The 56,014-nt window shown below is 63.9% G+C and carries 59 protein-coding genes and 2 pseudogenes (2 of these 61 cut by a window edge); 39 read left to right on the top strand and 22 right to left on the bottom strand.

The window, feature by feature from the left end:
* The 3 genes in view from B4393_RS01310 to B4393_RS01320 are tightly spaced (at most 7 nt apart) and all read left to right on the top strand, a layout consistent with a single transcriptional unit that may run on beyond the window.
* Positions 1 to 750: the 3' portion of a PLP-dependent cysteine synthase family protein gene (locus B4393_RS01310; protein WP_078332609.1), read on the top strand. 276 nt of this gene lie to the left of the window's left edge; 750 of the gene's 1,026 nt are visible here — the last part of the coding sequence; its start codon lies off the left edge, out of view; it ends in the stop codon at positions 748 to 750.
* Positions 702 to 2,021, top strand: a complete 1,320-nt coding sequence (locus B4393_RS01315; RefSeq protein WP_078332610.1) for an MFS transporter — start codon at positions 702 to 704, stop codon at positions 2,019 to 2,021. The genes B4393_RS01310 and B4393_RS01315 overlap by 49 nt, the downstream gene beginning before the upstream one ends.
* Positions 2,022 to 2,028: 7 nt before the next feature.
* A complete protein-coding gene (locus B4393_RS01320) occupies positions 2,029 to 3,810 on the top strand; it encodes an ABC-F family ATP-binding cassette domain-containing protein (protein WP_078332611.1) in 1,782 nt (593 codons plus the stop codon).
* Between the two features lie 157 nt (positions 3,811 to 3,967).
* Here B4393_RS01320 and B4393_RS28270 read toward each other — a convergent pair whose 3' ends face one another.
* Positions 3,968 to 4,093 carry a hypothetical protein gene (locus tag B4393_RS28270; RefSeq protein ID WP_005059458.1) on the bottom strand — a complete coding sequence of 42 codons (126 nt, stop codon included), beginning with the start codon at positions 4,091 to 4,093 and terminating at the stop codon, positions 3,968 to 3,970.
* A 118-nt stretch (positions 4,094 to 4,211) separates the two neighbouring features.
* Complete coding sequence (locus tag B4393_RS01325; RefSeq protein WP_078332612.1) at positions 4,212 to 4,730, bottom strand: DoxX family protein; 519 nt, start codon at positions 4,728 to 4,730, stop codon at positions 4,212 to 4,214.
* A gap of 39 nt (positions 4,731 to 4,769) precedes the next feature.
* Here B4393_RS01325 and B4393_RS01330 point away from each other — a divergent pair, with 39 nt between their 5' ends.
* The 4 genes from B4393_RS01330 to B4393_RS01345 all read left to right on the top strand — a co-directional run bounded on the left by B4393_RS01330 (position 4,770) and on the right by B4393_RS01345 (position 8,705).
* A complete protein-coding gene (locus tag B4393_RS01330) occupies positions 4,770 to 6,314 on the top strand; it encodes an ArnT family glycosyltransferase (RefSeq protein ID WP_078332613.1) in 1,545 nt (514 codons plus the stop codon).
* Positions 6,315 to 6,369: 55 nt separating this feature from the next.
* Positions 6,370 to 7,689, top strand: a complete 1,320-nt coding sequence (locus tag B4393_RS01335; protein ID WP_109558348.1) for a WS/DGAT domain-containing protein — start codon at positions 6,370 to 6,372, stop codon at positions 7,687 to 7,689.
* 30 nt (positions 7,690 to 7,719) lie between these two features.
* Positions 7,720 to 8,208, top strand: a complete 489-nt coding sequence (locus B4393_RS01340; RefSeq protein ID WP_078332614.1) for a VOC family protein — start codon at positions 7,720 to 7,722, stop codon at positions 8,206 to 8,208.
* 149 nt (positions 8,209 to 8,357) lie between these two features.
* The gene (locus B4393_RS01345; protein WP_070936081.1) at positions 8,358 to 8,705 is read left to right on the top strand and encodes a hypothetical protein; all 348 of its coding nucleotides are present in this window, start codon (positions 8,358 to 8,360) and stop codon (positions 8,703 to 8,705) included.
* Here the strand turns inward: B4393_RS01345 and B4393_RS01350 are convergent.
* From B4393_RS01350 to B4393_RS01360, 3 genes are read right to left on the bottom strand one after another with little or no spacing between them, the layout of a single operon-like run.
* Positions 8,702 to 9,994 (bottom strand): hypothetical protein, encoded by a 1,293-nt coding sequence (locus tag B4393_RS01350; RefSeq protein ID WP_078332615.1) that lies wholly within the window; start codon positions 9,992 to 9,994, stop codon positions 8,702 to 8,704. The two genes, B4393_RS01345 and B4393_RS01350, sit on opposite strands and share 4 nt — an antisense overlap.
* Before the next feature lie 27 nt (positions 9,995 to 10,021).
* Positions 10,022 to 10,594 (bottom strand): DUF3558 family protein, encoded by a 573-nt coding sequence (locus B4393_RS01355; RefSeq protein ID WP_078332616.1) that lies wholly within the window; start codon positions 10,592 to 10,594, stop codon positions 10,022 to 10,024.
* Positions 10,595 to 10,616: 22 nt separating this feature from the next.
* Complete coding sequence (locus tag B4393_RS01360; RefSeq protein WP_078332617.1) at positions 10,617 to 11,012, bottom strand: hypothetical protein; 396 nt, start codon at positions 11,010 to 11,012, stop codon at positions 10,617 to 10,619.
* Between the two features lie 343 nt (positions 11,013 to 11,355).
* On the opposite strand from B4393_RS01360, the gene B4393_RS27415 reads away from it, so the two are divergent.
* The 5 genes from B4393_RS27415 to B4393_RS01380 all read left to right on the top strand — a co-directional run bounded on the left by B4393_RS27415 (position 11,356) and on the right by B4393_RS01380 (position 16,666).
* On the top strand, positions 11,356 to 11,889 hold the full coding sequence (locus B4393_RS27415; protein ID WP_133052540.1) for a hypothetical protein: 534 nt from the start codon (positions 11,356 to 11,358) through the stop codon (positions 11,887 to 11,889).
* A 3-nt stretch (positions 11,890 to 11,892) separates the two neighbouring features.
* Entirely contained in the window at positions 11,893 to 12,204 is a 312-nt protein-coding gene (locus tag B4393_RS01365) for a type VII secretion target (protein ID WP_078332618.1), read from the top strand.
* A gap of 9 nt (positions 12,205 to 12,213) precedes the next feature.
* A complete protein-coding gene (locus tag B4393_RS01370) occupies positions 12,214 to 13,026 on the top strand; it encodes a hypothetical protein (protein ID WP_078332619.1) in 813 nt (270 codons plus the stop codon).
* A gap of 801 nt (positions 13,027 to 13,827) precedes the next feature.
* A complete protein-coding gene (locus tag B4393_RS01375) occupies positions 13,828 to 16,038 on the top strand; it encodes an MMPL family transporter (RefSeq protein WP_078332978.1) in 2,211 nt (736 codons plus the stop codon).
* Positions 16,031 to 16,666: a TetR/AcrR family transcriptional regulator gene (locus tag B4393_RS01380; protein WP_005088531.1), complete on the top strand. Its 636-nt coding sequence runs from the start codon at positions 16,031 to 16,033 to the stop codon at positions 16,664 to 16,666. The genes B4393_RS01375 and B4393_RS01380 overlap by 8 nt, the downstream gene beginning before the upstream one ends.
* Here B4393_RS01380 and B4393_RS01385 read toward each other — a convergent pair.
* Together B4393_RS01385 and tpx are read right to left on the bottom strand one after the other, a co-directional pair.
* Entirely contained in the window at positions 16,657 to 17,469 is an 813-nt protein-coding gene (locus B4393_RS01385; protein WP_005059492.1) for a nuclear transport factor 2 family protein, read from the bottom strand. The two genes, B4393_RS01380 and B4393_RS01385, sit on opposite strands and share 10 nt — an antisense overlap.
* Positions 17,470 to 17,486: 17 nt before the next feature.
* Positions 17,487 to 17,981: a thiol peroxidase gene (gene tpx, locus B4393_RS01390; RefSeq protein ID WP_005059496.1), complete on the bottom strand. Its 495-nt coding sequence runs from the start codon at positions 17,979 to 17,981 to the stop codon at positions 17,487 to 17,489.
* Positions 17,982 to 18,038: 57 nt separating this feature from the next.
* Between tpx and B4393_RS01395 the strand changes: the two genes are divergently transcribed.
* Positions 18,039 to 18,683, top strand: a complete 645-nt coding sequence (locus B4393_RS01395; protein WP_078332620.1) for a class I SAM-dependent methyltransferase — start codon at positions 18,039 to 18,041, stop codon at positions 18,681 to 18,683.
* Positions 18,684 to 18,709: 26 nt separating this feature from the next.
* Here the strand turns inward: B4393_RS01395 and B4393_RS01400 are convergent, their stop codons facing one another.
* The 4 genes from B4393_RS01400 to B4393_RS01415 are packed head-to-tail and all read right to left on the bottom strand — an operon-like array spanning position 18,710 to position 21,492.
* A complete protein-coding gene (locus B4393_RS01400; RefSeq protein ID WP_078332621.1) occupies positions 18,710 to 19,519 on the bottom strand; it encodes a class I SAM-dependent methyltransferase in 810 nt (269 codons plus the stop codon).
* Positions 19,520 to 19,532: 13 nt separating this feature from the next.
* Positions 19,533 to 20,054 carry a DUF1697 domain-containing protein gene (locus B4393_RS01405; protein WP_078332622.1) on the bottom strand — a complete coding sequence of 174 codons (522 nt, stop codon included), beginning with the start codon at positions 20,052 to 20,054 and terminating at the stop codon, positions 19,533 to 19,535.
* Positions 20,051 to 20,641, bottom strand: a complete 591-nt coding sequence (locus B4393_RS01410; RefSeq protein WP_078332623.1) for a class I SAM-dependent methyltransferase — start codon at positions 20,639 to 20,641, stop codon at positions 20,051 to 20,053. Before B4393_RS01410 ends, B4393_RS01405 begins: the two co-directional genes overlap by 4 nt.
* Positions 20,642 to 20,643: 2 nt before the next feature.
* The gene (locus B4393_RS01415; RefSeq protein WP_078332624.1) at positions 20,644 to 21,492 is read right to left on the bottom strand and encodes a class I SAM-dependent methyltransferase; all 849 of its coding nucleotides are present in this window, start codon (positions 21,490 to 21,492) and stop codon (positions 20,644 to 20,646) included.
* A 60-nt stretch (positions 21,493 to 21,552) separates the two neighbouring features.
* On the opposite strand from B4393_RS01415, the gene B4393_RS01420 reads away from it, so the two are divergent.
* Positions 21,553 to 21,738, top strand: coding sequence for a DUF5302 domain-containing protein (locus B4393_RS01420; protein ID WP_070936055.1), 186 nt, complete (start codon positions 21,553 to 21,555; stop codon positions 21,736 to 21,738).
* Here B4393_RS01420 and B4393_RS01425 read toward each other — a convergent pair.
* The 5 genes from B4393_RS01425 to B4393_RS01445 form a co-directional block, all read right to left on the bottom strand.
* The gene (locus B4393_RS01425) at positions 21,735 to 23,054 is read right to left on the bottom strand and encodes an acyltransferase family protein (RefSeq protein ID WP_078332979.1); all 1,320 of its coding nucleotides are present in this window, start codon (positions 23,052 to 23,054) and stop codon (positions 21,735 to 21,737) included. The two genes, B4393_RS01420 and B4393_RS01425, sit on opposite strands and share 4 nt — an antisense overlap.
* Before the next feature lie 104 nt (positions 23,055 to 23,158).
* A complete protein-coding gene (locus B4393_RS01430; RefSeq protein ID WP_070936841.1) occupies positions 23,159 to 23,548 on the bottom strand; it encodes a hypothetical protein in 390 nt (129 codons plus the stop codon).
* A 237-nt stretch (positions 23,549 to 23,785) separates the two neighbouring features.
* Positions 23,786 to 25,036, bottom strand: a complete 1,251-nt coding sequence (locus B4393_RS01435) for an MFS transporter (RefSeq protein WP_236743091.1) — start codon at positions 25,034 to 25,036, stop codon at positions 23,786 to 23,788.
* 153 nt (positions 25,037 to 25,189) lie between these two features.
* Complete coding sequence (locus B4393_RS01440; protein ID WP_078332625.1) at positions 25,190 to 26,218, bottom strand: TPR repeat region-containing protein; 1,029 nt, start codon at positions 26,216 to 26,218, stop codon at positions 25,190 to 25,192.
* Positions 26,215 to 26,508 (bottom strand): hypothetical protein, encoded by a 294-nt coding sequence (locus B4393_RS01445; RefSeq protein WP_070936050.1) that lies wholly within the window; start codon positions 26,506 to 26,508, stop codon positions 26,215 to 26,217. Before B4393_RS01445 ends, B4393_RS01440 begins: the two co-directional genes overlap by 4 nt.
* Positions 26,509 to 27,019: 511 nt before the next feature.
* Here B4393_RS01445 and B4393_RS01450 point away from each other — a divergent pair.
* Positions 27,020 to 27,595, top strand: a complete 576-nt coding sequence (locus B4393_RS01450; protein ID WP_191987135.1) for an HhH-GPD-type base excision DNA repair protein — start codon at positions 27,020 to 27,022, stop codon at positions 27,593 to 27,595.
* Positions 27,596 to 27,627: 32 nt separating this feature from the next.
* On the opposite strand, the gene B4393_RS01455 is transcribed toward B4393_RS01450, so the two are convergent.
* Positions 27,628 to 28,326: a hypothetical protein gene (locus tag B4393_RS01455; RefSeq protein WP_078332627.1), complete on the bottom strand. Its 699-nt coding sequence runs from the start codon at positions 28,324 to 28,326 to the stop codon at positions 27,628 to 27,630.
* Between the two features lie 141 nt (positions 28,327 to 28,467).
* On the opposite strand from B4393_RS01455, the gene B4393_RS01460 reads away from it, so the two are divergent.
* Genes B4393_RS01460 through purU form a run of 3 tightly spaced genes read left to right on the top strand, consistent with a single transcriptional unit; the run spans position 28,468 to position 31,442 of the window.
* Positions 28,468 to 29,691, top strand: a complete 1,224-nt coding sequence (locus B4393_RS01460; protein WP_078332628.1) for a mannosyltransferase — start codon at positions 28,468 to 28,470, stop codon at positions 29,689 to 29,691.
* Between the two features lie 42 nt (positions 29,692 to 29,733).
* Positions 29,734 to 30,540 carry an SDR family oxidoreductase gene (locus tag B4393_RS01465; protein ID WP_078332629.1) on the top strand — a complete coding sequence of 269 codons (807 nt, stop codon included), beginning with the start codon at positions 29,734 to 29,736 and terminating at the stop codon, positions 30,538 to 30,540.
* A gap of 2 nt (positions 30,541 to 30,542) precedes the next feature.
* Entirely contained in the window at positions 30,543 to 31,442 is a 900-nt protein-coding gene (gene purU, locus B4393_RS01470) for a formyltetrahydrofolate deformylase (RefSeq protein WP_078332630.1), read from the top strand.
* 156 nt (positions 31,443 to 31,598) lie between these two features.
* Here purU and B4393_RS01475 read toward each other — a convergent pair whose 3' ends face one another.
* Positions 31,599 to 31,883 carry a 4a-hydroxytetrahydrobiopterin dehydratase gene (locus B4393_RS01475; RefSeq protein ID WP_078332631.1) on the bottom strand — a complete coding sequence of 95 codons (285 nt, stop codon included), beginning with the start codon at positions 31,881 to 31,883 and terminating at the stop codon, positions 31,599 to 31,601.
* A gap of 26 nt (positions 31,884 to 31,909) precedes the next feature.
* Here B4393_RS01475 and B4393_RS01480 point away from each other — a divergent pair, with 26 nt between their 5' ends.
* Positions 31,910 to 32,302 (top strand): (deoxy)nucleoside triphosphate pyrophosphohydrolase, encoded by a 393-nt coding sequence (locus B4393_RS01480; protein ID WP_078332632.1) that lies wholly within the window; start codon positions 31,910 to 31,912, stop codon positions 32,300 to 32,302.
* On the opposite strand, the gene B4393_RS27090 is transcribed toward B4393_RS01480, so the two are convergent.
* Positions 32,279 to 32,446: a hypothetical protein gene (locus B4393_RS27090; RefSeq protein WP_096499822.1), complete on the bottom strand. Its 168-nt coding sequence runs from the start codon at positions 32,444 to 32,446 to the stop codon at positions 32,279 to 32,281. The genes B4393_RS01480 and B4393_RS27090 overlap by 24 nt on opposite strands.
* Positions 32,447 to 32,564: 118 nt before the next feature.
* Between B4393_RS27090 and typA the strand changes: the two genes are divergently transcribed.
* The 9 genes and pseudogenes from typA to B4393_RS01525 all read left to right on the top strand — a co-directional run bounded on the left by typA (position 32,565) and on the right by B4393_RS01525 (position 42,222).
* Positions 32,565 to 34,469, top strand: coding sequence for a translational GTPase TypA (gene typA, locus B4393_RS01485; protein ID WP_078278859.1), 1,905 nt, complete (start codon positions 32,565 to 32,567; stop codon positions 34,467 to 34,469).
* A 10-nt stretch (positions 34,470 to 34,479) separates the two neighbouring features.
* Positions 34,480 to 34,599, top strand: a pseudogene (locus B4393_RS01490) (VOC family protein); the annotation flags it as partial.
* 47 nt (positions 34,600 to 34,646) lie between these two features.
* On the top strand, positions 34,647 to 35,036 hold the full coding sequence (locus B4393_RS01495) for a nitroreductase/quinone reductase family protein (RefSeq protein ID WP_070936031.1): 390 nt from the start codon (positions 34,647 to 34,649) through the stop codon (positions 35,034 to 35,036).
* Between the two features lie 93 nt (positions 35,037 to 35,129).
* On the top strand, positions 35,130 to 37,025 hold the full coding sequence (locus tag B4393_RS01500) for an alkyl/aryl-sulfatase (RefSeq protein ID WP_078332633.1): 1,896 nt from the start codon (positions 35,130 to 35,132) through the stop codon (positions 37,023 to 37,025).
* Positions 37,026 to 37,089: 64 nt separating this feature from the next.
* Entirely contained in the window at positions 37,090 to 37,869 is a 780-nt protein-coding gene (locus tag B4393_RS01505) for a helix-turn-helix transcriptional regulator (protein WP_078332634.1), read from the top strand.
* Positions 37,870 to 38,104: 235 nt separating this feature from the next.
* Entirely contained in the window at positions 38,105 to 39,067 is a 963-nt protein-coding gene (locus B4393_RS01510; RefSeq protein WP_078332981.1) for an alpha/beta hydrolase family protein, read from the top strand.
* A 53-nt stretch (positions 39,068 to 39,120) separates the two neighbouring features.
* Complete coding sequence (locus B4393_RS01515; RefSeq protein WP_078332635.1) at positions 39,121 to 40,914, top strand: ABC transporter family substrate-binding protein; 1,794 nt, start codon at positions 39,121 to 39,123, stop codon at positions 40,912 to 40,914.
* 11 nt (positions 40,915 to 40,925) lie between these two features.
* Positions 40,926 to 41,747: an N-acetyl-1-D-myo-inositol-2-amino-2-deoxy-alpha-D-glucopyranoside deacetylase gene (mshB, locus tag B4393_RS01520; RefSeq protein ID WP_078332636.1), complete on the top strand. Its 822-nt coding sequence runs from the start codon at positions 40,926 to 40,928 to the stop codon at positions 41,745 to 41,747.
* Between the two features lie 139 nt (positions 41,748 to 41,886).
* On the top strand, positions 41,887 to 42,222 hold the full coding sequence (locus B4393_RS01525; RefSeq protein ID WP_078332637.1) for a hypothetical protein: 336 nt from the start codon (positions 41,887 to 41,889) through the stop codon (positions 42,220 to 42,222).
* Between the two features lie 28 nt (positions 42,223 to 42,250).
* Here B4393_RS01525 and B4393_RS01530 read toward each other — a convergent pair whose 3' ends face one another.
* Entirely contained in the window at positions 42,251 to 43,012 is a 762-nt protein-coding gene (locus B4393_RS01530; protein WP_070936020.1) for an O-methyltransferase, read from the bottom strand.
* Positions 43,013 to 43,129: 117 nt separating this feature from the next.
* Between B4393_RS01530 and B4393_RS01535 the strand changes: the two genes are divergently transcribed.
* The 6 genes from B4393_RS01535 to B4393_RS01560 all read left to right on the top strand — a co-directional run bounded on the left by B4393_RS01535 (position 43,130) and on the right by B4393_RS01560 (position 48,041).
* Positions 43,130 to 45,703, top strand: a complete 2,574-nt coding sequence (locus tag B4393_RS01535; protein ID WP_191987048.1) for a bifunctional FO biosynthesis protein CofGH — start codon at positions 43,130 to 43,132, stop codon at positions 45,701 to 45,703.
* Positions 45,704 to 45,824: 121 nt separating this feature from the next.
* Positions 45,825 to 46,463 carry an MspA family porin gene (locus B4393_RS01540; RefSeq protein WP_078279439.1) on the top strand — a complete coding sequence of 213 codons (639 nt, stop codon included), beginning with the start codon at positions 45,825 to 45,827 and terminating at the stop codon, positions 46,461 to 46,463.
* Entirely contained in the window at positions 46,463 to 46,750 is a 288-nt protein-coding gene (locus B4393_RS01545; RefSeq protein ID WP_078332639.1) for a hypothetical protein, read from the top strand. The genes B4393_RS01540 and B4393_RS01545 overlap by 1 nt, the downstream gene beginning before the upstream one ends.
* The gene (locus tag B4393_RS01550) at positions 46,747 to 47,049 is read left to right on the top strand and encodes a hypothetical protein (protein ID WP_078332640.1); all 303 of its coding nucleotides are present in this window, start codon (positions 46,747 to 46,749) and stop codon (positions 47,047 to 47,049) included. Before B4393_RS01545 ends, B4393_RS01550 begins: the two co-directional genes overlap by 4 nt.
* A 137-nt stretch (positions 47,050 to 47,186) precedes the next feature.
* Entirely contained in the window at positions 47,187 to 47,639 is a 453-nt protein-coding gene (locus B4393_RS01555) for a hypothetical protein (protein ID WP_078332641.1), read from the top strand.
* 93 nt (positions 47,640 to 47,732) lie between these two features.
* Complete coding sequence (locus B4393_RS01560; RefSeq protein WP_078332642.1) at positions 47,733 to 48,041, top strand: antibiotic biosynthesis monooxygenase family protein; 309 nt, start codon at positions 47,733 to 47,735, stop codon at positions 48,039 to 48,041.
* A gap of 84 nt (positions 48,042 to 48,125) precedes the next feature.
* On the opposite strand, the gene B4393_RS01565 is transcribed toward B4393_RS01560, so the two are convergent.
* Positions 48,126 to 50,156, bottom strand: coding sequence for an NADPH-dependent 2,4-dienoyl-CoA reductase (locus B4393_RS01565; protein ID WP_078332643.1), 2,031 nt, complete (start codon positions 50,154 to 50,156; stop codon positions 48,126 to 48,128).
* Positions 50,149 to 50,715 carry a PadR family transcriptional regulator gene (locus B4393_RS01570; RefSeq protein WP_078278810.1) on the bottom strand — a complete coding sequence of 189 codons (567 nt, stop codon included), beginning with the start codon at positions 50,713 to 50,715 and terminating at the stop codon, positions 50,149 to 50,151. The genes B4393_RS01565 and B4393_RS01570 overlap by 8 nt, the downstream gene beginning before the upstream one ends.
* 143 nt (positions 50,716 to 50,858) lie before the next feature.
* Here B4393_RS01570 and fdxA (B4393_RS01575) point away from each other — a divergent pair.
* The 5 genes and pseudogenes from fdxA (B4393_RS01575) to pruA form a co-directional block, all read left to right on the top strand.
* Positions 50,859 to 51,213 (top strand): annotated as a pseudogene (gene fdxA, locus B4393_RS01575) (ferredoxin).
* A gap of 143 nt (positions 51,214 to 51,356) precedes the next feature.
* Positions 51,357 to 51,683, top strand: a complete 327-nt coding sequence (fdxA, locus tag B4393_RS01580) for a ferredoxin (RefSeq protein ID WP_070913320.1) — start codon at positions 51,357 to 51,359, stop codon at positions 51,681 to 51,683.
* Positions 51,680 to 52,795, top strand: coding sequence for a succinyldiaminopimelate transaminase (gene dapC / locus B4393_RS01585; RefSeq protein WP_078332644.1), 1,116 nt, complete (start codon positions 51,680 to 51,682; stop codon positions 52,793 to 52,795). Before fdxA (B4393_RS01580) ends, dapC begins: the two co-directional genes overlap by 4 nt.
* 30 nt (positions 52,796 to 52,825) lie before the next feature.
* A complete protein-coding gene (locus B4393_RS01590; RefSeq protein ID WP_078332645.1) occupies positions 52,826 to 54,793 on the top strand; it encodes an ArnT family glycosyltransferase in 1,968 nt (655 codons plus the stop codon).
* A 131-nt stretch (positions 54,794 to 54,924) separates the two neighbouring features.
* Positions 54,925 to 56,014: the 5' portion of an L-glutamate gamma-semialdehyde dehydrogenase gene (gene pruA / locus B4393_RS01595; RefSeq protein WP_078332646.1), read on the top strand. 578 nt of this gene lie beyond the right edge of the window; only the first 1,090 of its 1,668 coding nucleotides appear in the window; its start codon is at positions 54,925 to 54,927; its stop codon lies beyond the right edge, outside the window.

Raw genomic sequence — 56,014 nt, forward strand, 5'->3', positions numbered from 1 at the left:
AGCAGCATGTTGACTGCTTACGGTGCGCGCGTAGACACCGTCACCGAACCGCACCCGATCGGCGGCTGGCAGCAGGCCCGCAAGGATCGCGTCGCGGAAATACTTGCCGCCGAGTCAGATTCGTGGTGCCCCGACCAATACCAGAACCCCGACAATGTCGACGCCTACCGCGGGCTCGCCGAGGAGCTGATCGACCAGCTGGGCACCGTGGACACGCTGGTTTGCTCGGTAGGGACCGGCGGACACTCGTCGGGCGTGGGACGTGTTCTGCGGGAACATAATCCGAACCTGCATCTGGTGGGGGTCGACACCATCGGCTCGACAATTTTCGGCCAGCCCGCCGGCTCGCGGCTGATGCGAGGGCTCGGGTCGAGCATCTATCCGGGCAATGTCGACTATGCAGCGTTCGACGAAGCCCATTGGGTCGCACCGAATGAGGCGGTCTGGGCGGCACGGACCCTGGCCGCTACTTACCACGCCAGCGGCGGATGGAGCGTCGGCGCGGTGGCGCTGGTCGCGGGCTGGGTGGCGCGAACCTCAGCTCCCGGCGCGCGTGTCGCCGCGATATTCCCCGACGGTCCGATGCGCTATCACGGCACAATTTACGATGACGACTACTGCCGCAGCCACGATCTGCTGGACCGTCCGCCCGCGCAGGATCCCGACGTGATTGATGATCCATCGGACCGCGTGGTAGATCGATGGACCAGACTGACCCGTGTGATCGACCCGATAGGACGGAAGGCGTGATCCAGACATTCCGCCAGTTCCGGTCTTTCGATCGGCCCAGCCAGATCTTGATGGTGAACCAGTTCGCCATCAACATCGGCTTCTACATGCTGATGCCCTATCTCGCCGGATACCTGGCCGGTCCATTGGGTTTGGCCGCGTGGATGGTGGGCCTGGTGATGGGAGTCCGAAACTTCTCACAGCAGGGCATGTTTCTGGTTGGCGGCACGCTGGCCGACAGGTTCGGATACAAGCCGCTGATCGTCGCAGGATGTTTGTTGCGCACCGCCGGATTCCTCATGTTGGCGTTTGTCGGCACCTTGCCGGCCATACTGATCGCCTCAGCCGCAACAGGTTTCGCGGGTGCCCTGTTCAACCCCGCGGTGCGCGCCTACCTGGCGGCGGATTCGGGGGAGCGCAGGGTCGAGGCCTTCGCGGTCTTCAACGTCTTCTATCAGGCGGGAATCCTGTTCGGGCCGATCGTTGGTTTGGCCTTGACCGCCTGGGACTTCCGGATCACCTGCGCCGTGGCTGCAGCGGTTTTCGCGTTCCTGACGGTCATCCAGTTGACGGCACTGCCGCCCAACCGCGCCGAGCCGGACGCGACTGCAGATCATGCTCCGGTGCTTGCCAGCTGGCGTTCGGTGGTGTCCAACAGGGCTTTCCTGTTGTTCTCCGGGGCCATGATCGGCTCCTATGTGCTGACATTTCAGATGTACCTGGCGTTGCCGTTCCAGGCGGCGCTGCTCACCGACGACAAGAAATCCGAAACAGTTTTGGTGACAAGCATCTTTGTGGTGTCCGGGCTGGTGGCCATCGCCGGTCAGGTACGACTGACCGGCTGGCTGTCCGCGCGGTTCGGCCCCAGCCGCAGCCTGGTGCTCGGGATGCTGGTCATCGCGGCGGCCTTTGTGCCGCTGGCGCTGCTACCCACAGCGGCGTCGGCAGGGCGACTCGTCGCGATCGCCGCGTTGCTGTTGTCAGCGGCCCTGCTGGCGGTGGGGACCATCGCGACCTTCCCGTTTGAGATGGACACCGTGGTCAGGCTGGCGGGCAATCGTTTGGTGGCTACTCATTACGGCTTGTACAACACCATCGTTGGTGTCGGCATTCTGGCCGGGAACCTGTTGACCGGATCCATCTTCGGCTACACCCAACAGCACGGTAAACCCTCGTTGCTATGGGTCTCGCTGACCGCCGTCGGCCTGGTCTGTAGCGCGGCATTGTTTGCGTTGCGCCGGGCCGGGCTACTCGACAGGGATAGGAAAGTGGCGCCGGCTGCCAGTGCGTGAGTAGTTTGTGGAGGCCATGACCAGCCCTGCCAAGTCCATTAACCTCGTCAATCTCGAGAGCGTGTCGAAGTCATACGGTGTCAAGCCGTTGCTCTCCAACGTCAGTCTCGGGGTGCAAGCGGGAGACCGCATCGGGGTGGTGGGCCTCAACGGTGGTGGCAAGACCACCCTGTTGGAGGTGCTCGCCGGCGTCGAACCCGCAGACCAGGGCAGGGTCAGCCGAGTTGGGGACCTGCGCCAGGCCGTCGTCACCCAGCGCGACGACCTGGAGGGCGAGACGGTCTTCGACGTCGTGATCGCGCCGCTGGGCGTCGCCGAGCACGAGTGGGCCGGTGACGCACGGATCCGTTCGATTCTGGACGGTGTGGGGGTGGCCGCGCTGGGACTGGACCGGCGCGTGGATCAACTCTCCGGGGGCCAGCGACGCCGGGTGGGGCTCGCCGCCGCGCTCGTTCGGGACCTGGACCTGCTGATCCTTGACGAGCCCACCAACCACCTGGACGTCGAAGGCGTGCAGTGGCTTGCCGAACACCTTCTTACGCGGCGCACCGCGCTGGTGGTTGTGACGCACGATCGCTGGTTCCTGGATACCGTCGCCACCCGTACCTGGGAGGTGGTCGACGGCAGCGTCGAATCGTACGAAGGCGGATACGCCGACTGGACTTTCGCGCGCGCGGAACGCGGACGGCAGGCCGATGCCGCGGAGGCCCGTCGCCGTAATTTGGCGCGCAAGGAGCTGGCGTGGTTGCGGCGTGGCCCGCCCGCGCGCACCTCCAAGCCCCGATACCGGATCGAGGCGGCCGAAGCCCTGATCGCCGATGTGCCACCGCCGCGAGACTCGGTGGCGCTCACATCATTCGCGCGTCGGCGCCTGGGCCGTATCGTCATCGAACTCGAGGACGCGACGGTCACAACGCCCACTGGTGAAGAGCTGGTGCGTGATCTGACCTGGCGTCTGGCTCCGGGCGAGCGCATCGGCCTGGTGGGGGTCAACGGATCTGGGAAGACGACCCTGCTGCGCGTGTTGGCCGGCGCGGTGCCGCTGGCTGCGGGGCATCGAAAAGAGGGCAAGACGGTCAGCATCGGCTGGTTGCGTCAGGAACTCGACGACCTACCGGAGGACATCCGGGTACTCGACGCGATCGAGTCGATCGCTCTGCGCATCACACTGGGAGACAAGGAACTGTCCGCGTCCCAGGTTGCCGAGATGCTCGGATTCAGCCCGGCGCGTCAGCGCACACCGGTCGGGGATCTCTCCGGCGGTGAGCGCCGGCGGCTGCAGTTGACGCGCGTGCTCATGGCGGAGCCGAACGTGCTGTTGCTCGACGAGCCCACCAACGACCTGGACATCGAAACCCTGCAGCAGGTGGAGGACCTGTTGGACGGCTGGGCGGGCACCCTGGTGGTCGTCAGCCACGATCGGTACCTCATCGAGCGAGTCTGCGATTCCACCTGGGCACTGTTCGGTGATGGCAAGCTGACCAACCTGCCGGGTGGCATCGAGGAGTACCTGCGCCGGCATGCGCAACCGATCGCGGCGCCCGTCAAATCGGCACCGGACCGCGGCCGCGATGGCGCAGCCCTGCGAGCCGCGCAAAAGGAACTCGGCCGGTTGGAGCGGGCCGTCGCCAAGCTGGGCGAGCGCGAGGCCACTCTGCACGCGCGGCTCGCCGAACACGCCACCGACCCGGACCGGGTGGTGACGTTGACGGCTGAACTCAATGCCGTCGTCGCCGAGAAGGACGCCACCGAGCTGCAGTGGATGGAGCTCGCCGAAGAGCTCGAGTAGTCCGGGCCAGAATTCAATAAAAAGGCGAGGGCAGTCGGTGTGACTGCCCTCGCCTGTTGAACGGATTGGGTGAGAAACGTCCGGGACTTGGCCCGGCATGCGATGCGCTACGCGCCTCGCCGATGCGTCCCCCCTCTGGGGGTTCGCCAACCTGCCGTTATACGGCTAGCGGGAACCACTCATCGGTCTGCTCCGTGTTGTCGCCCTCGACCAGCAGCTCGCCGCTGTAGATGGCTTCGAAGTCGATCTCGATGACCGTGGCACCGAATTCCTCGTTCGTCATGTACTGAACAGTAGGGGTCACTATTAAGAAATCATTGAGTCACGAATCGGAAAAGTCTGGCAATTTTCGCTAGACGCATCGGCCCAGGTCATAGACCATGAGCGACCTTGCTGAACTCTTAAGAAAACGGGTTGGTGCCCTTAATGAGCACCCAGGCGGCAATTGCGGCCCCGAATCCGGCCACGACCAGCACCGATGAGACCGCATTCGGCCACTGTTCGCGGCCGAATCGCCCGTCCACAGAGATGCGTCCCGGTCCCATGAGGATTACCGCAGTGGCTGCGGCGGCAAGCACCAGCGGGAATTGCACTTCCGTACGGGATTGAAAGAGATCACTGCGCACCGAGTAGCCCAGGACTGCCGAGTAGAGCATCGAACCCAGCACCGCGCAGCCACCCAGGGGCGTGAGCAGTCCGGCGATAAGTAGCGCGCCGCCGATGCTGTATGTCGCCGCGAGCACGCGTGCCGCCAGATCGGCGGACGCGCTGGCCGTCGAGCCCAGTTGCACGAACTGTTCGGAGGCGAACACGACGTTCAGCCCGCTCCAGCACAGCGTCACTCCCACTGCGACACGCAGGATCAGGAGTCCAATATCGTTGCGGGTCAACGGATCGCTGTACTGCTTGGCACTCGGCACGCCGGGAGTCTATGGCACGCGCGTTAGGGTGAACCCGCTATGGCAGCGGTCAGCTCCCGGTACGACGACGGCAACGCGGTTCCCGGCGTACCGTCCGTGCGCATCGCACGCGCCGACCTGGCAGCGATCACGGCGCTCACTGCTCTTGTGTTCGGTTGGGCCAGTAGGGGTTACGGATACTTCTTCGACGAGGCATACTTCGTTGTCGCCGGGCGAGATCACCTGTCCTGGGGGTACTTCGATCAACCTCCGTTGGTGCCGTTCATCGCCGGCATGGCCGACAACATCGCGCCCGGATCGTTGTGGGTGCTGCGTCTGGCGGCCACCGCGGCGGTGGCGGTCGGGACGTTGATGTGTGGGTTGATCGCCGCCGAGCTCGGCGGCGGCCGCCTTACCCAATCTGTGTCGGCGATTGCCTATGCGACGGCCATGTTTCAGATCTTGGCGCACTGGTTGCAGACACCGGCGATCGATCCGGCCCTGTGGGCGGTGGTGTGTTGGCTGCTGGTGCGCTGGACTCGTAGCCTCCGGGAACGATTGCCCGATGATCGCCTGCTGCTCTGGGCGGGGATCGTCACCGCCGTCAGCATGCAGACGAAGTTCCTCATCCCAGCCCTATGGCTTGCGGTGCTGCTGAGCGCGGCGGTACTCGGGCCGCGGACGCTGCTGCGCCGCAGGCGACTGTGGATCGGGGCCGCGGTCGTCGTCGTGACTACCGTCCCGACCCTTATCTGGCAGGCCACCCATGGCTGGCCGTATCTGCGGATGGCCGGCATCGTGGCGGCGGAGTCCGAGCGCGGAGCGGCGCTGCTGGCGGGCATGCTCCTCGGGTCCGCTGTGATCGGCCTGGTGCTGCTGCTGGCCGGGGTCGTCGCGCTGGTGGCGGCGCCCTCGCTGCGGCCCTACCGGTATCTGGGATCGGCCGCGCTGTTGGTCAGCGTGCTCATGTTCGCCTCTCACGGGCGCGCCTACTACGGCATGGGGTTGTATGCCCTACTTATTGCCGCGGGTGCGGTGGGGCTTTCTCGGTGGCGCCCGGTCCGTCCCGCGATGCGCGGCGTGGTCTACACATTGATCGCGGTGGTGACGGCCGCGTCGGTGATCATGGCAATCGTCCGGCTGCCCATCGTGTCTGAATCGGCTGCCGCACGCTGGTTTTCCTGGGCCGGTGACATGGGGCCGACCATGCTCGCCGAAGGCGATCACTCCACGGAGGGGCTGCGACAGATCGCCAGGGACACCTACGACTCGATGCCGCCGGAGGTACGCACCCGCACGGCCCTGGTCGTACAGATCTATCCCATGGCCGCTGCCTATGACGTGGAGGCCGGACGTGAAGGAATCTCGCGCGCGTACAGCTTCCACCGCGGCTACTACTACTTCGGGGCGCCACCGGAATCCATGACGGACATGATGTACATCGGCGTGGACGACCCGGATCCCAGGCTCGCTCAAGGATTCCGGGGTGTGCAGCGGATCGAGCTGTTGCACGCGCCAGGGGAGGACGAGGCACATGTCTATCGGTACTACGGCAGAATTGCGCCGTGGCAACGGCTATGGGACGACTGGCGCACCTACAAGTAGGTGTCGGGTGACGGCGGTCAATGGTCTTCGCCCAAGGGGCTCATCCGTCGAACAGATGGCGCCCCGCGACGCCCAGATGTACTGGATGTCGTCGAAGATCCCGAACGATCAGTTTCTGCTGTTCTGCTTCGACTCGCCGACGCAGGACATCGCCTCGGTGTGTGCGGTGATCGCCGAACGCGCGACCCGGATCGCGGACCTACGGGTTCGCGCTGTCGACGTCGCCGGGCACCTCGACTACCCCTACTGGGGGCCGCGTGATGAATCTCAGGTGCCGATTACCGTGCATGCGCTGGCGGATTCCAGCTGGCCGCATTGCCGATCCGCGATCGCCGCGCTGTTGACCAGTACTGTCGACGTTCGCGAAAGTCCCTGGCATCTACATTTTTTCCCTGGAGTGAACGGTGCGCCGTGGGTGTCCGGTGAGGCCCTCGTGGCGGTGCTGCAGGTATCGCACGCGCTGGCCGACGGCAGGCGGGCCACCGAAGCGGCGCGCGCATTGTTCGGTGACGAGGCACCCGAGAGCGGCTCGTTACCCGGGGTGCCGGGCCATGCCGCCCTGCGTGGGCTGGTGGACTTCCCGGCGAATCTGGGACGGCTGCTGGGCGCGAGCAGAGATGGATACGTGGCCTACAAACGGCAGCAGGAACTTGTCGCGGCGGGTGAGATGGAACCGGAACTACAAGGATTCCCGTTGATTTCGCTGAATGCTCGGCCCGATGACCTTCGGGAAATTCGGATGATCGTGCGCCCGCGCGACCAACTTCGCACCGAGGACGTCAGCGTGACCGTCGCGGTGATGACGGCGATCGGTACGGCGCTACCGCAGTATCTGCGCGATCACGGCCAGTGGGTGCCGGACAGGTTGGGTGCCGAGGTGACCGTCGCGGTGCCAGGGGAATCTATGGCGCGCAACAACTTCCGGAACGTTGGTGTGGACCTGTGCTGGGGTGAGCCGGATGTGCGCGCCCGGGCACGGCAGATAGCGGACGGCATCGAGCGCAGGCGTCATCGTGCCGCGCATCCGGTCCTGGTCGCCCAGCGCGCAGGCGGAGCGGCGCTACCGGCGCCGATGATGTGGGCGGGTGTCAACGCCTTCAATGCCGACCTGATGCCGCCCACCGTGGCGGGCAACACCGTGGTGTCGAGTGTGGTGCGCGGTGCCGCCGATCTGATGCTCGGCGGCGGGCGAGTGGCGTTCACTGCGGGGTTCCCGGCGCTGTCGCCGGTCATGGGCCTGACCCATGGAGTGCATGGCATCGGCGACACCGTCACGGTGAGCGTGCACACCAGCGCGGCGGTGATGCCCGATGCCGATCACTACGAAGGCCTGCTGGCCGATGCGCTGACCGAGGTTTCTCGCCAGCTGCGATGAGTTTTCTCCTCGGTGCGGGTCGATACCGGTATGCCGACTATTACCCCTTGCCTCTGGTTCGACACCCAGGCCGCCGAAGCCGCCAACTTCTATGTGTCCGTGTTCCCGAACTCGCGGATCCTCGAGGTCACCCATTACGGGCCGAACACCCCGATGCCGGAGGGCACTGTGCTCACCGTCGAGTTCGAACTCGATGGACAGCGGTACACCGCCCTCAACGGCGGACCTCAGTTCACCTTCGATGAGGCGATCTCGTTTCAAATCGACTGTGGGTCTCAAGACGAGGTCGATCGCTACTGGGAGGCGCTGACCGCCGACGGGGGACAGGAGTCCCAATGCGGTTGGCTCAAGGACAAATTCGGGGTTTCCTGGCAGGTGGTGTCGCGCGAGCTGATCGACCTGATCTTCCATTCCGATCCGGTCACCGGTGATGCGGCGATGCAGGCCATGATGACCATGCGCAAGCTCGATGTGGCTGTCGCCCGGGAGGCGGTCGAAGCGGCACAGGCCGGTTCCTAGGGCCGCTCCCATTTCACGTCAGCTAAGTCCGGCATGGTTTGCCGGGAGTTCTTACACTGAATCCGATGGCTGTCGAGGGTTGCATGGGGTACACGCGCGGTTGCCGCTGCCCAAAATGCGTCAGGCACCGGCGGCGGCACGAGGACCGGATGGCGCAAGCACAGCAGGATGCCGTGCAAGAGCGGGTAGAACGCCGGGCCCGGTGGCAATCCGACCTCGCGGACGGGGGCCCCAAGTCGCCCCCGAGTCAAGTCGTGGAACCCGCCGATCATGCGCGCGAGTTGGAGCGGGAACGGTCTCGCGCTCAGCATTTGCAGGGACAGATCGCGGCACTGCGTGAGATGGCGGCTCAACATTCGCCGGGGGCGGACAGCGGAGTCTTAGCCCTGCTGCAGATGCGTCAACTTGCCGAGCTGTTGGAGCAACACCGCGATCAGCTTCGGCTGCTGCTCAACGGATCGGCCGTCGACGAGCAGCAGCCGGCGCTCGATCCCTAGCGCTCGTCCCCGAAGTCCACGTTCCAGCCCATGGACTTGTAGCGGCGTATCTCCGATTCGCGTCGTTGCTTTTCGGCGCGTTCATGCTCGGTCCAGTCGCCGATGACACCGGGGGATGCCTTGGGTAGATCGCCGAACAGCTCGTTGCCGTTGTCCCAGTTGATGAGGAACTCCGGGGTCTCGTGTTCGTCGTCCTCTTCGCCCTTGCCGCCGTGGCCGTGGGCACCACCCATGGGTGCCATGCCCATGCCACCCATACCCATTGCGCCACCGCGGACTCCGGCGCCACCGATGCCGGCGGGGTTGGTGCCTGTGCCGCCTCCCAGGCCGGGAACACCTGCGCCACCGCGCAATGCTCCAGGGCCGCTGAGGGTTCCGGTGCCCGAACCCGAGCCCGACGGCGAGCTGTAGCCCGCCGCGGTGGTGCTGCCCAACGGGAGGCCGGAGCCGGTCTTGTCTGAGCCGCCGCCAAGGCCGCTGAGGGCGTTGCCCAGTCCGCTACCCGAACCGCCGCCGGAGCCGCTCTGGGGGCTGCCGCCACCGGAACCGTTTCCGCTACCGGAGCCCGCGCCTTGGCCTTGGCCGCCTTGGTTACCTGAGCCGTCGCTGTAGGCGGGTTTGGTGTCCTTGTTGGCGAGACCATCGGTGGCATTGTTTGCGCCGCCCGCGCCCTGACCGCCGCCCGAGCCACCGCCGTTTTGGCCGCCGCCGCCCGTACCTTGGCCGCCGCCTGGGCTATTCGCAGATTGCGGAAGCGTGATGTTGCCCGGGTTGTTTCCTTTTGGCGGTTGGACGTCGGTGACGTTATCGCCTTCGCGCACGACCGGCTCGCTGAACAGACCGACCATCTGAAGTCGGGCCAAGAACTGCTCTTGATTTTTCCGCTGTTGTACGTCGGCATCCGACGATCCAGAGTTCTTCATCTGCGAGACCTGGGCGTCGGACATCGGCGGCTCGATAGTCCGCTTGGCGGTGCTCATCGCGTCGCCAAGCGGCGGCATTCTGTCCGCCACGTGACGGATGCTCAGGATGCCTCTCTCCGAGGCCCGGAAGTAATCAGACATGTTGGTCTGTAAGGATTTTGCGGCCGCACCGCGCCAGTCCTCAACCAGCATCCCCTGCACCTTGCCGCCGAGCGTGTTCATTATGTCGCCCAGTTGCTCGGCGATGCTGTTGATCGACTCCTTGGCTATCTGCGGGTTGCCGGTTTGGAATGCCTGGGCAGCGTTGTAGATGGACTGGTGGTCGCGGCCTTCCCAGTGTTCCTTCTGGATCTGCTTCTTCCCCATGTCTTCTCCTCCTGAAAACTATTGGTTCTAGGGTATTTTCGGCTCGATCTGCGTCATGATCTGCAGGGCCAACGGGCATTGGTCGTAGTGCTGGCGAGTCAAGTCGAGATTGAGATCAACCTGCACAGCGGCGATTGCTTGCTGGGACGGGACGACAATCGTGCAACTCATGCCCTCGCGGTCGTGCAACAGCCAGCCCGTTCGAGTGCCGATCGTCACTTGTTCTTGTCGGTCCCACCGATCATTTAGACGTTCGAACCCTGATACTGAGCCGTCTACCGCGTATACCTTGACTCCCCACTTAGGCCCGTCCCAGATGCAGCCCCGGACATTCTGGCCAAAGGCGGTGGTGTGGGCATCGCGACTGCCAGGCTTGACTTCCCATGTTGCAACATCTGCGTCGGTGATCGCAGTGCATGCATCGAAGGTGGTGCCCTTAACCCGGTCGGGAACGGTGGTCTTGGTGGTCGAGGCCTTACTAGTGTCGGCAGAAGTTGATGGTGATGACGCTGGATTCGGTATGGGAGTCCCTTGAATGCCGTTGTGTGTACACCCCGCGATAAGTGCAGTCGAAGCTGCGATAACGGCGATCCATCTCATGGGTTTAAGTCTTCCTGACCTGTCAGCTGGTAGTGGGCGGTGGGTAGACACCCAGACCGTTGCTGTCGATTGTGTCGCCTCTGAGCTGCTGGAATGACTCGGAGTTTCGATGTTCAGTGTTGTCGTACTCGTTCTGAGCGACCTTGGCCCACTCGGCCCACGTGTTCACGGTGTCGATGTGGGCGTTGATTACCGAGAGGACGGAGGCGGACTCTCCAGCTACCAGATCTGTCAGTGCATTGTTCCAGGACGTGCCTTCGGCGCATGCTCCCATGCCGAGCTCAGCCACGAATGCTTTCGTATCTCGTCGGAGAGCTTCCAGCTTGTCTACCGCCGCGCTGAACTCCTGTGACACCTTCATCGCGGCGCCAGGCGCTAGATGCAGCTCGTTCATATCGAGTCCTGATTCTCCGGGCATGGACGCTCCTCTCGCTGGTCGGTTAGACAGTATTGCCCCATATATAGCTCCGACGTCGGATGAGCCAGTTTGGTTCCATGTTTTTGACGATTGCTGCGGTCTGATGCTGCTCTGCACCCGTGCAGGGGCTCAGCATGTTGCTGCGCGAGGGTTCAGCTCGAGGCATCTCGCCCCCGTGTCTACTCTCTCGGCTCGTTGAAATTTGAACTATCTGAAAATTTCTCGCTGCTCATTGGAACCTGGTGGTGGGCTGAGGCATCGTTAGTAGTAGGCAACGAGCTCGATAACAGGAGGGGGAGCGGTGGTGACTCAGGGCAATCACGGCCTTAGTGGACGGGCTGAGGTGACCATTGACAGTGGGAACTTGCCTGTTGCAGTCAGGTTCGTAGGCTCGCTGAGGCCGCAGGAGTATGAGCGGGCGATTGCTGTTGGCTATGGGAATGCCCTGCTGGCGCAGGCTCAGGGCCTGCTAGAGGCCGGTGGGGAGGGATCATTTAAATCACTGCCATCTCGCCGTCAAAAGATGCTCGACTTTCTGGCTGCAACCACGTGGGATCAATACATGGAGAAAGCTGTCGCTGCTTTTGGGGGCACTTTCCGGGCTGAGAGTCATTTCAGAGACCGCCACGGCAAACCTGGAGTGACTCTGGTGGCCGACAACACCACAATTGCAACGCTTGATGTCTCCCCAGACTGGGTTGCTGAAGTTGGGGCAGGCGTCGTTGCGGGTGAAGTGGTCCAATGCGGTTCAAAGATCAGATCGATGCGCTCTAGTGCGACTGTGGCATCTAGTACAGATTGCGACGAATCGGATGACCAACTTGAAGTCCGATTACTAGCTCATTTGACCAACTTGCTCTTAGCTAGAGAGAGTTAAATTATGCCGCCGTCCAAGAAACAGCTCAACGTATCAATTGCACGTATGAATACAGCTTCTAAAGGCTGGCAGAAGACCTCAAGTGACCTGTCTCAAGCCAGTGATAAGATTTCTGAACTTAAATTCAGCAAGCTGGAGGCGGGAATATTTCAACACGCCTATCAGGCTTACATTGACGCCGCATCTTATGTCCAAGAACGTATGAAGGAAGGTGCATTGGAGGCCGCAAATATCTCCTCCACGCTCAAGGCTAATGCTGACACGTATCAGAGGGAAGAAGATAGCAACACGCACGCAATAAAGGGATTGTATTAGGGGTGATTAGTGGTTGAAAAACCAGATTATGAGGGTACTCTCAGCCTGTTCAAAAGTAAGAAAGATGAGTGTGGCGATCTAAAAGAAAAGGCACATGATGCTTTCAAAATACTCCGCAACGTGATCAGTGGGATTGGGTTCATTGGATTTCTTACCGCTGAATGGCTTGACACCAAAGAATCTGAGGTGACAGAGCATATTGAGGATCTTTTGAAGAAGCTGGACGAGGTTCTGAAGGGTTCTGATGCCCCAAGTACATTTATCGACTACTCACATGCGTGGAAGAGCCAGGTGCAGAATCACGTCAAAGACGCCAGTGACACGGCCAGTCAAGACACCACTTTTGGCGGGTACTGGACTGGTTCCGCCGCCGGTAAATACGGGGAAGCGCGAAACTTGCAGGTGGCTGCGCTGGGAGCAGCCTATGAAATGAACAATCAAGTTTCTCAGAAATTGATGGACTTGGCCGACAGTGGATGGAACTTCTACAAGGACCTGATTCAAGCATTGAGCGGATTCCTGAGCAAGGTTACTGGGGCGATCGGAAAGATCGCTGCCGTGATTACAGCTCCCTGGGGAGTGTCCGACACTATTGATTGTCTAACTGGGGTTATCGATTTAGTAACTCAACTGGAGACGTCCAAGGAGTCTGCTTTGCGTGAACAATACAAGGCAAAGCTAGAGTTGGATAGTATGCCCTCAATTACTAGGGGCCTGCCCGGAGGTCATTGGCCGATCGCAACAACTGATCGTTATAATGATGCTTCGGTAGCTGATGGCACAAATGACTGGTCGGTAGAATCTGATGTGAATAAGTCATGATAGGTGCAGTGAGCGGCTATTCCCGGCGGATCATGATGCTGATTATTGGGCTCGGCCCTCTGATGGCTGCTGTTACAGGCTGTGTGCCTACAACTCGGAGCGGCGATCCCACAACGTCGGCGAATACAGCCTTTCCCTCCATCAAGACGGATGAGGTGTGTCAGTCCCTGGTTGGTTTTCTCCAGAAAGATTGGGTGGGAACTCGTGAGGGGGTGACCACCTATGATGAGGATGCGTTTGCATCTACTCGAGTATTCGGAATGTCGCCGCCTCAGGCTAGCTGTACGTACATATCGAGCCGTACAAATCTTGGGGCTGAACCGCCGAACGAAGAGCCCTATTACATCTCGCTCGAGGTCATCCAGGGACCGGCGACCAAGCCTCCGAAGCCTGGGTGGAAAAGCCGGTCTCTATTGATAGGTAATACGCCGGTCTCGATGTCTTGGGAGGGCAATTCCGCTCACGACTGGTCGAAAGCGGCTGTTCTTGACTTCTCTGCCGAGAACAGCGGTTGGTCGGGGAATCTCAATCTGCCGACTCCGCGGGGCTGGGACGCGGCGCGTGGGGCGCCAATTTCAGAGAGTGATGTGCACGCGGCTGCCCAGCAACTTCTCGCGACAGTCAGAATGGTCTCAGGGGCCCGCTAAAGCGGCGCCGTGTCCGCGAGCGCATACCGCATGCAGCTCTTTCTGGGTTTTGTATCCGCGCGGCATGCGCTCGGCGAGGGGAGAGCGCGACCTTGACCGACTCAACTTATCGCTGATAACTTAACGCCGTTATTTTCCGGCGGAAGGCGCGATGATGCTCGAACGTTTGGCTCGATCGGTGATCGCGGCGCCCCGCCTCGTTCTCGGGATGGCGCTGCTCATTGCGATCGCGGCGGCCCTCTTCGGCGTTCCGGTGACCAAGCATCTGGCCGCCGGTGGTCAGCAAGACCCGAACTCCGAATCTGCCTATGTGACTAAGGCTCTCCGGGACAAGTTTGATATCAGCGACCAGTCCCTGGTCTTCATGCTTACCGGCGAGCAAGGCGTCAAGAGTCCGCAGATGCGTGCCGTCGCAGCAGATCTGGAGCGCCAGCTCAAAGACTCCGGCGTGGTCATCAACCTGACCTCGGCCTGGACGGCGCCGCCACAGGTAGCCGAGGAACTGCTGGGCGCCGATGGCAAGGCCGGATTGATCGTCGCCGGGCTGACCGGGGGCGAGAACGACGCGCAGAAGCACGCGGCAAAGCTCATCAAGTCTCTCGCGGTGGACCGTGACGGGGTAGCGGTCAAGGCCGGCGGTGTCGCCACGCTCTACAACCAGATCGTTACCCAGTCCGAGAAGGACCTGCTGGTTATGGAGTCGATCGCGATTCCGATCAGCTTTGTGGTGTTGATATGGATATTCGGCGGCCTCTACGCGGCCCTGTTGCCTCTGGTAGTCGGAGTGTTTTCCATCGTCGGCGCCATGTCGATATTGCGCGGGCTGACGTATGTCACCGATGTGTCCGTGTTCGCGCTGAACCTTGCGGTGGCAATGGGATTGGCGCTGGCGATCGACTACTCCCTGCTGATCATCAGTCGCTATCGCGAGGAGGTGAATGCGGGCAAACCGCGCGATGAAGCGCTGGTCCTGACCATGACTACGGCCGGACGGACCGTGCTGTTCTCGGCGCTGACGGTTGCGCTGGCCCTAGTAGCGCTGATCCTGTTCCCGATGTACTTCCTCAAATCGTTCGGATACGCCGGTGTAGCCGTCGTCTTCGTTGGCGCCATCGCCGCGCTGGTCATCGTCCCGGCGGTAGTCACCCTGCTGGGCGACCGGATCGACGCCCTGGACGTGCGCCGCCTGATCCGCAGGGTCCTGGGAAGGCCGGAACCCGTCGCCAAGGACGTCACGCAAAGCTTCTGGTACCGGACCACCAAAAGGGTTATGGCGCGCGCTGTTCCGATTGCCATCATCATCGTCAGCGCATTGGTGGTGCTGGGCCTGCCGTTCCTCGACGGCAAGTTCGGATTCCCGGATGACCGGGTCTTGCCCGCCTCGGCCTCGGCGCATCAAGTGGGCAACGAGATGCGCCGCAACTTCAACAACAACAGCTCCACCAACTTGTCCGTCATCGCCGAGGGCGTCGGTTCGGTGCCGCCGAGGGAGATCGACGAGTACGCCGCGGACCTGTCGAATATCGAGGACGTCAAGGAGGTGGCCGCACCCACCGGTGCGTTCATCCGGGGCATGAAGGTGGGCCCGCCGGCAAGTGCAACCGGAATCAAGAATGACACAGCACTTTTCACGGTTCAGACCGCCGCCAAGCCGTACACGGAGGCCGCCGAGCGCCAGCTCGATGCCATCCACGCACTGCCGGGCCCGGCCGATGTCTTGGTCAAGATCGGCGGGGGAGCCCAGTTGGATCGTGACGCCGTCGACGGCATTGTGCACAAGCTGCCCCTGGTGCTGGCCATCATCGCCGTCGTCACCTTTGTGCTGCTCTTTCTGCTGACGGGTTCGGTGGTACTGCCCATCAAGGCGCTGGTCCTCAACGTGCTGTCGTTGACGGCTACCTTCGGCGCGCTGATCTGGATCTTCCAGGAGGGACACCTGGGCGGGTTCGGCACCGAGGTCACCGGCACCATCGTCGCCACCATGCCGATGCTGTTGTTCTGCATAGCTTTTGGGCTATCAATGGACTATGAGGTGTTTCTCATCTCGCGCATCCGCGAGTACTGGATGGCGTCCGGGCGCACCCGGGCCGACAACGACGAGGCGGTGGCGCTCGGTGTGGCCCGCACCGGCCGGGTGGTCACCGCCGCGGCGCTGATCATGGCGATCGCCTTCGCGGCACTGATGGCTGCGCAGGTGTCCTTCATGCGGATGTTCGGTACCGGACTGACCATCGCGATCCTGGTGGACGCCACCATCATCCGGATGCTGCTGGTGCCGTCGTTCATGCGGCTGCTGGGACGGTTCAACTGGTGGGCGCCCAAGCCGTTGGTCACGCTGCATGAACGGATCGGATTCAGTGACTAGGCGGCAGCGCGCGTCCCGCGGCTCGGGCGATCGACTGCGCGACGAAATAATCGACGCCGCAATCGCTCTTGTTTTGGAGACCAAGGAATTGCGTGCACCGTCCATCCGTGAGGTGGCACGCAAGATCGGTGTCACCCCGCCTTCGATCTATCTGCATTTCGCCGACAAGGACGAGCTGATGGATGCCGTCTGCGGCCAGTATTTTCAGCGTCTCAACGACAAGATGGTCGAGGCGGCCCGCGGCGACATCACCGCGCTGGAGCGTCTGCACGCGCAGGGGATGGCATACGTGCGCTTCGCCATCGCGACACCGCTGATGTACCGGCTGGCCACGGTTACCCAGCCAGAGGGTGAGCTCGACGAGACTATGGCCAGTGCGGCATTCGCGCATCTGCACAACGGAGTCAAAGAACTTGTCAACGAGGGGCTATACCCCGAAGGCGACACAGTGGCGATGGCCCTCCAGCTATGGGTGGCCGCGCATGGTGTTGCCTCGATGCTCGTCACCAAACCGCATCTACCGTGGGGGGATCCCGAGGAATTCGCCAGCGAGGTACTGCGTGCGGCGTGCCTGGGGCAGGCGGTCAGCGATATTGACCTGACAGAAGTGCTGCCGCGTCAGAAGTAGAGCCGCACCGACGCCAACGTGCCCGGCGCCGCCGAATTATCCGAGAACTCGAAGAGTCCAATGCCACGGCGATTACCGAGATGCACCGTGGCCGATACCGAGGGCCCCGCGGCCAGTAGTTTATCCACGGTCAAAGAGCTTGCTGCCGAGGCGAACTCGGCCAGTGATGCCTCGGATACTCCGTCCAGCGACAGTGCGGCCTCGGGTGCGAGCACAGTGGTGACCGTCGGGATATCGCGGGCGGCGAGCGCCGCCGTCAGCTCCTGGACGCGCTGCTTGCCCGCCGCGTGCACGCCCTTGAGTCCGCGCATGAATCCCAGCACCCCGTTGAGTCCCTGGTTCTTCAGCAGCTGCGGTCCCAGCTTGGCGCTGGCCAGCAGCCCGTCACCGCCGGAACCGAGCAACTGGCTGATCATGGCGCGTAGTTCCCAGTAGGCGAATAGCCGGTCGATCTTGAGGGACGACGCCGGGCCGTCTTCGACGACGTCGTAACGCAGATGCATGGGGATATGCATCGTCACGCCGGTGGACATGGTGGTGTGAATAGTCAGATCGCGCAGCACCGACATTCCGGCGACCACATCGTTTTCTACGTCGAAGACGATGGTGTTGGGCGCGATGAAGGTGTCGTAGAACTTGCCGATGGCGGATTCGCCGATATGTGGCCGCGAACCCACCGGGTCATTCACCTGGCCATAGGTGGCAAACAGGCCCACCCAGGTGTCCTTGTCGTGAGCACCGACTGCTGCTGGCGACGCCTGCACGGTCGCCAGCAGCTCATCGGCAAATGGGGCGCTGGACACGGTTCCTCACAAACCGATCAGGACAGTGCCCCGAGCACCGCGTCGTAGTCGGGTTCCTGGGCGATCTCCGGAACCAGCTCGGTGTAGGCGACGTTGCCGTCGGCGCCGATCACGACGATGGCGCGGCCCAGCAGACCGGTCATCGGGCCGTCGGCGATGGTGACGCCGAAGTCCTCGCCGAACGAGCTCCGGAACGCCGAGGCGGTACCCACGTTCTCGATGCCCTCGGCACCGCAGAAACGCTTCTGGGCAAATGGCAGGTCCTTGGAGACACACAGCACCGGTGCTCCGGCCTCGGCGGCACGCTGGTTGAAGGTGCGCACGCTGGCCTGGCAGACAGGGGTGTCGATCGAAGGAAAGATGTTGAGGATCACCGGCTTATCCCGGTACTGATCGCTGGTGACGGGGCCGAGATCGGCGCCTACCAGCTCAAATGCCGGGGCAGGAGAGCCGACAGCGGGAAGCTCGCCGACCGTGTTGATGGGGTTTCCGCGCAACGTGATCTGTGCCATGGCCCCAGTGTTCCAGAGTTCGGGTGCGGATTGCATCAGCGGGGCTAGGTTGGTGGCATGACGACGCCCGTCAGCTTCGATAACAGATTCTTCTCCGCAACGTGGTCTGCCATCGCGCGGCGCGAACCTCAGGAGATCAAGGAGCTGCGCGCGGAGAATCTGCGCGGCCTGACCGGCCACGTCCTGGAGGTGGGAGCGGGAATCGGCTCCAACTTCCTGCTCTACCCGAATACCGTCACCGCGGTGACGGCGCTGGAGCCCGAATCGCGGCTGCGTCCGCAGGCCGAGGATGCCGCGGCCGGGGCCGCGATCCCGGTGACGGTGACCGCGGGTGTGTTCGAGGATCTGGCTGTGACCGGCGAGGACCGGTTCGACGCGGTGGTGTGTTCGTTGGTGCTGTGTTCGGTCGGCGACCCCGACCGGGCCGCTGCCCAGGCGTTCGAGGTGCTCAAGCCCGGGGGAGAGGTGCGTTTCTTCGAACATGTGGCTCACGACGGCGCGCTCGGGCTGGTTCAGCGCGCGGTCGATGCGACGTTCTGGCCCAAACTGTTCGGGAACTGCCACACGCACCGGGACACGCTGGCCGCGATCGAGCGGGCCGGATTCACGATCGAGGAACGGCGCGACGATTGGCTGAAGGTGATGGGGATTCCCATGCCGTCCTCGTCGATCGTGATCGGGCGTGCGGTCAAACCCGTCTAGAGCGCCTGGTATCAACCAAATTCGGCTCAACCAAATTCGACGACCGTCATGGCCGGCCGCATCCGATTGCTGAACGGCAGGTCGTAGAAGAGCGGCGTGGCCAGTTTCATGAGGGTGCCGCGCCCGGGTGGCATCCGGACCTCGCGGACCGTACGAACGCCCTCGAGGGCGCGCAGCTCGTCGTACTGGTTGGCCGTGAAGGAGAACGGCATCGGCGGGACGGTGTAGTGCTCGCTCAGCTTCCAGCCGCGCCGCCGCGAATACACGCTCATCAGCCACGGAATAGTGTCGAAGACGATCCATCCGCCGGGAAAGCGCTTGGCGCAGGCGGCGATGAGATCGAACACCACATCGCGCTCCAGGTACATGAACAGCCCCTCGGCGGTGATCAATACGCCGTGGGAATCGTCGACCTGATCCATCCAGGAGTGATCGAGTGCCGACTGCGCGACGTATCGAACCCGATCCGACGGCGGTAGCAACTGCCGCCGCAATCTCACGATGGGTTCCAGGTCGACGGTCAGCCAGTTGAGCTCGCCGTTGTCGATACGCCAGAAGCTGGTCTGCAGTCCCTCCGCCAGCGCGACCACGGTGGCGCGCGGATGATCCGCCAGATACTCGTTGGAGACGTTGTCGAAGGTCAACGCCCGCAGTGCAATACCTTGATGTGTGCGGCCGAAATGGTGGTAGTCGTAGTCCAGGCTCTCGTACACGACGACCGCCATCGGATCATCGATCAAACCGTCCGGCCGGGCCGCCTCGACGGCTCGCTGACGCAAGGTGATGAGTGCGGTTTCGGATACCCCGTCGAGGTGGCGGGCATCAATGGCGGCCATGCACGCCACACTACTAGCGAACGAGCTTGTGCAACGTCCGCAAGTTCCGGGTGGTGGTCGTCGACTTGTATCGCTTCTTCCCGGTGGTCTTGCCGATGGGGCTGGTCAGGGTCTGCGACCTGGGCACCTGCCAGTACAGCACCCCGTCACCGGTGGCGATGCGTTCACTTTCGTCGAGCTCGCCTTCCAGGGCGGCCAGCTCGGCCAGCACCGCCGGGTCGCTGCAGAACATCACGTACGAGTGCACGCCCTCGATCTCGGGTTCCCAGGGAAACCCGGCGATGATGCGGCCGATGGTGTCCAGGTCATAGACCAGCACCCAGGCCTCGTATCCGAAGCGCTGGCCGAGCACCTGTTGCAGTCGTTCCTTGACGGCGCCCGCGGGTTCGGCTGCATCCACCAACACATTGCCGCTGGCGAGAATGGTTGTCACATCGGTGAATCCGTCGGCCTCAAGGGCATCGCGGACGTCGGCCATCTTCATGGTGATTCCGCCGACGTTGACTCCGCGAAGCAGTGCGGCGTATCTGGTCATGGCTTCTCCCAGGTGAGCAGGTGACGCCACATCACGAGGCGCTGTAGCCGGGCTCCGGGCAGCACGCGCTGGGCGATGCGTCGTACTTCGTCGTGGCTGTCCAGATCCTCGCAGATGATCGGCGAGGGATGTTCCCACCAGCCGCGACGGACGCGGTAATAGCGGTGCGCCCAGAAGCCCAGGCTGTTGTACCAAAGATCGGTCAATGAGCGGCTGGCGGCGAAGCCGATGACAACTATTCTGCCGCCGGGCTTCAGCAGGTCCGACATCCGGCCCAAGCCCTGTTCGATGTCCATGTGATGCAGTGCCGTGATGGCCGCGATGAGATCGAAAGATCCAGTGGGAAAAGGGTGTTGGAGGAAATCATCGCAGATGTACTCGACGTTCGGCGCCGATGTTTCCGCGCGGGCGAGCTGCAGGCTCGGTTCGTGGGGGTCGATCCCGACCACCCGCTGCGCTAGTGGGGCCAGCTCGCGGGTCAGCATCCCGATGCCGCACCCCACGTCGAGCACATCCGTGGCACCGGCGGGAATCCTGCGCAGTACCTCGCGCTGGTAGTGGATGTTGTGATTCCACCGGCCGGGCATGTTTATCCGAACTGCAGCAGCGTCATGGAAGGACGGGTCCGACGCAGAAATCCGCGATCGAGACGCTTGGCGTTGACCAACTTCCAGATTCCGCGGCCCGGATGCAGCGGGATGTCGACGGCCGCGACCACTCCTGGAATGGAGGTGAGTGCCTCGCCTTCATCGGCCGTCAACGCGAACGGCATGGGTGGAGCCACGTAGCGGTCCGACAACTTCAGGCCCTGCAGGGTGCGCTTACTGAACCAGTGCGGGATGCTGTCGAACATCATCTGCCCGCCGGGAAAACGCTTGGCGCAGGCTTCGATTAGTCCGAGTGACTCCTCGGGTTGCAGGTACATCAGTAGCCCCTCGGCCGTGATGAACGCACCACCGGAGGCGTCCACCCGGTCCATCCAACTGAGGTCGAGGGCCGACTGCGCCAGCGTGACGATTCGCTCGTTCTGGGGTAGTAGCGCGCTGCGCAGTTCTATCACCGGTGGTAGATCGACCGAGTACCAAGTGAATTGGGCTGTGGATTTCTCGCCGCCCAATCGCCAGAAGCTGGTTTGCAGACCTTCGGCCAGGGCGACAATCGCCGTCCGGGGATGCGTCGCCAGGTACACGCGGGCCTGTGTGTCGAACGAGAGGGCCCGCAGGGCGTGACTCTGAGACGGACGCCCGAACTTGCTGTAGTCGTACTCGATGGCATCGAAGAGCTCTGCCGCGAGCGGGTCCTTGATGAGGCCGTCCGGGCGCTTGGCCTCGGTGCCACGGTTGTGCAGCGTCCACAAGGTGGTAGCCGAGACGCCCTCGAGGTTGTCTCCGCGGATCGGCGATGAGGCGCTGGGCCGAAGAGCATCGGACTCGGTCATGAATCCGATGCTAATGAAATGGTGCGACGATCGGACGCCCTCTTGACTAGGCTGACCGGTATGACCGATTCGAAGGGGAGCGGCGACTCGGCCGCGGACGACGCCAAGCGCAAGTTCCGCGAGGCGCTTGACCGCAAGAACAACAAGGCCAGCGCGGCTGCCGACAACAAGGACACCGCCAGCAAGCCGACCCATGCACATGGCCGGGCCGGCTCGCATCGCGAATTCCGTCGTAAGAGCGGTTAAGCGGCCTTCTTCTGGTTCGCCAGCGCCCGGGCAGTGATCACCCCGGCCAGCACAACCACCCAGCACACCAGGCCAAAGCCCTTGAGCCCCCACACGACTGAGGCCAGCGTGAATCCGCCGGCAACCATCAGCGCCACTCCGACGACGGCGCTCCGGGCACCGGCGTGGGCGACGTGACCGCCGTCCCAACCGGGTAGGGGATTGTTCTCCAGCGGCCGCAGGGCCAGGAAGAGGCCGGTCACCAGGAGTGCCATCGTCGCGACTTGAAGCAGCGACAATGCGATGAAATTCGGTGCGGTGGTGTCGTATCGCGGGAACCCGAGGAAGTCGAACACCAGATGCATGCCCAGCAAGGCGGGCATGTGCCAGAGGTACAGCGTCATCGCGCCGGAGTTACCGATGGCTACGGCCCACCACACCCGTGGACGCTGAGCCCACCGATTGATGGCGGGCATCGCCGCGATGGCAAGGGCGGACAAGATGATTGCGTGCCCGGCCAGCACCAGTGACGGCGGAATCATGTTCGGCACCTTCTGGCCGGCCACCCCGACCAAGCTGATCGTGTACGGGCCGAACGTGACCAGTGCGATGTTGATGGCGAACAAGGCTGCCGCCAGCGTCAGCGCCGCCTTCTGGGTGATCAGCTGCCGGCGGTACCCCACGCCCAAAACCGCCGGCAGCAACCACACCACGAAGTTCACGTACCCGATGCCCTTGGGCGCATCCAGGCCCAGTCGCAGCACGTCAACCGCCGCGATGCCCAGATAGATCAACGCCAGCGCGGTGAACATGGCGCGCGGCGTGGTGATCCGGGCCAGCAGCGGAACCGCGGCCAGCACCAGCACATAGGCGCCCAGGAACCACAGCAGCTGGGTGCTCACACCGGCGACCGGTTCGTAGACATGCAGCGGTAGGACCTGCCGAAGTATCAGCAGGGCCACCGCCCAGAAACCCAGGTAGTAGAACACCGGGCGGTATAGCCGCGTGCAGCGATGCATGAGCCATGATCCCCAGCTGGTGCCGGGCTTCCAGGACCCCACGCTGGCGGCGACACCGGCGAAGAAGAACAGCGGCATGATCTGGAAAACCCAGGTCAGGGCCTGGAAAATGGGCCGTCCATTGAGCAGGTTGCCCCACAGCAGCACCCCGTTGTCGATGGTGCTCACCGCCATGATGGTGTGCCCAAGAACCACGCCGACCAGCGACACGATCCGGATCACGTCAAGTGCGCGGTCACGCGTTGTCGGCGTGGCCGCATCCACCTCCTCGGCGGTGGGCAAGCCCAGCGTTGAGGCGCTTGCGCGAAGAGCATTCATCGGTGCAATCGTCATGCACCTAGCGTCGCCGAGTGCCGATCGTCGACACAGCGCGTCGCTACGCGATCTCGCTAGGTAATTTCCCCTGGGCCCGCCGAGTAGGGCTAGCCGCCGAGGGCAGCGATGAGGTCCTTGATCTTGGCGGCCTCGTCTTCGGTGACGGACTCCTCGGATTCGATGGCCGTCAGGAATCCGACCTTCAGGCCGGCACCGTTGGCGGTCTCCTGCGCGGTGAGTCGCGCGCGCCGCCGCGCGGTGTACAGGCGTTGGCCCAAGGTGGCGCTGGGGCTGTTGGCGGCGGCCTTCATCAGGTCGTCGTACCGGTGGCGCACTCCGCTCAGTGCGACGATCACCGAGGGTGTCACCCGGCTGCGTCCGGCGGCCTTCGAGATCGCGCCCTCGAGCTTGCGCAACCCGCTGAGTACGACGGCGACACGTTCGCCGTACTCGGGGTCGGTGGGTTCAGGCAAGGTGTCGATGGCGGACGAGTACATGTGCACTGCCGCATCGACGAGGCTGACAATGACTGGGGCTTCTCCGTCATCCGGCACGACTTCAGGCACGACCCATCGACTCCTTCTGAAAAGACCGGTTACGACCCCGAAGTAGGCGGGGGTCGCCGCCAACTTAGCGTCGATCGACGGCCCGGAACAACCCCCATCTGATGAATAGTTTTTGTCCAGGACGTCTATTTCGCTCGGCCGGGGCAGGCGCGAACTGTGCTGTGCTACCTATATTTTCGGTACCGAACCTGTGGTCATGGGGTCCTTCGGCAACAGCTCTTGATTAGCCGGTGGTCCCACTTCTCGGCGCGGCCGCTCCTGCCAGATGACGGCGACCAGACACAGTGCCGCCAGGGCGGCCACTGCGAGCGCGAAGGTGACGCCCGCGGTGCGCAAGCCCCACGCCTGGGCGGCGAGGCCCTCGCCGATGACCGGTAGGGCGATTCCGATATAGGCGACAACGAAGTAGCTGGAGGTGACCTCGGCGCGATTGTCTTCGGGGGTCCGGTCGGCGATCGAAGCCAGTCCCCGACTGAAGCTGATGCCCTGCCCGACGCCGACCACCAACGCACTGGCCAGGTACCAGGGCAGGGAAGAAGCGTGCAGGGCCACCACCACGAGCAGCATTCCGGTCAGCAGAATCGCGCAGCCGATGATCAATGCCTTCGCGGCTGGTACCTGTCGGGTGAGAACCTGTGCCACACAAGAAGATCCGAATGTCAGAAACACACTTGCCCCGGCGACCGCATGGTTGTCGATGCCGAGTACTCCGGAGAGGAATCCGGGTGCCACCGCCGTGAAAGATCCCAGTGCCGCGAAACCGGCGAAGCCCGCCGTCGCCGCGGCCGCGAACGTCACGCGCACCTGGGGAGGTAGCGAAAGACGTTGCATACCAAGCTTTCCGTGCCTCGGTGCGGTCTCCGGTGCGAAGAGTAGGGCTATCACGGCGATCGATACGAGCCCGATGTGCACGATGAACGCCAGCCGCGTGGGCCAGGGCGCGTACTGGACGAGGATCCCGGCCACCAACGGGCCGAGTCCGAGGCCGCCAGTGTTGGCAACCGTGGCCACCGCGGCTGCCCGTCCCCGCCACCGCTCGGGCGCCGCCTCGATGACGGCGACGGTAGCCGCACCGGTGAAAAAGCCCGCCGACAGCCCCGAGACGATTCGTGCGATCAGCAGCACCGGAACCGAATCGACGAACAGGAATATGGCCGAGCTGAGGATGGCGAATCCGGCGCCCGTCAGCAGCAGGGGGCGGCGGCCAAGAACATCGGACCAGCCGCCGAACATCAGCAGCGCGAACAGCACTCCGGCGGCGTAGGTGGCGTACACGACCGTCGTGGTGAGCACCGAAAAATGCATCTGCTGCGAGTACAGCGCGTACATCGGAGTCGGCATGGTGGTGCCGATCATGACTGCGGAGAAGCTGAACGCCAGTAGGACGAAGGCGGCCGAACGGCGCAGACGGGCAATCACAACCCAATGTAAGTCGCAGACGGTGCGAGGTTGTTCCCGCGAGATGACATACACGTGGGTGATTGCTGCACGAAGACACGTGTGAATGCCATCTTGGCGCCGCGGCGCCTATGGGAAAACAAAGCGGGGCAGTGCTTTCCGCTGGGCGTTCTCTTACGCCTCTTTGCGCAACGGTTCGTCCCCGTATTGCTGGTTGACCGCGCGCAGGAATTTCTCGGCGTCGGTTGGCTCCAGGGGCGGCAGGTTGATCGTTTCGCTGACGATGCCGTGCGGCAAGCGTGGCTCTGAGCCCACGTCGGGAATGAAGTTCTTCAGGGCGCCGTCGGTGAAGGGCACGCCGGACTTCACCTGGTTGTTGGAGACCAGATCGAATGCCCGGGTCATCGCGTCTTGGGATTCTTCGGGCAGTCCCGCCTTGATCGCGGCGATCTCGGTGGCGGACTTACCGTCGAAGGATTGTGCGAACTCGTACAGGTATTGCAGCTGGTTCGACGGAATGGTGACGCTCTTGCCGGCCGCGAGATCCTTGAGCTGGCGATCGTCCAGGAGCGATGCCGCATGGACTCGGTTGAGCACGGATTGATCTCGCGTGGCGTCGCCTTGGAAATGGGCTCCATCCCGGTTTCCCTGCGCAGAGGTCAGTCCGCTGAAGGGGTTGAACGAGGCTGCCAGCGCATTGCAAATATCGTCGATCTGTTGTTGCGCTTCCAGCTCGGCGCCCCACCACTTGTCGTAGGCCTTGCGCATCATCCGCGTGAACTTGGCGGCGTACTGATTGCCCTTGTCGATGGTTTCCGCGCTGGCCTGGGGCTGCATGATCCACGTGACAGTGAGGTCTTCGGCCACGGTGTAGCCATGGTCGATGGCCTCGTTGTACAGGTCGACGGCTTCGCGGCGATATTCGATCGACTGAAATTCCAGCGTGACCAGAGCCTTCGGGGCGTCATCGAGCAATATCTGGGTGGCCAGGTAGATCGTCTTCTCGTCGTTGGCGGCGGTGTCCTGGATCGCCCGGGCGGTTTCGCCGTCCCAGGGTAGGCCGCCGGGCCTGTCGATCGAGTGCTTGTAGTCCTGCGCGCGGTGCTGCATCTCGGCGGCGGCGAGCATCGCCTGGCGCAACGGCACGATCGACTGTTCGGGGTGGTTGGTGAGCAACCTTCTGGCTGAGTACTCCGATTTCATCGCGGCCTCGACAATGACGCGGCCGAAAGGATGGTCTGCCGTACGTACTCTTCGGTGTCCCCGAACCGGGTTTGCGCCTGCTCGGACAGGTCGGCCATGTTGACGCAGCGTGCCGCGAACATGCGTTGCAGCTCGGGAATGACCTCAGTGACCAGTCGCCTGACTGCTGTCAGCGATGGGGCATCCCCCGCTTCAACCCTGGTTGGATTGGCGGCCCGGTTACAGAGCTTTTGGGCCTGTTCTCTTAATTCCGGCGACAGCTTGCGCAACGCCTCTAGATCAACGTCCAATTGGCCTGACAGCGGCTGCCTCCCCGAGCGTGGCGATCTTGGTTGCCCAAGTTGCCGTAGCGTAGCACCGCTGAGGTTGTCAAAGTTCAGAAGGAAGGAATGTCACATCGGCGAGATTGCGGCCAGTGCAAGACCCGGACGCCGATGTGTGTTGCTGGCGGAGAATCTGCCGACGTTGTTGATAGAACTGCCCCCCATCAGCACCTGGTCGTTTAAAACAGGTAGTCCGCTAGACGAATCTGATCACCGGTGAATGGCGCAGCGTATAGCGTGAGATGAATGCATCCGGCACTGGAGTGGAGAGCCAAGCCCGTCGCTTTGTATACGCAACTGCCCCTGGCCAAAGAGTTGCTCGATTTAGCTATCGACGCTCGTCGAGACGCCTCGGCATCGTCGTGATCCACTCTGAATGTGATCCGGAATCGTTTGTGGCCCCATCATGTGGTGGCTACCCGGGCCCAGCCTGAGTTAAGAACGTAGATCTCTCGGAAGGAATGTCACAGTGGCGAGATTGCAGCTAGCGCAAGACCCGGCCGCCGATGAGTTGCTGGAGGAGAATCCGCTGGCGCTTTTGATAGCGATGCTTCTTGACCAGCAGATTCCGATGGAGGTCGCGTTCGCGGGACCCAAGAAGATTGCGGACCGGATCGGCGGCATCGACGCGCACCAGATCGCCGAATACGACCCAGACAAGTTCGTGGCTCTGTGTTCGGAACGCCCCGCCATACATCGGTTCCCCGGCTCGATGGCCAAGCGTGTTCAGGTGCTCGCGCAGGAGATTGTCGACGAGTACGACGGCCGCGCCGAGAACATCTGGAAGGCCGGAGATCCGAACGGGGCCGAGCTGCTCAAGCGGCTCAAGGCGCTTCCCGGTTTTGGGGAGCAGAAGGCCAAGATCTTCGTGGCGCTGCTGGGCAAACAGTATGGCGTTGAGCCGAAGGACTGGCGCAAGGCCGCTGGAAACTACGGCGAGAAAGGCACGCATCTTTCGGTAGCGGATGTTGTCGACGCCGAATCGTTGGGCCTGGTGCGCGCTCACAAAAAGGAAATGAAGGCTGCGGCCAAAGCAAAGGCGGCCAAGGCATAAGCCCTGACCGCCTTGCTCGTGTGCCGAGTGAACTACGGCAGCGCTGCGAACATCGGTGCCGACGGGACCAGGCCGGCGCCGGGGGTGGCGGCGGTGGCGGCGGGCAATCCGGCAACGGGAGCCGCTGCCGCGGCGGGGATTCCGTTGACCAGCGCCGGTGGGATCAGCGTCTGCTGCACGCCCGCGGGCAGCAGCTTGGGCAGGTTGGTGGCCCACAGATCCACGGTCTGGGTGACACCCTCTGCGCCCGGGATCTGCGAGACACCGGGGACATTGCTGACGGCGGGAACCGACGCCGGGGACAGTGCCTGAGCCGCTGCCGGCGTCAGCGCTTCAGCGGCGGCCGGAGTCAGTGCGCCGGGAACGGCCGGGACGGCAGGTGCCGCACCCGGAGCCGGTGCGACCGCCGGAGCGGCCGGGGTGACGCCGGGCACGGCCGGTGCTGCGGGAGTGGCGCCGGGCAGAGCAGGCGCGGCCGGGGTGACGCCAGGTAGAGCAGGCGCGGCCGGGGTGACAGCAGGCAGCGCAGGTGCTGCCGGCGAGGCGACTGTCGCAGGCGCATTGCCGAAGCCCGAAGCGGCCTGGCCCAGGATCGCGGCCGGGTTGGTCGGGTTCGGCGCGGGGGCCGGGATGGGGTCAGCGCTGGCGGTCGACGCCAGGCCCAGCGCCAGGCCGGCCGACGCGAAGGCCGCGATCGACGCGCCCATGAAGACGTTGGTGATCCGTGACATATTGAACTCCAATGCTGTTTCGCTAGAGGTGATTACTGGTGTTAAACGCCAAGGTAATCCGTTACGCGTGTTACTCAAGTGACGCGTGTGGTGTAGACGGAACCGTTACCAAAACGAGTGAGCGAGGTTATCGAAACCCCGATGAGAACAGAGCCGACCAGGGCAAATGACGAGCTGCTGGTTCCGACACGCGGCGCGTCGGCGTGGCGCCGTGTCCGCGACTGGGGTCCGTGGGTGCTCGCGCTGAGTGTCGCGGTGCGCCTCGCGTGGGCATACCTGACGCCGCACGGTGCCGACCTGGTCGATCTGCACGTGTACGTCAGCGGTCCGGCCACGCTGGGGCACGGAAATCTCTACGAATTCACCTATCCGGACAAAACGCCCGACTTTCCGCTGCCGTTCACCTATCCACCCTTCGCGGCCGTGGTGTTCTGGCCGCTGCACCTGATTCCCTTCACCCTGCTCGGGCTGTGCTGGATTCTGGGCACCATTGCCGCGCTGTACGCGGTGGTTCGGCTCAGTCAGCGGCTACTCGGATTCAACGACCCGCGTGGTGCCGCCGTGTGGACCGCGGTGACGATGTGGACCGAACCAGTGCGCTCCACCCTGGACTACGGGCAGATCAACGTGCTGTTGATGCTGCTGATCTTGTTGGCGGTGACGTCATCACGCTGGTGGGTCTCGGGAACGTTGGTGGGACTTGCGGGCGGGGTGAAGCTGACCCCGTTGGTTAGTGGGCTCTACTTCCTGGGCGCGCGACGGTGGGCGACCGCCATCTGGGCAGGCGTGGTCTTCCTGCTGACTGTCGCGATCGGCATCGCCGTAGTCGGGGGGCAGGGGCGCTTTTACTTCACCGATCTATTGGGCAAGCCGGACCGGATCGGGCCGATTGCCACCGTGTTCAACCAGTCGTGGCGAGGCGGAATCTCCAGGATCCTGGGACACGACGCCGGGTCTGGTGCGCTCGTGCTGTTCGCCTACGCGGTCACCGCCGTACTGGCCTTCTTGGCATGGCGCGCGGTAGACGACAGATTGGGGAAGATCTGCGTGGTGGAGATGTTCGGCCTGCTCATCTCGCCCATCTCGTGGACGCACCATTGGGTCTGGATGGTTCCGTTCATGGTGTGGCTGCTGCACGGACCATGGCGAGAAAAATTGGGCGCGAAGGTTTTTGGGTACGGATGGCTGGTGCTGTTGTTGATCGGGGTGCCCTGGCTGCTCAGCTTCGCCCAGCCCGACATCTGGCGCATTGACCGGCCGTGGCCGCTGGCCTGGGCCGGGCTGGTGGACATCGCGGTCGCCATGGCAACGTTGACCTGGATGGCGGTGGTGGGCTGGCGAACGGAGTCGATCGAGCCGTACTAGACGCATTGCGGAGCGGTAGGCCCGGTCGGCTACCGTGGCGCCATGTCTGAACATTGGACCGTCCTGGTCACCGGCGCCTCCAGCGGGATCGGCGCGAGCGCGGCCCGGATATTCGTCGAGCGCGGACACCGCGTATTCGGTACCAGTCGCAACCCGGAGACCGTCGCCCATCGGATCCCGGGGGTGCAGTATCTGCGGCTCGACCAGACGGACAAGGCGAGCATCGCCGACTGCGTGGCACAAGCGGGCGAGGTGGACATCCTCGTCAACAATGCCGGCGAGAGTCAGATCGGTGCGCTCGAAGACGTCTCCGTCGACGACTTCGAAAAGCTCTACACCACCAATGTCTTTGGGCCGGTTGCGCTCACCAAGGCAGTGCTGCCCGGTATGAGGGAACGACGCCGTGGCGCCATCATCATGGTGGGTTCGATGGCGGGCACCTTGCACGTCCCGTTCCGGTCGACCTATAGCTCGGCGAAATCGGCGTTGCATACGGTGGCCGACTGTCTGCGCTACGAGGTTGCGCCGTTCGGGATCACCGTGAGCACGGTGGAGCCCGGTGTCATCGCGACAGGAATCGAGACGCGACGTAACCGTATTGTCCCTGAGGGATCCGCCTACCGCGAAGCGTTCCAGACGGTGGACGCGGCCATGGCCGCGCGGGAAGAGCACGGCATGGCCACCGACGACTTGGGGCGCCTCATCGTCGATGTGGCCTTGAATCCGGACCCGAAACCCTTGTACGCCAAGGGGAGTAATGCCCCACTCATCATGGCCGCAGAGCGGCTGCTACCCGCCCGGCTGTTCCTGAAATTCCTGGCGCGCATGCACGGGCTGAAGGTGCGATAAGCATGTTTCCCCAGGGTATGCACCCCACCGGATCGTCAGACGCATTTCACTCCAAGGACATCGGCAGGCTGCTGCTGCAATGCCCGGACCGGATCGGAGTGGTGGCCGCCGTCAGCGCCTTCCTGGCCGATGCCGGCGCGAGCATCATCTCGCTGGCGCAGTACTCGACGGAACCTCAGGGCGGCTGGTTCATGCAGCGCACGGTTTTTCACCGCTCCGGACTCACCGCCGCGCGCGAGGATTTGGAGCGCAAGTTCGCCTCCATCGCTGAGGAATTCGACATTCAGTACCGATTCAGCGAGGCCGCCAAGCCGAAGCGAGTGGCGATCATGGTCTCGCAAACGGATCACTGTCTGCTGGATCTGCTGTGGCGCAACCGTCGCGGTGAGCTCGACATGTCGATCGCGATGGTGATCTCGAATCATCCCGACCTTGCCGAGCAGGTGCGCTCGTTCGGGTTGCCGTTCGTGCACATCCCCGCGACCCGGGAGAACCGTGCCGAAGCCGAACGCAAGCAGCTCGAACTGCTGCAGGGAAATGTCGACCTCGTGGTTCTGGCCCGCTACATGCAGATTCTGTCGCCGGAGTTTCTCAGCGAGATCGACTGTCCGCTGATCAACATCCACCATTCATTCCTGCCCGCGTTCACCGGCGCGATGCCGTACCGCCGTGCGCGGGAACGTGGTGTCAAAATGATCGGTGCCACAGCCCATTACGTGACAGCTGAGCTCGACGAGGGGCCGATCATCGAACAGGATGTGATCCGCGTCGATCACACGCACACGGTCGAGGATCTGGTGCGGCTCGGATCCGATGTGGAACGTCTGGTGTTATCGCGTGCTGTGGCCTGGCACTGCGAGGACAGGGTGATGCGGCACGGGAACGTCACCGCGATCTTGTGATACTCGATTGTGCTGCGGTTTCCCGAAACCATGGTGCTGCTGCCCACCTCTATGCGACAAGGGGGCGCTGCGGCGGGGACTAAAGCGCATTTGTCGCATAGGGGCGGGCGGGGTCTGCATGTGGTGTCGAGGTCGTGGTGCTGCCGTGGAACTTCTCTAGATGCCCGCCTGTGAGTCGATGGCCCGGGCCAGTGCCACGTCCTTCTCGGTGATGCCGCCCTCGGAATGCGTGGACAACACGAATGTCACTGTGCGCCATCGGATATCGATATCGGGATGATGGTCGACGGATTCCGCGTGCTCGGCGATGCGGCGTACCGCGTCAACACCGTCGAGGAAGGTATCGAACGTGACGGCGCGACGCAGGGAGTCGCCCGCACGTGTCCATCCGGGAAGTTCGGCGAGCGCTGCGTTGATCTGGTCATCGGTGAGCAGGGCCATGAACTCAACGTATAGCGTCGAGCACCATGGCGATAGTGGTCGCGGGCGCGGTGATCGACGGGGACAAGCTGCTCATCGCGCAGCGCGCGACACCCGCCGAACTCGCCGGACAGTGGGAGCTTCCGGGCGGCAAGGTCGCCGAGGGCGAATCGGAGCCGCAGGCGCTTGCTCGGGAGTTACGCGAGGAACTCGGGATCGATGTCGAGGTCGATTCCCGCATCGGTGAGGACGTCGTCGTCGGGAACCTCGTGCTGCGTGCCTACCGCGCGCACATACGCGGCGGCGTTCCTCATCCGCATGAGCATCTGGCCCTGCGCTGGGTCACCCCCGACGAGCTCGACGCGGTGGAGTGGGTCGCCGCGGACGGGGGATGGATCCCCGCGTTGCGGGCAGCGCTAGTGGGCCCGCGCCCGGTGTAGCACCTTTTTGAGTTCCTTGTCGGAGAGCCCGTGCTGCTCGGCTTTCTGCATCTTGTGCACCACAAGAGGGCACTTCATGCAGCGTGGTTTGCTCTTACAGCACTTCTTCTTGGGCTTGAGCCGGGCGACCTTGCTGGCCTTCACTGAGGGTCCTACTTCTGGGTCTAAATGTGTCTTGGGCTGTGTTTACGTCTATGTCGGGCGTCACACGTGATAACGCCAGTTTCGTGAACAGGGGTCATGACTGCCAGAATTGGCAGACGTGACCCATAGTTTCCGGAACGTAGCCATTGTTGCGCACGTCGACCACGGCAAGACAACCCTGGTCGATGCGATGCTCAAACAATCGGGTGCGCTCTCGCACCGAGGTGATGACGCTGTCGAGCGCCTGATGGACTCCGGTGACCTGGAGAAGGAAAAGGGCATCACCATCCTGGCCAAGAACACCGCGGTGCACCGGCACCATGCGGATGGCTCCATGACCGTCATCAACGTCATCGACACTCCCGGCCACGCCGACTTCGGCGGTGAAGTAGAGCGCGGTCTGTCGATGGTCGACGGCGTGCTGCTGCTGGTCGACGCCTCCGAGGGCCCGCTGCCGCAGACCCGGTTCGTGCTGCGCAAGGCCCTTGCTGCGCACCTGCCGGTGATCCTCGTGGTCAACAAGACCGACCGGCCCGACGCCCGGATCGCCGAAGTGGTCTCCGACAGCCATGACCTGCTGCTGGACGTCGCCTCCGATCTGGACGAAGAAGCCCAGAAGGCCGCCGAGGACGCGCTCGGCCTGCCGACGCTGTACGCCTCGGGCCGTGCCGGTGTGGCCAGCACCGTCGAACCCGCCAACGGCGAGATTCCCGAGGGTGAGAACCTCGACCCGCTCTTCGACGTCCTGCTCGAGCACATCCCGCCGCCCAAGGGTGACCCCGAGGCCCCCCTGCAGGCATTGGTCACCAACCTCGACGCATCGGCGTTCCTCGGCCGGCTCGCGCTGATCCGCATCTACAACGGGCGCATCCGCAAGGGCCAGCAGATCGCGTGGATGCGTGAGGTCGATGGTCATCCCGTCATCACCAACGCCAAGATCACCGAGCTGCTCGCCACCGAGGGCGTCGACCGCAGCCCCACCGAAGAGGCCGTCGCCGGTGACATCGTGGCCGTCGCAGGTATGTCCGAGATCATGATCGGTGACACCCTGGCCGACCCCGATCACGCGCACGCACTGCCGCGCATCACCGTCGACGAGCCCGCGATCTCGGTGACCATCGGTACCAACAGCTCTCCGCTGGCGGGCAAGGTGTCCGGGCACAAGCTGACCGCGCGGATGGTCAAGTCGCGGCTGGATTCGGAACTCGTCGGCAACGTCTCGATCAAGGTCGTCGACATCGGCCGTCCCGACGCCTGGGAGGTTCAGGGCCGTGGTGAGCTGGCGCTGGCCATCCTCGTCGAGCAGATGCGCCGCGAGGGCTTCGAGCTGACCGTCGGCAAGCCTCAGGTGGTCACCCGGCAGATCGACGGCAAGCTGCACGAGCCGTTCGAGGCCATGACCATCGACTGTCCCGAGGAATTCGTCGGCGCCGTCACCCAGCTGATGGCCGCCCGCAAGGGCCGCATGGAGGAGATGGCCAACCACGCCGCGGGATGGGTCCGCATGGACTTCGTCGTGCCGTCGCGAGGCCTCATCGGGTTCCGTACCGACTTCCTGACGCTGACCCGGGGCACCGGCATCGCGAACGCCGTCTTCGAGGGCTACCGCCCCTGGGCCGGCGAGATCCGTGCCCGGCACACCGGGTCGCTGGTATCCGACCGGACCGGCAGCATCACCCCGTTCGCCATGATCCAGCTGGCCGACCGTGGACAGTTCTTCGTCGAGCCGGGTGAAGACACGTACGAGGGCCAGGTCGTCGGGATCAACCCGCGTGCCGAGGACCTCGATGTCAATGTCACCCGCGAGAAGAAGCTGACCAACATGCGCTCGTCGACCGCCGACGTCATGGAGACGCTGGCACGGCCGATCGAGCTCGACCTCGAGCAGGCCATGGAGTTCTGTGCCGCCGACGAATGTGTGGAGGTGACACCGGAAATCGTGCGCGTGCGCAAGGTCGACCTGGATGCCAACACTCGTGCGCGGAATCGCTCACGCGCGAAGGCGGCTGCCAACAACAGCTAGATTCGGCGGTCTGCGGCTCTGTGCGCGTCCCGCCGACATCGGGCAGACCGGGCAAGAACAAGGGCACGTCCCGCAAGACCCCGAAGGCAATGAGTTCTGTCTGCTCAGGGCCCGTCTCAAGGAGCTTTGAGGCTCGCTGCCTCGCGCCGTCGTCGGAATGGGAGCACACTGCAGGGCGTGGCCGATTTCAACTCCCTCAAGCGGTTGGTGGTCCAGAACACCCAGCGCTACCTGGTGAACCCGGTGGGGCGCCGGCTGCCGATCGTGATGCTGGAGACCACGGGTCGCAAGTCCGGACAACCTCGCCTCACCGCGATCGGCGGACGACTTGTCGATAACCAGTTCTGGCTGGTGTCCGAGCACGGTGAGCACTCCGACTACGTGCGCAACATCAAAGCGAATCCCGCGGTCCGGCTACGTATCCGCGATCAATGGCGCACCGGTACCGCGCACCTACTGCCCGACGATGACGCGCGGGCACGGCTACAGCAGCTGCCGCGGGGCAACAGTGCGGTAGTGCGTGCGGTGGGTACCGAACTGCTGACACTGCGGGTGGACCTCGACTGATTTTGGTTACAGCGGTTGCCTAGCTCGATGAACTTATTTGAGAGATAACAGTTTTCGCGATCAGTCGATCGAGCCGGTGGGTACTATCGCGATATGCCGGAGCAAACCCAGCCCACATCTCGCATCATCGACCAGAACGCGGCGGCGGCACAGGAGCTTCCGTTCGCCAGTACCGTCGACCAGGCCGACGCCGACAGGGGATTCATCGCGGCGCTGGAACCCGGTGTCGTCACGGACGCGGCCGGAAAAACAGTCTGGGACAACGACTCCTACAGCTTTTTGGGCGACAGTTGCCCGGCCTCGGTGCATCCGAGTCTGTGGCGGCAGTGCGGGCTGAACATCAGGCAGGGGCTGTATCTCGTCACCGAGGGCATCTATCAGGTGCGGGGCCTCGACATCTCCAATATGACGATGGTGGAGGGGGAGAACGGGGTCATCGTGATCGACCCGCTGGTGTCCGCGGAAACCGCCGCGGCGGCCCTGGCGCTGTATCGGAGCCATCGCGGCGACCGCCCGGTGACCGGGTTGATCTACACCCACTCCCACGCCGACCATTTCGGGGGTGCGTTGGGTGTGGTGAGCACCGAAGACGTTGCGGCGGGTCGCTGTCCCGTGCTGGCGCCGGCGGGATTCCTGGAACATGCCGTGGCTGAGAACGTCTACGCCGGGACGGCGATGACACGCCGTGCCGTCTACATGTACGGTGCGGTTCTGCCGAGGGGGCCCCTCGGGCAGGTGGGATCCGGTCTTGGGCAAACCAATTCGATTGGCACCGTCACGCTGATCCCGCCGACCCTCGACATCACCCACACCGGGCAGGAAGAGACCATCGACGGTGTGCGGATGATCTTCCAGCTGACCCCGGGCACCGAGGCGCCGGCGGAGATGAACTTCCATTTCCCGCAGCATCGGGCACTGTGTATGGCCGAGAACGCCACCCATACCCTGCACAACCTCCTGACGTTGCGCGGCGCGCTGGTACGCGACCCGCATGTCTGGGCGCGGTACATCACCGAGGCCATCAACCTGTACGCGCATGACGCCGATGTGGTGTTCGCCTCTCATCATTGGCCCACCTGGGATACCGCACGTCTGGTGGAATACCTTTCCCTGCAACGTGATCTGTACGCGTATCTGCACGATCAGACGTTGCGACAGCTCAATCAGGGCTTCGTGGGTTCGGAGATCGCGGAGACGCTGCAGCTGCCGCCGGCTATCGCCGGGGCCTGGCATGCGCGCGGCTACTACGGCTCGATCAGCCATAACGTGAAGGCGATCTATCAGCGCTACATGGGTTGGTTCGACGGCAACCCCGCACACCTCTGGGAGCATCCACCTGTCGCGAATGCGCAGCGGCACGTGGAGTTCATGGGTGGCTCCGAGGAGGTGCTTCGCAAGGCGCACATCGCCTTCGAGGAGGGTGACTATCGGTGGGTGGCCCAGGTGGTCAACTATGTGATCTTCGCCGATCCGGCCAACGAGGCGGCGAAGATGTTGCAGGCCAGCTGTTTCGAACAGCTTGGCTACGGAGCGGAGAATGCCACCTGGCGCAACTTCTACCTGATGGGTGCGTACGAACTGCGCCACGGAAACGTGGGGACCCCGATGGCCGTTGGCTCGCCGACGATGATGGCGGCACTGACCGTGGACCAGGTGTTCGATGCGCTCTCACTGCGGATCAACGGACCCAAGGCCTGGAACGAGCGCTTCGTGAGCGATTGGACGTTCACCGACGAGGATCGCGTGCACCGCGTGGAGCTGCGTAACGGTGTGCTGGTGCACTACGACCGGCCCGCGGGTATCAGTCCGCCCGACGTGACCTTCACCCTGACGCGGCCGACCCTCATCGACGTTCTACTGGACGGCAAGGACCCGGCGCAGCTTGTCGCCTCGGGTGAGATCGCCGTGGAGGGCGACCTGACCGGACTCGCCCGGTTGGTCGCGGTCCTCGATGCGCCCGACCCCGGCTTTGCCATCGTGACCCCGTAGCGGACAGCAGAGATGAGCCGTTGCTCAGTAAGGTTGCTGACCATGTTCTGGGGGAAACACGCCGTTGAGTAATCTGCAGGTCACATTCATCAGCGAGTCGATCGCGGAGCCCACGGAGTGGTATTTCCGTGGGCCGCACCATATCGTCGCGGTCTACCAGGGCGGACATATCCGCACCAAAGAACTGGAGTTCGATCGCGGACTTTCCCGGCGCTATCTGCCGAAGGCTGGTGACGTGCTCGTGGTTCCGGCCGGACGGCGCGTCGCGATAACCGCACAGGGCGAACAAGCCGCGTTCTGTCAGCTTGAAGTGCCGACCGCCTTGCTCGATCAGCGAGAACTGCAGGCGCGCGTTGCGCATCCGGACGCGTTAATGCTGCAGCTTGCGGCGAGGATGCGCAGCATCTCGGACCGTGACGATGTGATCGCGCGGCTGCTGCGGGAGTCACTGGTCGACGTGATGTGGCTGCACCTGAGCGACCACTACGCGGCGATCCGTCGACACGCGGTAAGTGGCAGAGCATTGGAGCCGGCCGCGCAGGCGCGGCTGATGGAATATGTCGAAGACAGCCTGGATGCGGAGATCAGCCTGGCGGCGCTGGCGCGGCACTCCGAGATGTCGATCAGTGAGTTCCGCAAGGCTTTCGTGGATGCATTTCGGCAGACGCCATACCAGTTTGTGTTGAACCGCCGGATGGACCGTGCGAGGAAGCTCCTTACCGGTACTTCTCTGCCCGTCACCGATATCAGTGTCGCCGTGGGTTTTTCGAGCCCTAGCCATTTCGCGACCACATTCAAGGCCCGAGTGGGAGTGACGCCAACGGTCTACCGCAGCGGACTATGAATCTTTCCGCAAGACGCAACAGATTTCGAAGGCGCGACCTCCAGCTGCGATCTACAGTTTCGGGACGTGGTCACGGGGGACGTGGTCGCGGGGGTCGGGCAGGTTCTGGCCTCGCATGTGCGAGAGTCGGAATCTGCCCGACCCCATTATCAAACATGTTGCGGTAGAAGTAGAGTGCTTTCCGTGCGAGGGGATGATCTGTATCAAGCCCCACCGCGGCGGTGGTGACGGTCCTATGGATCGCCCAGCGATACCCCGACCAGTTCTCCGGTGGACGTGTGCATTGCTCACCGCGTGCCTCTGGGCGGTCGCAGGGTGCACGGGCGAGACGTCTGGCCCCGCGGAAGGCATCGCGGCGCGTGATGCGCCGGTGCTGTCTCACGTCACCGTCGAGCGGTTCCATTATCTGACGGACGGTCATTCCGATCCGACTCAAAATTGGGCAGACCTGTATCTACCCGCCGGCCGTCAGGATCCGGACACCATTCCGCTGGTAGTGCTGATTCATGGCGGGGCATGGCAAAACCAGCTGGGGGCCAGGGTTTTCGAGCCATTGGCCCGCGAACTGGCGGTCCGCGGAATGGCCGTCTACAACGTGGAATATCGGCGAGTGGGATCCGGTGGTGGCTGGCCGACCACGTTCCACGATGTGGCGCGTGCGCTTGACTATGTCATCGAAGTGGACAAAAAACACCCGCAGCTCACCACGGACGACGAACTTGTCGTGGGGCACAGTGCCGGTGCGCAGCTCGCGGTATGGGGTGCCACTCGACACCATCTCAGCGATGACGAGGTGGGCTCTCGCCCACGGTTCCGGCCCACGCGGGCGGTGTCGCTGGCGGGGCCGCTCGACATGGTCTATGCGGCGGAGCACGGTGACGATCGCATCGTCACCGTGCTGGGGGGTATGCCCGATGCTGTGCCCGAGCGGTATCTGTCCGTCGACCCCATCCAGAACATCGATATCGGCACGCCTGTCATAGCCCTGCACGGCACCAGGGACCACGTCGTTGAACCCGCCAACTCCCAGCGCTACGTGGCGGCGGTGAAGCGCCAGGGTGGCCGGGCCGCTCTCGAGCTGCTTCCCGGGCAGAGCCACGTATCGATTGTGTCGCCCGACAGTTCGGCCTTCGATCGAGTGGTACGAGTGATCACCGCGACTTCTCAAACGGAGCTCGACGAGCTGCTCAGGGGTTAGCTGGCCCGCGTTCGCGTTCGCCTCACCGCACCCCACCGATAAGGTTGGTCCTCATGCCTACCGAGACCTTGCGCCTGCGCCTGTGCGCAGTGCTTGGTGTGGTGCTCCTCGGCGGGTGCTCCGTCAGCGCGCCCCCGGCCGTGCAGGGCAGCGAAACCACCAGCTCAACCACACCGCCGCCGCCCAAAAAAGAGCAGATCGTGGTGGGTATCGACGCGATCGGTGCGGGATTCAACCCACACCTGTTGTCCGATCAGTCGCCGGTGAACGCCGCGATCAGCGCGCTGGTGCTGCCCAGCGCGTTCCGGCCGGTACCCGATTCGGCCACCACCACCGGCTCACGTTGGGAGATGGACCCGACGCTGCTGGTTTCCGCGGAGGAGACCAGCCAGGAGCCATTCACGGTCACTTACACCATCCGCCCCGAGGCGCAGTGGACAGATAACGCTCCCATCGGCGCGGATGACTTCTCCTACCTGTGGCAGCAGATGCTCACCCAGCCCGGGACCGTCGACCCGGCCGGCTACGGAAACATCACCGACGTGCAGTCGCGCGACGGCGGCAAGCGTGTGGTTGTCACCTTCGACCACAAGTACCCCGCATGGCGCGAGCTGTTCACCGATCTGCTGCCCGCCCACATCGTGAAGGACATCCCGGGCGGGTTCGCCTCCGGACTGGTCAAGTCGATGCCCGCCTCGGGGGGACGTTTCCGTGTCGACACCATCGACCCCCAGCGCGACGAGATCCTGCTGGCCCGCAACGACCGGTACTGGGCAACCCAGGCGGTCCCCGACGAGATCCTGTTCCGTCGTGCGGGTGCCCCCACGGTGCTGGCTGATTCCATCCGCAACGGTGACACCCAGGTGGCTCAGGTGCATGGCAGCGGGGTGACGTTCGCTCAGCTGTCCAACATCCCCGGGGTGCGCACCGCGCGCATCGTCGCGCCGCGCACGCTGCAGCTGACACTGCGCGCCGGACAGCCCACGCTCACCGATGCCAAGGTGCGGCGCGGCCTGCTGGGACTCCTCGATGTCGGCCTGCTGGCGGCGGTCGCGGCGGGCAATGACAACGCCGTCACGCTGGCGGCAGCCCAGGTGCGTTCGCCATCGGATCCCGGATACAAGCCCACCGCGCCCGTGGCGCTCACCCGCGACGCCTCCCTGGCGTTGCTCAAGGAGGCCGGGTATGAGGCTGTCGAGGTGCCGCCACCGCCCGGCGCCGCCGCGGGGCCGCCACAGATCACCAAGGATGGCGAGCCGCTGGCCCTGATCATCGGCGCGGCCTCCAACGACCCCACCTCGGTGGCCGTCGCCAACACCGCCGCCGACCAACTGCGCAACGCGGGCGTGCGGGCCACCGTCTTGGCCCTCGACCCGCCGACGCTGTACGGGCAGGCGATTCCGGACGGCCGGGTGGATGCCATCGTCGGCTGGCATCAGGCCGGTGGTGACCTGGCCACCGCGCTGGCTTCCCGGTACGGCTGCCCGGCGTTGCAGTCGGGCAAGCTGCCCGATACCCGCACCACCACGCCGCCCCCGCCGCCGGCAAGCAATACGCCCGCGCCGCCGACGAGAGAAGAATCTGTTCGCGCCCCAAGCAATCTCACCGGTCTGTGCGATGAGGAGTTGCAGCCCAGCATCGACGCCGCGTTGACGGGCCATGCCGATGTGGGCAAGGTCATCGATCAGGCCGAGCCTCAATTATGGAAGATGGCAACGGTTTTGCCGATCATGCAGGACACCACCATCGCCGCGGCAGGCCCCAGCGCGCAGAACGTGGAGCTGGCCGGCGCGGTGCCGGTGGGGATTGTGGCCACCGCAGGAGACTGGAAGAAGACCCGCCCATGACCCGACGACTCATGTTGGTGCACGCTCATCCCGACGACGAATCTCTGACCACTGGCGGAACCATCGCGCGCTATGCCGCCGAAGGTGCCGACGTGCTGCTGGTCACCTGCACCCTCGGAGAAGAAGGCGAGGTGATCGGCGACCGCTGGGCGCAGCTGGCAGCCGACCGCGCCGATCAGCTCGGCGGCTACCGGATCAGCGAATTATCCACCGCACTAGGGCATCTTGGTGTCGACGGGCCCACCTTCCTGGGTGGTGCGGGGCACTGGCGCGACTCCGGTATGGCGGACACCGGGCCGCTGCACCCGCGCGCCTTCGCGGGCGCCGAACGGGATGAAGCGGTGGGGGCGCTGGCCGCGCTGATCGACGAACACCGCCCGCACGTCGTCGTCACCTATGACCCCTTCGGCGGTTACGGGCACCCCGATCACATCCAGGCGCACACGGTGACGACTGCCGCCGTGGAGCGGGCGACCTGGCAGGTGGCCAAGCTGTATTGGACCGTCATCGCGACCAGTGCGCTGGAGGCGGGCCTGGCGTCCATGAAACGGCTGCCGCCGGGATGCGAACCCGCGCCGCTGGACCTCATACCCACCTTCGCCGACGAGAAGATCAGCGCCGCCATCGACGTATCGGCCTACCGCGACGCCAAGGTCGCCGCCCTGCGCGCACACGCCACCCAGCTGACGGTTTCCGAGGACGGATCCGCGATGGCGCTATCGAATCTGATCGCGTTGCCCATCGCGGACATCGAGCATTTCGTGCTGGTCCGCGGTGAGCCCGGTGTCGACACCGGGTGGGAATCAGATCTGTTCGCCGGGGTGGAGTTGTAAGCTCGATTCATGCCACCCGATCAAGACCAGGATCCCAATCAGCAGCACTGGCAAGACCGTGTGGACAACTTCCAATGGGTTGTCGGATCACTGGTGGCCCAGCTCGACTCCGTTCCGATCTAGACGCCTGAACGCATTCATGCGCGGGTTCGTCATGGCCGCGCTCATTTTTGACGGCGCCATCAGCGCGATTCTCGGCGCAGCTCTGCTCAACACACGCTTCGGCGGGGTTTTGGTTCCGCTGGGCTTGATCATCAGCGTCGTGCTCAATGTCGTGCTGGTGTGGTGCGCCCTGGAGTGGGCGGCCACACCGCGATGGGCGGGGGCGCCTCTGTGGGCATTCGTGGCCACCACAACGGTGCTCTTGTTCGGCGGCCCCGGCGGCGATGTGGTCTTCGTCGGGTTGTGGCCCGTTCTGCTGATCGTGGTCGGCGTGCTGCCCGCGGCGTATGTCTTGCGGCGCGGGAACAGCTAGCCGAGCCGTACGGTCGTCGCGCAGGCGCTCACCCCAGGTACTCGGACTCCAGAACCAGGTCCTTCACCAAGGTCTGATACTCCACGTGCGTTTCGTGCTCGATGGTCTGCCAGAGCTTGCCCTGTTGGTCCTTCATATACGCGCGGTACTTGGGGGAGCCGGGGAATCCGACGTTATCGGCGACGACGATCGTGCCCGGATGCAGCCAGCCGCGTTCCATCAGCCGCTGCAGGTCGTCGAGGTACACGTCCTTCCAGTGATCGATGAACACGAAATCCAGGCATCCCTCGGTAAATCCGTAATCCTTGGTCAGGGTGTCCAAGGTGGTGCCATCGTCGGCGGTCCCGTTGAGACAGGTGGCGCGGTCCGCCAGCCCCGCGTGTGCCCAGACCCGGCGCGCTACCGAGGCGTTGGCTCCCGACTTCTCGATGGAGAAGAACTTGGCGTTGGGCGCGGCACGCGCGATCCGTAGGCCGCTGTATCCGCAGTACGCACCGAGCTCCAGGGCGATCTTGGGTTTGGCGCGTTTGACGGCGGCATCGAGCAGCTGGCCTTTTTCGTCGCCGACATTCATAAGAATCGATTGGTCGTACGCGAAGTTGTCGATGGCCTCGATGGCGGCGTCGACATCCCCGGCCGGGGCAGTCGCGATGACGTGCTCGGCGGTGGCCTCCTCGCGGCCATCACCCATCTGACCGGTGCGCATGACGTTCAGGCCGCCGAATACTGCCCGCAGAAACGAATACCGCAGAAACGGAAGTTTCTGCTTCAGGGTTCTCGTGAGACTCACAAAGATCAGCCTAGCGATCCCGCGCGTTTCCGCAGGGTGGCTCTGTTGATGAACCCCCGAGTGGTGGGCTTTTTGGTACGGGCGGATGATCTGAGGGTGACCGACGGTTGTACAAACGTGCCCGACGACGTAACGCCGCTGCCGAATCCCGCTTTTCCCTCCCGGAACGCGGCCTCATCGCCCGCGTTGCGGCGAGTGTTGCGCCGTGCGCGGGACGGGGTGACGTTGAATGTCGACGAGGCCGCGCTCGCCCTCACCGCCCGCGGCGAGGAGTTGGCCGATTTGATGGCCAGCGCCGCGCGGGTGCGTGATGCCGGGCTGGAATCCGCCGGACGCCTGGGCGCCGAGGGGCGTCTGCCGATCTCCTATTCGCGCAAGGTGTTCATTCCGGTGACGCATCTGTGCCGCGACAAGTGCCACTACTGCACGTTTGTGACAGTTCCGGGCAAGCTGCGCGCGCAGGGCCAGGGCATGTACCTGGAGCCCGACGAGATATTGGACATCGCCCGTCGCGGCGCCGAATTGGGCTGCAAGGAAGCTTTGTTCACGCTGGGCGACCGGCCCGAAGACCGGTGGCCCGAGGCCAAGCAGTGGCTGGACGAGCGCGGCTATGACACCACGCTGGACTATGTGCGCGCGATGGCGATCCGGGTCCTGGAGGAGACGGGTCTGCTTCCGCATCTGAATCCGGGCGTGATGAGCTGGTCCGAGCTGGCGCGGCTCAAGCCGGTCGCCCCGTCGATGGGCATGATGCTCGAGACCACTTCGCGGCGGTTGTTCGAGAACCGTGGCGAGGCGCATTACGGCAGCCCTGACAAGGACCCTGCCGTGCGGCTGCGGACACTGACCGATGCGGGCCGGTTGTCGATCCCGTTCACGACGGGTCTGTTGGTCGGTATCGGCGAGGATCTGACCGAGCGTGCCGAGACCATTCATGCGATCCGCAAGGTGCACAAGGAATTCGGGCACGTTCAAGAAGTGATCGTGCAGAATTTCCGCGCCAAGTCCGACACCGCTATGCAGACGACGCCGGACGCCGATATCGATGATTTCCTGGCGACCATCGCGGTGACCCGGTTGGTGTTGGGGCCGAAGATGCGGGTGCAGGCACCGCCGAACCTGGTGTCTCGCAGCGAATGCCTGGCGTTGATCGGGGCCGGCGTGGACGACTGGGGCGGTGTGTCGCCGCTGACTCCCGATCACGTCAACCCCGAACGGCCGTGGCCGGCACTGGATGATTTGGCCTCGGTCACGGCGGAGGCCGGATACGACCTGGTGCAGCGCCTGACGGCGCAGCCGCAGTACGTGCAGGCCGGAGCGGCCTGGATTGATCCGCGGGTGCGAGGACATGTCGAGGCCCTCGCCGATCCGGAATCCGGCTATGCCCTGGATGTTTCGCCGACCGGCCTGCCGTGGCAGGAGCCGGATGAGACGTGGGAGTCGACCGGCCGGGTGGACCTGCACGCGGCCATCGATTCAGAGGGGCGCAACACCGACACCCGCAGCGATCTGGCGAGCGCGTTCGGTGACTGGGAGTCCATCCGCGAGCATGTGCGCGAGTTGAACGCCCGCGCACCGGAGAAGGTGGGCGCCGACGTGTTGGCGGCCTTGCGTTCTGCCGAGCGGGATCCGGCCGGATGTAGCGACGACGAGTATCTGGCGCTTGCGACCGCCGAGGGTCCGGCGATGGAAGCCCTTGCTGCGCTGGCTGATTCGATCCGTGCCGATGTGGTGGGCGATGACGTCACGTACGTGGTGAACCGGAACATCAACTTCACCAACATCTGCTACACCGGCTGCCGCTTCTGCGCCTTCGCGCAGCGCAAGGGTGACGCCGACGCCTTCTCGCTGTCTGCGGAGGAAGTGGGAGACCGGGCCTGGGAGGCGTATGTGGCCGGCGCTACCGAGGTCTGCATGCAGGGCGGTATCGACCCGGAGCTGCCCGCGACCGGTTACGCGGATCTGGTGCGCGCGGTCAAAAAGCGAGTACCCAGCATGCACGTGCACGCCTTCAGCCCCATGGAGATCGTCAATGGCGCCTCGAAGGGCGGCCAGAGCGTGCGTGAATGGCTGACCGAGCTGCGTGCCGCGGGTCTGGACACCATTCCGGGCACCGCAGCGGAGATCCTTGATGACGAGGTCCGGTGGGTGCTCACCAAGGGCAAGCTGCCCGCCTCCGAATGGATTGACGTCATCAGCACCGCACACGAGGTGGGGCTGCGTTCCAGCTCGACCATGATGTACGGGCACGTGGACACGCCTAAGCATTGGGTGGGGCATCTGCGGGTGCTTGCCGGAATTCAGGACCGCACAGGCGGATTCACCGAATTTGTGCCGCTGCCGTTCGTGCACCAGAGTGCCCCGCTGTACCTGGCCGGTGCCGCGCGTCCGGGGCCGACGAACCGGGACAATCGGGCGGTGCATGCGCTGGCACGCATCATGCTGCACGGGCGTATCGACAACATTCAGACCAGCTGGGTCAAGCTCGGCATCGAAGGCACGCGGATGATGCTCCAAGGGGGCGCCAACGATCTCGGTGGCACGCTCATGGAAGAAACCATTTCACGGATGGCCGGGTCCGAGCACGGCTCGGCCAAGACCATCGCCGAGCTTGAAGAGATTGCCGACGGCATCGGACGCCCCGCGGTGGAGCGCACCACCACCTACGCGCGGCGGCCGTCCGCCGCATAGAGCGGGCTAGGCCGACGCCCCGAGGCGAATCGGGCGAAGAAGTTGACGGTCTGTATCCGTACCTGACTGATTGGTTCGTGCAGGGTTAACTCTGTGGGTCGTTTTGGGCATCGTGATGTCCGTGATCGCCCGACTCGTAGCGACAAGCTTCATCGTTGCCATGCTTGGGTTCCTCAACGCAGTCCCTGCTAGCGCGGAGCCGAGAGAGATGGCGCCGCAGTCGTATTCGAGAACCACCCGCGACGGCTGGCAGCTGCAGATCCGGCTGGATCATGAGCAGGTGAACCCGGTGCCCAACCTGGCGGGGGCGACCAACTCGCGCGAGGCCTTCATAACCCTCTCGGGTACCGCCACGGCGACCGGCGGCTCCAACCCCATCACCGACAGTCTCTTTGTCATCGGATATCAGCTCGGTTGCCAATCCGACGTCTCCTCGGGTTTGCAGATCGGCGGATCCGCCGGTATCGCTCCGTCGGTGAGCCTGGGCGTGGCGCCCACGCCCTCGGTCGGAGTGGGCGGTAGCGCGGGAGTCAGCGGATTTGTGCAGACCGTGGTGCAGCCGGGTGTCATCGTCAATCTGCCGATGGGCAACATGGTGCTTTCCCGGGGTGGCACGGGGGCGTTGGACTTGGACAACGTGCACGTGAAGGCCGACGCGTGCGGCGGTGATGTCACCATCCGCTCATTTGCCTCGTTGCGTGCATCTACCGAGACCGGCCACACCGAGTTCGCGATCTACGGCGACCCGATCAAGATCTGATGATGAAATTCCTTTGTGCGGCAACGGTCTTGGTGTGCACAGTGTGTTGGGCTCCGGTGGCCGCGGCAGATCCGGGTAACCCTGCGGTGCCTGCCCCGTTACCCGGCGGGACGCCCAACTATGCCGCGACCGCAGCGCAGCCACCCTTTGGCCTGACCCCGGCGCCGCCGCGTGGAACGCGAATCTCGGCCGGCGTCGACTCCGGGTACACGGCCCGAATCGACGCCGGGATGACGGCCGGGCAACTGGAAGACCCGCGGGGTATAACCGAAGGAGTGGCGCCGTGAAGCAAACACTGTGTGTAGCAACGGTTGTGATCGCATTGGCGGTAGGGCTTGCCGCGCCGGTGGCCGCGGCCCCGTCACCGCCGAACCCGGCGCCCTACAACCCGGTGTTCGCGCCCGGTCAGATACCGGCACTGCGCCCCTCGCGGGGGACTCAACTGCCGGTGCTGATGTCGGGGCCGTCGCGTGGCCCACGGATTTCTGCCGGGGTGGACGGCGTTCCGGTGCCGGGCGGCGTCAAGCCGGGCATCGGGATTGGCGACGGGAAGCTGGAAAGTCCGACTGGAGCGCCGACGCCGTAGTCGGTCTGCGCTCGTGTCCAAGCGTTTGGCAGATTCTTCTCAGCGGCACCTCAGATTCGTTCACTAGCTTCGCGGCATCCGGCGCTATCGGCTCGGTGTGAGGTCGAGCGACGAACAGTCACGGAGGTGCCGAGGGAATGCCGCTGCGAGAGCCTGCCGATCCAGAACAGACGGCGAGGGCGTGGAGCGATAGTGAGGAGGAGCCCACGCAGTTGATCCCGGTGGCCCGGGCGCCCGGGAACCGCAGGCAGCAGATCTGGATCATCGGCACGCTTGTGGCTGCGGTAGTGCTCGTGCTGATCCTTCTCGGGTATCTGCTTCTCGGTCCCCAGAAGGCGACGGTGCCGCCGCTGGTTCCCATCACCGCGGTGACGACCCCTTCGGCGTCTCCATCGGCCCCAACATCTACCGCGCCTGCGTCGACGGAAACCGTCACCGAGACGGTAACCGCAACGACCTTCATCCCGGCGCCGGCGGTCACGCCGACAACCGATGCGCCACCGAGCACCACGGCGAGGACGGACCCGAACGATGTCTGGAAGGCATGCCGACAGATGCATCCGCACCGGTGGTGCAACGGATATCGGTAACCGGCGCCTAGAACGCCCCGCGGGGGCGCCGGGACTCTAGGCGTAGGTGTCAGCCGCATTGACATGCTAGGAGACTGGGCGCACGCTGGTGCAATGAGTGAGCCGATCGTCTTCATCAACGTGTTCGAACTCGCGGCGGACAAAGTCGACGCGTTCCTCGCCGGATGGAAGAAACGTGCCGAGTTCATGGCCGAGCAGCCGGGGTTCCTGTCGTTCCGAATACATCGGGCAATAGTCCCGGGCACGCGCTTTCAGCTGGTGAACATCGCGAACTGGGAGAGCATTGAGGCGCTGACCACTGCGACGGGCAACGACCGATTTCAATCGATGGTCCGAGAGGCCGCGGCCGAATTCGATGCGGTGGCCTACCCGGCGGTGTACCACGTCGCCCTCGAGGTGTGAAGGAACTGGCTCAACCGCCCAGCGTGAAGTTATTGCGGCGAATCGACTGAATTCCCGCAATAACTTCACGCTCGCGGCGGGTGTTTACAGCTTGGCGGCGAGCTCGGTGCCCTGTCTGATGGCGCGCTTGGCGTCCAGTTCCCCTGCCAGTGCCGCGCCACCGATCACGTGGGCGGTGACACCGGCTTCCTTGAGCACGTCGTCGAGATCGCGCACCGACTCCTGGCCCGCGCAGATCACCACGTTGTCGACCTCGAGGACGCGGGGATCCTTGCGCTCCTCGCCGAAGCTGATGTGCAGCCCGGCGTCGTCGATCTTTTCGTAGTTGACCCCGGCCAGCTCGGTGACCTTCTTGGCCTTGAGGGAAGCGCGGTGTACCCAGCCGGTCGTCTTGCCCAGTCCCTTGCCGAGCGAGCCCTTCTTGCGCTGGCACAGGTACACCTCGCGAACGGCCGGCGCGGGAATGGGTTTCGTGAGTGATCCGCGGGCATCGTGCTCCTCCGAGATGCCCCACTCGGCGCGCCACTCCTTGAGGTTCAGCGTCGGTGATTCGTCGATGGTCAGGAATTCCGACACGTCGAAGCCGATGCCGCCCGCGCCGACGACCGCCACCCGCTTGCCGACGGGTTTGACCTGCTTGATGACCTCGGGGTAGGAGAGCACCATCGGGTGGTCGATGCCGGGGATGGCCGGAACGCGGGGTTTGACGCCGGTGGCCAGGATGACATCGTCGAACTTGCCCGCGATCAGCTCCTGCGCATCCACTCTCTTGTTCAAAAGCACTGTGACGCCGTGCTTTTTGAGCATCGTGGTGTAGTACCGGATGGTCTCGTTGAACTCTTCTTTGCCGGGGATCTTGCGGGCCATATCGAACTGGCCGCCGATCTCGCCGTTGGCCTCGAACAGCACCACCTTGTGTCCCCGCTGCGCCGCGGTCACGGCGGCCGCCAAACCGGCAGGGCCCGCGCCGACGACGGCGATCTTCTTGGTGTGCCGGGTTGGCAGCAGTTTGAGTGTCGTCTCGTTACCGGCCCGTGGGTTGAGCAGGCAGCTGGCCTTCTTGTTCACGAAGGAGTGATCCAGGCAGGCTTGGTTGCACGCGATGCAGGTGTTGATCTCGTCGGCATGGTCGACCGATGCCTTGTTCACCCAGTCCGGATCGGCCAGCAGTGGCCTGGCCATCGAGATCAACTGCACCTGGCCGTCGTTGAGGATTTGTTCGGCGGACTGCGGCATGTTGATTCGGTTGGATGCCATCACCGGGATGCGGACTTCTTGGGCGACCTTGTTGGAGAGGTCGACGAAGGCGTTCTGTGGTACCGAGGTGACGATGGTGGGCACGCGTGCTTCGTGCCAGCCGATGCCGGTGTTGATGATCGTCGCGCCGGCCGCTTCGATCTCCTTGGCCAGGGCCACGATCTCGTCCCAGGTCTGACCTTCGGGCACATAGTCGGCCATGGAGAGCCGGTAGCAGATGATGAAGTCCGTACCCACTGCCTTGCGGACGGCCTTGACCACCTCGACGGCCAGCCGTCGTCGATTCTCCGGGCTGCCGCCGAACTCGTCGGTGCGGTTGTTGGTGTACGGCGCCAGGAACTGGTTGATGAAATAGCCTTCGCTGCCCATGATCTCGACACCGTCGTAGCCGGCCTTCTTCGCCATCTTGGCACTGTGTGCCCAGTCGTCGATGGTCTGCCACACACCCTTGGTGCTCAGCTTGCGCGGCTTGAAGGGGGTGATGGGGGATTTCTTGGCCGAGGCGCTCACCGAGAACGGGTGGTACCCATAGCGTCCTGCGTGCAGCAGCTGCACGATGATCTTGCCGCCGTTCTTGTGCACCGCGTTGGTGACGATCCGATGCCGGTATGCCTCAAGGGAAGTGGTGAGCTTTCCAGCCAGCGGCTTGAGCCATGCGGCGCGATTGATGGCGTATCCACCGGTGATGATCATGCCGACGCCGCCTTTGGCGCGTTCGGCGAAGTACGCGGCCAATGCCGGGGTGTCCCAGGGGAAGTCCTCCAGGCCGGCGTGCATGGATCCCATGACGACTCGGTTCTTGAGCGTGGTGAAGCCAAGGTCCAAGGGGGACAGCAGGGTTGGATACGGGTTACTCATGATTCTCGCTTTCAGTCCGGGCTGGGACATTTGGTCTGGACAATGCCGAAATCATTTCGTCGCACCAATCGGTGAATCCCTCCTCCATGCGGACACCTCCGCGTAGGACGAGATATTGGTGCAGGGCCGCGCCGGTGAGCTGATCCGGAGCGGGAAACTGGCGCTTTTCCATTTCGCGGTAGTTGTCGAGCATGACGGCGTGTGTGTCGCGTTGGACGCGGATGTGTTCGACCACCATGTTGATGTCGCCGTAGGTGCCCGCACGGATCTTGAGGGCCAGATCGCGCATATCGGTGCCCTCGGTGCTGTTGACCCATCGGGATAACTCGCGATAACCGAGCTCGGCGACGGTGTAGACCTTCTTCGCCGGTCGCCCTTCTTGGTCGACGACCTTGCAGTGCAGCCAGCTGTCGTCTTCCATGCGGCGCAGAGTCCGGTAGATCTGCTGGTGGGTGGCGCTGTAGAAGTACCCGATCGAGCGATCGAATCGGCTCGTGAGTTCGTAACCCGACCCGTTCTGCTCGGCCAGGGACAACAAGATCGCGTGGGTGAGTGCCACGGCAGCATGCTGACACGAAATGGGACCCCTATGCAACTTGTTGCAGTGCAACAGTCTGCATACAAGATTCACTTAAGTGTTGCCATTGGTAGCAGTAACTGTGAGGAACGCGTAACTGGCCGGAATTCGTCGGGAGGTCATTCGTGACATACGTCATCGCCGAACCATGTGTTGACCTGATGGACAAGGCGTGTGTCGAGGAATGCCCCGTCGACTGCATTGACGAGGGTGCCCGGACGGTGCGCACCCATCCCGACGAGTGCGCCGATTGCAATGTGTCCGAACCGGTTTACCCCGTGGAGGCGATCTGCCCCCGAGGGTGATGTGCCCGGCGAGTGGAGTGGTTACGTGCGCGCCAACGCGGACTTCTTCGCCGACCTCGGTGTGACGTCGAGCGCCCGCAGGGCGGGCAAGATCGATCGGGACGCACCGCTCGTCGCGCAACTCCCGCGCAGGACTGGGCGCGCCTGCTGGACGCCGGACCAAGTTAAGCGTTAAGCTAAGTATCTGTAACCGCCGGATACGGCTAGATTGCCCCGACGGGTTAGGGCAGCCTGTGTCGAGAGGCACATCGAGGGACCGGGATACTGGCCGCAACGCATGAACTGGACATCAACGCAGGAAATATCGAGGAGACCTTCGTGACCTACACGATCGCGGAACCGTGCGTCGACGTTATGGACAAGGCATGTATTGAAGAGTGCCCCGTCGACTGCATCTACGAGGGCGGGCGGATGCTTTACATCCATCCCGACGAATGCGTGGACTGCGGTGCGTGCGAACCGGTGTGCCCGGTGGAGGCCATCTTCTACGAGGATGACGTGCCGGACCAGTGGACCGGCTACATCCAGTCCAACGCCGACTTCTTCGTCGATCTGGGCTCGCCTGGTGGCGCCGCGAAGGTGGGCAAGACCGAATACGATCCGCCGTCGGTCAAGGAGCTTCCGCCCATGGGTGAGGGACACTGAGCTCGCTAGCGGATCGGCGCGTATCGTCCTCTCTCCCTGAGTTTCCCTGGGACACCATCGCCGATGCCAAGGCGACCGCCGCGGCGCACCCTGACGGGATCGTCGACCTTTCGGTCGGCACTCCCGTCGACAGCGTGGCCCCGGTCATACGCGACGCGTTGGCCGCGGCCAGCGATTTGCCCGGGTATCCGGCGACCGCGGGCACGCCGGCATTGCGACAGGCCATTCGTGACGCCGTCACCCGGCGATACGGCATTGTGCCGCTGGCCGATAACGCCGTGCTGCCGGTCGTCGGCACCAAGGAGCTCATCGCGTGGCTGCCGACCCTGCTCGGGTTGAGTGCCGACGACCTGATCGTCATCCCCGAATTGGCCTACCCCACCTATGAAGTAGGCGCGCGCCTGGCGCGGGTACCGACAGTCCGGGCGGACTCGCTGACTCAACTGGGGCCGCAGCATCCGACCTTGATCTACCTGAACTCGCCCAGTAACCCGACCGGTGCGGTACTGCCGGTGGAGCATCTGCGCAAGGTGGTCGAGTGGGCGCGCGAACGCGGTGCTCTGGTGGTATCCGATGAGTGCTACCTCGGTCTCGGGTGGGAGGCGGACCCGGTGTCGGTCCTCGATCCCCGGGTCTGTGACGGCGACACCGCTGGGCTGTTGGCCGTGCACTCGCTGTCCAAGACTTCATCGCTCGCGGGGTACCGGGCCGGATTCGTGTTGGGTGACGCCTCGGTGGTTGGCGAGTTGCTCGCGGTGCGCAAGCACGCCGGGATGATGGTGCCCGGACCGGTGCAGGCGGCGATGACCGCCGCCCTGAGCGAGGACGAGCATCAGCGCGATCAGCGCGCCCGCTATGAGCATCGCCGCGACAGGCTTTCGAAAGCTTTGACTGACAACGGATTCCGAATCGATCACTCCGAGGCCGGCTTGTATCTGTGGGCCACCCGGGGCGACTCCTGTGACGATGCGCTGGCGTATCTGGCGCAGCGCGGGATTCTGGTGGCGCCCGGTCGGTTCTATGGGCCGCTCGGCAGGGAACATGTGCGCGTGGCGCTCACCGCGACCGATGAGCGCATCGACGCCGCAGCGCACCGCCTGACTGCCAGCTGATCCACAGCATCGCTTCGGTACCTTCGGTGCGTGCTGACGACCACCGAGCCCGAAGCTGCCCCTCTGACCGTATCGCGAGAACGAATCGCACTCTGTGCCTTATTGGTTGGCACAGCAGTGCTCTACCTGTGGAATCTGTCGGCGAACGGCTGGGCCAACGAGTTCTACGCGGCGGCCGTGCAGGCAGGGTCGGTGTCGTGGAAGGCGTTCATCTTCGGTTCGTCGGACGCGGCCAATTCGATCACCGTCGACAAGCCGCCGCTGTTTCTCTGGCCGATGGAACTCAGTGTCCGGCTGTTCGGCTTCAGTTCCTGGTCGATGCTGGTGCCCCAGGCACTCATCGGTGTCGCGGGGGTGGCCTTGCTGTGGTGGACCGTCCGTCGCAATGCAGGGCCAACGGCGGCGTTCCTCGCGGGCCTCGTGCTGGCCCTGGTTCCCATCTACGCGTCGATGTGCCGGTACAACAATCCCGAACCGATGATGCTGCTGCTCATGATCGCCTCCGTGTGGGCGGTACTGGAGGCGGTGCGGGACGGCCGGACCCGTTGGCTGGTGTTCTCGGGACTGTGTGTGGGGCTCGGGTTCCTCACCAAACAACTCGAGGCGTTGATCGCGGTGCCTGCGCTCGGGGCGACGTATCTGCTGTGTGGCCCACCTGCTCTGACGGTCCGGCTGCGCCAGCTCGGTGTCGCCGCCGCGGCGGCGATCCTCGGGGGCGGGTGGTGGGTGGCACTTGCCGAACTGTGGCCGGTCTCTTCGCGACCATGGATCGGTGGTTCGCCGTCGAACTCTTTTCTGGAGTTGACATTCGGCTATAACGGCCTGGATCGGATCACTGGCAAGCACGCGGGGAACAGCCCCATGACGTCGCTCGCGAAGGACAATCCGCTGGCCTCCCAGCAGGGCTTCGGGCGCATGTTCAGTTCGATCATCGGAGGCCAGATCAGTTGGCTGCTGGCCGCGGCGCTGGTACTCACCGTCACCGCCGCGGTCGTGCTGCGCAAGGCGCCGCGGACCGATCTGGAACGTGCATGTGTCATCGGCTTCGGTGGCTGGCTGTTGATCGTCTGGCTGCTCTTCGATTTCATGACCGGCAAGGGCGGCATGTTCAGCCCGTACTACACGGTGGCGCTTGCGCCTGCCATCGCTGCTCAGGTAGGTCTGGGCGCCGCCGTGGTGTGGCGCCATCGTGAGACACGCTGGGCACGATGGCTTTGTGCGGCACTGGTACTCGGGACCGGTGTGTGGGCAGTGGTCGTGTTGGCTCGTGAACCGGGGTTCGTGCCGTGGTTGCGATGGGTGATTGTGGCGGTTGCCATTCTGGCGGCGGCGATCTGGGCGAGCGGCCGGTACCGCGAGGCCGGTGTGGTGGCCACGGCGGTGGCCATGCTGGCGGGCCCGCTGGCATTCTGCGTCGATACCACCGGCCACGGCACCCACGGGGGATTGCCGCTGGCGGGACCGACGGCGGCGCACGTCGATTTCTTCCGGGCGATGAAGCAGGCCGCCAAAGACGCAGGCGAGCACAAGGAGTCCAAGGCGACACCGGCGCTGGCCGCGATCCTGAAGGCTGCGCCCCAGGATGACGACCGGACACAGGAGCGCACGCCCGATCCGGATCTCACGGCGTATCTCGAACACGACGCGGGCCGCTATACCTGGATGGCGGCGGCTGTACGGTCCAACACGGCCGCGCCCTATCAGCTGACATCAGGGCACCCCGTCATGCCTGTCGGTGGGTTCACCGGTCGGGATCCCTTCCCGGCCTTGGCGCAGTTCCAGGACTATGTTGCGCGGCGCCAAATCCACTTCTTCGTCGTGGAACGTCTGGCGGCACCGCCCAAAGGCGACAGTCAGCCGGAAGTGTCCACCGCCATCACCGAATGGGTGGAACGAACCTTCACGCCCCGTGGATTCCATGGTGTCGCGGTCTTCGACCTGACCAGCCCCGCGTCGGTTCCGGCCGATCTGACGGTGCCCGTGCCCATCGATCCCTAGCGATACATAGGTCCGCTACCACACGTAACGTCCTGCCGGATTTTGGCGTTACCTGAGGTTTCCTTGCGTGTTTCCCGCGCAATCTCCTCTAATGCTCGACACCCCCGGGTGAACAGGACGATGCTTGGTTCATGGATGCCATCACCAATGTGCCGGCTCCCGCCAATGAGCCCGTGCTCACCTACGCGCCGAACACTCCCGAACGCGATCGATTGGCGACGGCACTGTCAGACCTGACCGCGACGCCGATTGATCTACCGCACGTGATCGGTGGGGTGCGCCGGATGAGTGCCGGTGAGCGCATCGAGGTGGTGCAGCCGCATAACCACCGCTCCGTGCTGGGTACCGTCACCAACGCGGGTCATATCGAGGCCCGGGACGCGGTAGAGGCAGCCATCGCTGCCAAGAATGATTGGGCAGCACTGCCTTTCGATGACAGGGCAGCGGTCTTCCTGCGTGCCGCTGATCTATTGACCGGCCCGTGGCGTGCCACACTGAATGCCGCCACCATGCTCGGGCAATCCAAGACTGCCTACCAGGCCGAGATCGATTCGGCCTGCGAGCTGGCCGACTTCTGGCGGTTCAATGTCCAGTTCGCGCGGCATATCCTCGCCGAACAACCCAGCAGCGGTGGTGGGGCGTGGAACAGAATGGAGTACCGCCCGCTGGAGGGCTTCGTCTACGCCATCACGCCGTTCAACTTCACGGCGATCGCGGGAAATCTGCCCACGGCCCCAGCGCTTTTGGGGAACACGGTGGTATGGAAGCCGTCCGTCACACAGGCTTTCGCCGCACATTTCACCCTGGAGCTCCTCGAAGCGGCCGGATTACCGCCCGGTGTCATCAACCTGGTGAACGGAGACGGCCTCGCGGTGTCCGATGTGGCACTCGCCGATGCGCGTCTGGCGGGCATTCACTTCACCGGCTCCACCCGCACGTTCCAGCATCTGTGGCGTGAGGTCGGTACCAACATTGACAGCTACGACACCTACCCGCGGCTGGTCGGTGAAACCGGCGGCAAGGACTTCGTCGTCGCACATGCCTCGGCACGCCCGGATGTATTGCGCACGGCCCTTATTCGCGGAGCCTTCGACTATCAGGGGCAGAAGTGTTCCGCCGCCTCCCGTGCCTTCGTGGCGCGGTCGGTGTGGGATCGGATGGGTGACGAATTTCTCGATGCCACCTCGGGTCTGACGTACGGCGACGTCACCGACCTCTCGA

The sequence above is a fragment of the Mycobacteroides franklinii genome (assembly GCF_002013895.1).
In the GTDB taxonomy this organism is placed as follows: Bacteria; Actinomycetota; Actinomycetes; order Mycobacteriales; family Mycobacteriaceae; genus Mycobacterium; species Mycobacterium franklinii.

What these genes read in the sequence shown, in the direction of transcription:
- B4393_RS01315 (WP_078332610.1), top strand. Translation starts at nt 702, where the DNA reads ATGGACCAGACTGACCCGTGTGATCGACCCGATAGGACGGAAGGCGTG.
- B4393_RS28270 (WP_005059458.1), bottom strand. Translation starts at nt 4,093, where the DNA reads ATGACGAACGAGGAATTCGGTGCCACGGTCATCGAGATCGACTTCGAA.
- B4393_RS01330 (WP_078332613.1), top strand. Translation starts at nt 4,770, where the DNA reads ATGGCAGCGGTCAGCTCCCGGTACGACGACGGCAACGCGGTTCCCGGC.
- B4393_RS01335 (WP_109558348.1), top strand. Translation starts at nt 6,370, where the DNA reads ATGGCGCCCCGCGACGCCCAGATGTACTGGATGTCGTCGAAGATCCCG.
- B4393_RS01340 (WP_078332614.1), top strand. Translation starts at nt 7,720, where the DNA reads ATGCCGACTATTACCCCTTGCCTCTGGTTCGACACCCAGGCCGCCGAA.
- B4393_RS01345 (WP_070936081.1), top strand. Translation starts at nt 8,358, where the DNA reads ATGGCGCAAGCACAGCAGGATGCCGTGCAAGAGCGGGTAGAACGCCGG.
- B4393_RS01350 (WP_078332615.1), bottom strand. Translation starts at nt 9,994, where the DNA reads ATGGGGAAGAAGCAGATCCAGAAGGAACACTGGGAAGGCCGCGACCAC.
- B4393_RS01355 (WP_078332616.1), bottom strand. Translation starts at nt 10,594, where the DNA reads ATGAGATGGATCGCCGTTATCGCAGCTTCGACTGCACTTATCGCGGGG.
- B4393_RS01360 (WP_078332617.1), bottom strand. Translation starts at nt 11,012, where the DNA reads ATGCCCGGAGAATCAGGACTCGATATGAACGAGCTGCATCTAGCGCCT.
- B4393_RS01365 (WP_078332618.1), top strand. Translation starts at nt 11,893, where the DNA reads ATGCCGCCGTCCAAGAAACAGCTCAACGTATCAATTGCACGTATGAAT.
- B4393_RS01375 (WP_078332978.1), top strand. Translation starts at nt 13,828, where the DNA reads ATGCTCGAACGTTTGGCTCGATCGGTGATCGCGGCGCCCCGCCTCGTT.
- tpx (WP_005059496.1), bottom strand. Translation starts at nt 17,981, where the DNA reads ATGGCACAGATCACGTTGCGCGGAAACCCCATCAACACGGTCGGCGAG.
- B4393_RS01395 (WP_078332620.1), top strand. Translation starts at nt 18,039, where the DNA reads ATGACGACGCCCGTCAGCTTCGATAACAGATTCTTCTCCGCAACGTGG.
- B4393_RS01400 (WP_078332621.1), bottom strand. Translation starts at nt 19,519, where the DNA reads ATGGCCGCCATTGATGCCCGCCACCTCGACGGGGTATCCGAAACCGCA.
- B4393_RS01405 (WP_078332622.1), bottom strand. Translation starts at nt 20,054, where the DNA reads ATGACCAGATACGCCGCACTGCTTCGCGGAGTCAACGTCGGCGGAATC.
- B4393_RS01410 (WP_078332623.1), bottom strand. Translation starts at nt 20,641, where the DNA reads ATGCCCGGCCGGTGGAATCACAACATCCACTACCAGCGCGAGGTACTG.
- B4393_RS01415 (WP_078332624.1), bottom strand. Translation starts at nt 21,492, where the DNA reads ATGACCGAGTCCGATGCTCTTCGGCCCAGCGCCTCATCGCCGATCCGC.
- B4393_RS01420 (WP_070936055.1), top strand. Translation starts at nt 21,553, where the DNA reads ATGACCGATTCGAAGGGGAGCGGCGACTCGGCCGCGGACGACGCCAAG.
- B4393_RS01425 (WP_078332979.1), bottom strand. Translation starts at nt 23,054, where the DNA reads ATGAATGCTCTTCGCGCAAGCGCCTCAACGCTGGGCTTGCCCACCGCC.
- B4393_RS01430 (WP_070936841.1), bottom strand. Translation starts at nt 23,548, where the DNA reads ATGTACTCGTCCGCCATCGACACCTTGCCTGAACCCACCGACCCCGAG.
- B4393_RS01440 (WP_078332625.1), bottom strand. Translation starts at nt 26,218, where the DNA reads ATGAAATCGGAGTACTCAGCCAGAAGGTTGCTCACCAACCACCCCGAA.
- B4393_RS01455 (WP_078332627.1), bottom strand. Translation starts at nt 28,326, where the DNA reads ATGTCACGGATCACCAACGTCTTCATGGGCGCGTCGATCGCGGCCTTC.
- B4393_RS01460 (WP_078332628.1), top strand. Translation starts at nt 28,468, where the DNA reads ATGAGAACAGAGCCGACCAGGGCAAATGACGAGCTGCTGGTTCCGACA.
- B4393_RS01465 (WP_078332629.1), top strand. Translation starts at nt 29,734, where the DNA reads ATGTCTGAACATTGGACCGTCCTGGTCACCGGCGCCTCCAGCGGGATC.
- purU (WP_078332630.1), top strand. Translation starts at nt 30,543, where the DNA reads ATGTTTCCCCAGGGTATGCACCCCACCGGATCGTCAGACGCATTTCAC.
- B4393_RS01475 (WP_078332631.1), bottom strand. Translation starts at nt 31,883, where the DNA reads ATGGCCCTGCTCACCGATGACCAGATCAACGCAGCGCTCGCCGAACTT.
- B4393_RS01480 (WP_078332632.1), top strand. Translation starts at nt 31,910, where the DNA reads ATGGCGATAGTGGTCGCGGGCGCGGTGATCGACGGGGACAAGCTGCTC.
- B4393_RS01500 (WP_078332633.1), top strand. Translation starts at nt 35,130, where the DNA reads ATGCCGGAGCAAACCCAGCCCACATCTCGCATCATCGACCAGAACGCG.
- B4393_RS01510 (WP_078332981.1), top strand. Translation starts at nt 38,105, where the DNA reads ATGGATCGCCCAGCGATACCCCGACCAGTTCTCCGGTGGACGTGTGCA.
- B4393_RS01515 (WP_078332635.1), top strand. Translation starts at nt 39,121, where the DNA reads ATGCCTACCGAGACCTTGCGCCTGCGCCTGTGCGCAGTGCTTGGTGTG.
- mshB (WP_078332636.1), top strand. Translation starts at nt 40,926, where the DNA reads ATGTTGGTGCACGCTCATCCCGACGACGAATCTCTGACCACTGGCGGA.
- B4393_RS01525 (WP_078332637.1), top strand. Translation starts at nt 41,887, where the DNA reads ATGCGCGGGTTCGTCATGGCCGCGCTCATTTTTGACGGCGCCATCAGC.
- B4393_RS01545 (WP_078332639.1), top strand. Translation starts at nt 46,463, where the DNA reads ATGATGAAATTCCTTTGTGCGGCAACGGTCTTGGTGTGCACAGTGTGT.
- B4393_RS01555 (WP_078332641.1), top strand. Translation starts at nt 47,187, where the DNA reads ATGCCGCTGCGAGAGCCTGCCGATCCAGAACAGACGGCGAGGGCGTGG.
- B4393_RS01560 (WP_078332642.1), top strand. Translation starts at nt 47,733, where the DNA reads ATGAGTGAGCCGATCGTCTTCATCAACGTGTTCGAACTCGCGGCGGAC.
- B4393_RS01565 (WP_078332643.1), bottom strand. Translation starts at nt 50,156, where the DNA reads ATGAGTAACCCGTATCCAACCCTGCTGTCCCCCTTGGACCTTGGCTTC.